Annotated in this window: 45 protein-coding genes, 5 pseudogenes and 1 riboswitch (2 of these 51 only partly in view); of the genes and pseudogenes, 16 read left to right on the top strand and 34 right to left on the bottom strand. The window is 62.3% G+C overall.

From position 1 onward, the window contains the following. From MHI61_RS25350 to hemA, 4 genes and pseudogenes are all read right to left on the bottom strand, one after another. Positions 1–684, bottom strand: the 5' portion of a protein-coding gene (locus MHI61_RS25350) for a sugar ABC transporter permease (RefSeq protein WP_239791032.1). It extends 234 nt beyond the left edge of the window; the window shows 684 of its 918 coding nt (coding positions 1–684); its start codon is at positions 682–684; its stop codon lies off the left edge, out of view. A 75-nt stretch (positions 685–759) separates the two neighbouring features. Then, positions 760–1,998 (bottom strand): sugar ABC transporter substrate-binding protein, encoded by a 1,239-nt coding sequence (locus tag MHI61_RS25345; protein ID WP_239791031.1) that lies wholly within the window; start codon positions 1,996–1,998, stop codon positions 760–762. 54 nt (positions 1,999–2,052) lie between these two features. After that, a pseudogene (locus tag MHI61_RS25340) lies at positions 2,053–3,041 on the bottom strand (LacI family DNA-binding transcriptional regulator). A gap of 348 nt (positions 3,042–3,389) precedes the next feature. Then, on the bottom strand, positions 3,390–4,604 hold the full coding sequence (gene hemA, locus MHI61_RS25335; protein WP_239792905.1) for a 5-aminolevulinate synthase: 1,215 nt from the start codon (positions 4,602–4,604) through the stop codon (positions 3,390–3,392). A gap of 326 nt (positions 4,605–4,930) precedes the next feature. On the opposite strand from hemA, the gene MHI61_RS25330 reads away from it, so the two are divergent. From MHI61_RS25330 to MHI61_RS25320, 3 genes are all read left to right on the top strand, one after another. Next, positions 4,931–5,188, top strand: coding sequence for a YMGG-like glycine zipper-containing protein (locus MHI61_RS25330; protein WP_004679653.1), 258 nt, complete (start codon positions 4,931–4,933; stop codon positions 5,186–5,188). A gap of 169 nt (positions 5,189–5,357) precedes the next feature. Next, positions 5,358–7,286: an autotransporter assembly complex family protein gene (locus MHI61_RS25325; RefSeq protein WP_239791030.1), complete on the top strand. Its 1,929-nt coding sequence runs from the start codon at positions 5,358–5,360 to the stop codon at positions 7,284–7,286. 67 nt (positions 7,287–7,353) lie between these two features. Continuing rightward, a complete protein-coding gene (locus tag MHI61_RS25320) occupies positions 7,354–13,776 on the top strand; it encodes a translocation/assembly module TamB domain-containing protein (protein WP_239792904.1) in 6,423 nt (2,140 codons plus the stop codon). A gap of 66 nt (positions 13,777–13,842) precedes the next feature. Here MHI61_RS25320 and MHI61_RS25315 read toward each other — a convergent pair whose 3' ends face one another. After that, a complete protein-coding gene (locus MHI61_RS25315) occupies positions 13,843–14,280 on the bottom strand; it encodes an Lrp/AsnC family transcriptional regulator (RefSeq protein ID WP_170964963.1) in 438 nt (145 codons plus the stop codon). 122 nt (positions 14,281–14,402) lie between these two features. Here MHI61_RS25315 and rocF point away from each other — a divergent pair, with 122 nt between their 5' ends. The 3 genes from rocF (at position 14,403) to MHI61_RS25300 (ending at position 17,253) form a co-directional block, all read left to right on the top strand. Next, entirely contained in the window at positions 14,403–15,338 is a 936-nt protein-coding gene (rocF, locus tag MHI61_RS25310) for an arginase (protein ID WP_239791029.1), read from the top strand. A gap of 42 nt (positions 15,339–15,380) precedes the next feature. Beyond that, on the top strand, positions 15,381–16,580 hold the full coding sequence (gene rocD, locus MHI61_RS25305; RefSeq protein ID WP_239791028.1) for an ornithine--oxo-acid transaminase: 1,200 nt from the start codon (positions 15,381–15,383) through the stop codon (positions 16,578–16,580). 196 nt (positions 16,581–16,776) lie between these two features. Then, a complete protein-coding gene (locus MHI61_RS25300; protein ID WP_011427049.1) occupies positions 16,777–17,253 on the top strand; it encodes a chemotaxis protein CheW in 477 nt (158 codons plus the stop codon). A gap of 311 nt (positions 17,254–17,564) precedes the next feature. Here MHI61_RS25300 and MHI61_RS25295 read toward each other — a convergent pair. The 10 genes and pseudogenes from MHI61_RS25295 to soxR all read right to left on the bottom strand — a co-directional run bounded on the left by MHI61_RS25295 (position 17,565) and on the right by soxR (position 28,471). Further along, positions 17,565–19,222, bottom strand: a pseudogene (locus MHI61_RS25295) (OFA family MFS transporter). A 183-nt stretch (positions 19,223–19,405) separates the two neighbouring features. Continuing rightward, positions 19,406–19,651 carry a formate dehydrogenase subunit delta gene (locus MHI61_RS25290; protein WP_239791027.1) on the bottom strand — a complete coding sequence of 82 codons (246 nt, stop codon included), beginning with the start codon at positions 19,649–19,651 and terminating at the stop codon, positions 19,406–19,408. Further along, the gene (gene fdhD, locus MHI61_RS25285; RefSeq protein WP_239791026.1) at positions 19,641–20,465 is read right to left on the bottom strand and encodes a formate dehydrogenase accessory sulfurtransferase FdhD; all 825 of its coding nucleotides are present in this window, start codon (positions 20,463–20,465) and stop codon (positions 19,641–19,643) included. Before fdhD ends, MHI61_RS25290 begins: the two co-directional genes overlap by 11 nt. Positions 20,466–20,586: 121 nt before the next feature. Then, the gene (gene fdhF, locus MHI61_RS25280) at positions 20,587–23,466 is read right to left on the bottom strand and encodes a formate dehydrogenase subunit alpha (protein WP_239791025.1); all 2,880 of its coding nucleotides are present in this window, start codon (positions 23,464–23,466) and stop codon (positions 20,587–20,589) included. Positions 23,467–23,529: 63 nt separating this feature from the next. Then, positions 23,530–25,086: an NADH-quinone oxidoreductase subunit NuoF gene (locus MHI61_RS25275; protein WP_239791024.1), complete on the bottom strand. Its 1,557-nt coding sequence runs from the start codon at positions 25,084–25,086 to the stop codon at positions 23,530–23,532. Continuing rightward, a complete protein-coding gene (locus MHI61_RS25270; protein ID WP_239791023.1) occupies positions 25,083–25,562 on the bottom strand; it encodes a formate dehydrogenase subunit gamma in 480 nt (159 codons plus the stop codon). Before MHI61_RS25270 ends, MHI61_RS25275 begins: the two co-directional genes overlap by 4 nt. Before the next feature lie 130 nt (positions 25,563–25,692). Further along, positions 25,693–26,586 carry a LysR family transcriptional regulator gene (locus MHI61_RS25265; protein ID WP_012485454.1) on the bottom strand — a complete coding sequence of 298 codons (894 nt, stop codon included), beginning with the start codon at positions 26,584–26,586 and terminating at the stop codon, positions 25,693–25,695. A 79-nt stretch (positions 26,587–26,665) separates the two neighbouring features. Next, entirely contained in the window at positions 26,666–27,007 is a 342-nt protein-coding gene (locus MHI61_RS25260; RefSeq protein WP_064683763.1) for a metalloregulator ArsR/SmtB family transcription factor, read from the bottom strand. 102 nt (positions 27,008–27,109) lie between these two features. Continuing rightward, a complete protein-coding gene (locus MHI61_RS25255) occupies positions 27,110–27,880 on the bottom strand; it encodes an SDR family oxidoreductase (RefSeq protein WP_239792903.1) in 771 nt (256 codons plus the stop codon). Between the two features lie 120 nt (positions 27,881–28,000). After that, on the bottom strand, positions 28,001–28,471 hold the full coding sequence (soxR, locus tag MHI61_RS25250) for a redox-sensitive transcriptional activator SoxR (RefSeq protein WP_239791022.1): 471 nt from the start codon (positions 28,469–28,471) through the stop codon (positions 28,001–28,003). A 332-nt stretch (positions 28,472–28,803) separates the two neighbouring features. Then, a riboswitch (TPP riboswitch) is annotated at positions 28,804–28,917 on the top strand. 208 nt (positions 28,918–29,125) lie between these two features. On the opposite strand from soxR, the gene MHI61_RS25245 reads away from it, so the two are divergent. The 5 genes and pseudogenes from MHI61_RS25245 to MHI61_RS25225 all read left to right on the top strand — a co-directional run bounded on the left by MHI61_RS25245 (position 29,126) and on the right by MHI61_RS25225 (position 34,033). Further along, positions 29,126–29,932: an ABC transporter permease gene (locus MHI61_RS25245; RefSeq protein WP_097580698.1), complete on the top strand. Its 807-nt coding sequence runs from the start codon at positions 29,126–29,128 to the stop codon at positions 29,930–29,932. Continuing rightward, a pseudogene (locus MHI61_RS25240) lies at positions 29,929–30,740 on the top strand (ABC transporter ATP-binding protein). The gene MHI61_RS25245 and the pseudogene MHI61_RS25240 overlap by 4 nt, the downstream one beginning before the upstream one ends. A 68-nt stretch (positions 30,741–30,808) precedes the next feature. After that, entirely contained in the window at positions 30,809–31,819 is a 1,011-nt protein-coding gene (locus MHI61_RS25235; protein WP_239791021.1) for an ABC transporter substrate-binding protein, read from the top strand. Positions 31,820–31,907: 88 nt separating this feature from the next. After that, positions 31,908–33,128, top strand: a complete 1,221-nt coding sequence (locus MHI61_RS25230) for an acyltransferase (RefSeq protein ID WP_239791020.1) — start codon at positions 31,908–31,910, stop codon at positions 33,126–33,128. Between the two features lie 167 nt (positions 33,129–33,295). After that, positions 33,296–34,033 carry a sugar transferase gene (locus tag MHI61_RS25225; RefSeq protein WP_239791019.1) on the top strand — a complete coding sequence of 246 codons (738 nt, stop codon included), beginning with the start codon at positions 33,296–33,298 and terminating at the stop codon, positions 34,031–34,033. Between the two features lie 237 nt (positions 34,034–34,270). Here the strand turns inward: MHI61_RS25225 and MHI61_RS25220 are convergent, their stop codons facing one another. The 8 genes from MHI61_RS25220 to MHI61_RS25185 all read right to left on the bottom strand — a co-directional run bounded on the left by MHI61_RS25220 (position 34,271) and on the right by MHI61_RS25185 (position 42,315). After that, a complete protein-coding gene (locus tag MHI61_RS25220) occupies positions 34,271–34,678 on the bottom strand; it encodes a F0F1 ATP synthase subunit epsilon (RefSeq protein ID WP_010053653.1) in 408 nt (135 codons plus the stop codon). Beyond that, entirely contained in the window at positions 34,678–34,917 is a 240-nt protein-coding gene (locus MHI61_RS25215) for a hypothetical protein (protein ID WP_239791018.1), read from the bottom strand. The genes MHI61_RS25220 and MHI61_RS25215 overlap by 1 nt, the downstream gene beginning before the upstream one ends. After that, positions 34,917–36,344: a F0F1 ATP synthase subunit beta gene (atpD, locus tag MHI61_RS25210; protein WP_097605967.1), complete on the bottom strand. Its 1,428-nt coding sequence runs from the start codon at positions 36,342–36,344 to the stop codon at positions 34,917–34,919. Before atpD ends, MHI61_RS25215 begins: the two co-directional genes overlap by 1 nt. A 22-nt stretch (positions 36,345–36,366) precedes the next feature. Next, positions 36,367–37,251 carry a F0F1 ATP synthase subunit gamma gene (locus MHI61_RS25205; RefSeq protein ID WP_239791017.1) on the bottom strand — a complete coding sequence of 295 codons (885 nt, stop codon included), beginning with the start codon at positions 37,249–37,251 and terminating at the stop codon, positions 36,367–36,369. Between the two features lie 28 nt (positions 37,252–37,279). Beyond that, the gene (atpA, locus tag MHI61_RS25200; RefSeq protein WP_003589851.1) at positions 37,280–38,809 is read right to left on the bottom strand and encodes a F0F1 ATP synthase subunit alpha; all 1,530 of its coding nucleotides are present in this window, start codon (positions 38,807–38,809) and stop codon (positions 37,280–37,282) included. Next, positions 38,809–39,375 (bottom strand): F0F1 ATP synthase subunit delta, encoded by a 567-nt coding sequence (locus MHI61_RS25195; protein ID WP_222141239.1) that lies wholly within the window; start codon positions 39,373–39,375, stop codon positions 38,809–38,811. Before MHI61_RS25195 ends, atpA begins: the two co-directional genes overlap by 1 nt. Before the next feature lie 254 nt (positions 39,376–39,629). Continuing rightward, complete coding sequence (locus tag MHI61_RS25190; RefSeq protein ID WP_239791016.1) at positions 39,630–40,019, bottom strand: DUF4345 domain-containing protein; 390 nt, start codon at positions 40,017–40,019, stop codon at positions 39,630–39,632. A gap of 79 nt (positions 40,020–40,098) precedes the next feature. Then, complete coding sequence (locus tag MHI61_RS25185) at positions 40,099–42,315, bottom strand: primosomal protein N' (RefSeq protein ID WP_239791015.1); 2,217 nt, start codon at positions 42,313–42,315, stop codon at positions 40,099–40,101. A 187-nt stretch (positions 42,316–42,502) separates the two neighbouring features. On the opposite strand from MHI61_RS25185, the gene MHI61_RS25180 reads away from it, so the two are divergent. Further along, positions 42,503–43,435 (top strand): dihydrodipicolinate synthase family protein, encoded by a 933-nt coding sequence (locus MHI61_RS25180; RefSeq protein ID WP_239791014.1) that lies wholly within the window; start codon positions 42,503–42,505, stop codon positions 43,433–43,435. Beyond that, the gene (locus MHI61_RS25175) at positions 43,432–45,057 is read left to right on the top strand and encodes a GMC family oxidoreductase N-terminal domain-containing protein (RefSeq protein ID WP_239791013.1); all 1,626 of its coding nucleotides are present in this window, start codon (positions 43,432–43,434) and stop codon (positions 45,055–45,057) included. The genes MHI61_RS25180 and MHI61_RS25175 overlap by 4 nt, the downstream gene beginning before the upstream one ends. 21 nt (positions 45,058–45,078) lie before the next feature. Here the strand turns inward: MHI61_RS25175 and MHI61_RS25170 are convergent. Continuing rightward, positions 45,079–45,554 (bottom strand): annotated as a pseudogene (locus MHI61_RS25170) (GNAT family N-acetyltransferase). A gap of 82 nt (positions 45,555–45,636) precedes the next feature. Next, a complete protein-coding gene (locus MHI61_RS25165; RefSeq protein WP_239791012.1) occupies positions 45,637–46,587 on the bottom strand; it encodes a GNAT family N-acetyltransferase in 951 nt (316 codons plus the stop codon). A 139-nt stretch (positions 46,588–46,726) separates the two neighbouring features. On the opposite strand from MHI61_RS25165, the gene MHI61_RS25160 reads away from it, so the two are divergent. The 3 genes and pseudogenes from MHI61_RS25160 (at position 46,727) to MHI61_RS25150 (ending at position 50,050) form a co-directional block, all read left to right on the top strand. Then, positions 46,727–47,662, top strand: a complete 936-nt coding sequence (locus tag MHI61_RS25160; protein ID WP_239791011.1) for a tyrosine recombinase XerC — start codon at positions 46,727–46,729, stop codon at positions 47,660–47,662. Positions 47,663–47,823: 161 nt separating this feature from the next. Beyond that, positions 47,824–48,900: a TraB/GumN family protein gene (locus tag MHI61_RS25155; protein ID WP_239791010.1), complete on the top strand. Its 1,077-nt coding sequence runs from the start codon at positions 47,824–47,826 to the stop codon at positions 48,898–48,900. A 115-nt stretch (positions 48,901–49,015) separates the two neighbouring features. Continuing rightward, a pseudogene (locus MHI61_RS25150) lies at positions 49,016–50,050 on the top strand (TraB/GumN family protein). An 11-nt stretch (positions 50,051–50,061) separates the two neighbouring features. Here the strand turns inward: MHI61_RS25150 and MHI61_RS25145 are convergent. From MHI61_RS25145 to MHI61_RS25105, 9 genes are all read right to left on the bottom strand, one after another. Next, positions 50,062–50,562 carry a cytochrome b/b6 domain-containing protein gene (locus MHI61_RS25145; RefSeq protein WP_239791009.1) on the bottom strand — a complete coding sequence of 167 codons (501 nt, stop codon included), beginning with the start codon at positions 50,560–50,562 and terminating at the stop codon, positions 50,062–50,064. Positions 50,563–50,660: 98 nt separating this feature from the next. After that, positions 50,661–52,067, bottom strand: coding sequence for a dihydrolipoyl dehydrogenase (lpdA, locus tag MHI61_RS25140; protein ID WP_239791008.1), 1,407 nt, complete (start codon positions 52,065–52,067; stop codon positions 50,661–50,663). A 26-nt stretch (positions 52,068–52,093) separates the two neighbouring features. After that, positions 52,094–52,396 carry a hypothetical protein gene (locus MHI61_RS25135; RefSeq protein ID WP_239791007.1) on the bottom strand — a complete coding sequence of 101 codons (303 nt, stop codon included), beginning with the start codon at positions 52,394–52,396 and terminating at the stop codon, positions 52,094–52,096. A gap of 20 nt (positions 52,397–52,416) precedes the next feature. Beyond that, positions 52,417–53,169, bottom strand: a complete 753-nt coding sequence (locus MHI61_RS25130; protein ID WP_097580605.1) for an SDR family oxidoreductase — start codon at positions 53,167–53,169, stop codon at positions 52,417–52,419. Next, positions 53,166–53,696 carry a hypothetical protein gene (locus MHI61_RS25125; RefSeq protein ID WP_239791006.1) on the bottom strand — a complete coding sequence of 177 codons (531 nt, stop codon included), beginning with the start codon at positions 53,694–53,696 and terminating at the stop codon, positions 53,166–53,168. The genes MHI61_RS25130 and MHI61_RS25125 overlap by 4 nt, the downstream gene beginning before the upstream one ends. After that, a complete protein-coding gene (locus MHI61_RS25120; protein WP_239791005.1) occupies positions 53,693–54,442 on the bottom strand; it encodes a DUF4241 domain-containing protein in 750 nt (249 codons plus the stop codon). Before MHI61_RS25120 ends, MHI61_RS25125 begins: the two co-directional genes overlap by 4 nt. Positions 54,443–54,453: 11 nt before the next feature. Beyond that, positions 54,454–55,716, bottom strand: coding sequence for a 2-oxoglutarate dehydrogenase complex dihydrolipoyllysine-residue succinyltransferase (gene odhB / locus MHI61_RS25115; protein WP_239791004.1), 1,263 nt, complete (start codon positions 55,714–55,716; stop codon positions 54,454–54,456). Between the two features lie 40 nt (positions 55,717–55,756). Continuing rightward, a complete protein-coding gene (locus MHI61_RS25110; protein WP_010028355.1) occupies positions 55,757–56,065 on the bottom strand; it encodes a YciI family protein in 309 nt (102 codons plus the stop codon). A 15-nt stretch (positions 56,066–56,080) separates the two neighbouring features. Next, a protein-coding gene (locus MHI61_RS25105) for a 2-oxoglutarate dehydrogenase E1 component (protein WP_239791003.1) crosses the window boundary here: on the bottom strand, positions 56,081–57,671 show its 3' portion. 1,394 nt of this gene lie beyond the right edge of the window; 1,591 of the gene's 2,985 nt are visible here — the last part of the coding sequence; its start codon lies beyond the right edge, outside the window — the gene reads right to left on this strand; it ends in the stop codon at positions 56,081–56,083.

Here is a 57,671-nt window from a genome sequence, read left to right as displayed (position 1 = left end):
CAAGGCGATCGTCTTGCGCATCAGCGGCAGCGTCAGATGCCGGAATCGCTGCCAGCGGCCGGCGCCGTCGATGCGGGCCGCCTCCGTCAGTTCGGACGGAATGGCCTGCAGCCCGGTAAGAAGAATGATCATCGTGAAGCCGGCGATCTTCCAGACGACCATCACCACAACAGTCAGAAACGCGGTATCGAAAGTCGCAAGCAGATTGGGGCTCTTTTCGACGACACCGAGCGCCTTCAAGGCCGGGCCGATGAAGCCGCTATCGACATTGGCGAGCCAGACCCAGAGCAGCGAGGCGGTGGCAAGGCCGACGACGACAGGCAGGAAGATGATGGTGCGATAGGTGCTGACGAACTGCCGCTCCTTTTCGACGAATATGGCGAGCGGAAAGGCGACGGCGAAGATCGCGATGGTGACGATGATCGTGTAATAGGCGGTAAAATTCAGCGCCGTCATAAAGCGGGTGTCGTTGACCATGCGGTAATAGTTGTTGAAGCCGATCCAGCGCGACGCCCCCATCAGCGGCCAGTTGTGCAGGCTCATCCATCCCGTGAACAGAACCGGCATGATGAAGAAGACGATGACCAGCGCCATGGCAGGCGCGATATAGGCAAGGCCGCGCCAGTTCGATCTGCGCCGTCGCCTGCGCCGAGGCAATAGTATCTCTGAGCCGGAACCGGTCATCGAAACGCTCCGCATCTTTGAATTGGAATTGGCCGGGAAGCTGCCACCGCTCCCCGGCCGCGGCCTCGGGAGAGTCTACTGGCCGCTATCGATGATCGATTGCATTTCCGACTGGGCGCTCGAAAACGCACCGTCAACATCATCGCCGAAGATGGCGGCGTTGGTGAAGCTTGCCCATGGGCCGTTGGCGCTGTTGATCAGATCGTTGAACTGCAGCGTATAGGGCGTCTTGGCGACGCTGATCGCCTTGAGGCCGACCTGCATACGCGGATCGAGACCCTCCAGCACCTTGTCGGCGATATCGCCGCGCGTCGGCAGGCTGCCATATTTCGCCATGATCTTCTGGCCGTCCATCGAATAGATATATTCGAGGAACTCCTTCACCGCGTCGATCTTCTTCGTTCCCTTGGTGATGACGAAGTTGTCGCCGCCGGCAAAGGACGAAGGCTTGCCGTCGACGCCGGGAATGAGGGTCACGCCGAAATTGATCTCGGGATGCTGGGTCACCAAGGTTCCGATGGCAAAGGCGCCGAGGCTTTGCTGGCCGATCTTGCCGTTGGTAAAGGTCAGGAAGTTCGTGCCGTTGTCGCTGGCCGCACCCGCCGGCACCAGGTCTTTCTTGACCATGTTGCGGTAGATGTCGACAGCCTTGCGCATCTGGGGCGTGTCGAGCGTCGCCGTCTTGCTGTCGGCCGACAGGATGTCGGCGCCGCCACCCCAGACGAGCGGCGTGAAGGTGAAGATCATGCAACCGCCGCAGCCGCCGCCGGAGAAATAGAAGCCGTAGGTGTCGTCACCCAGCGCCCGGATCTTCTCGGCGTTGGCGGTGATTTCCTCCCAGCTCGCCGGCGCTTTCTCCGGGTCGAGACCGGCCTTCTTGTAGAGATCCTTGTTCCAGGCAAAGACCGAGGTTTCGACCGAAAGCGGCAGGCCGTAGACCTTGTCCTGATAGGTGCCGAGGCGGACATGCGACGGCGACAGCGAATTGAAATAGGGAAGCGATTTTGCCCAGTCCGTCAGGTCTTCCAGCTGGCCGGCCGCGGCAAAGGCGGGGTTGTAGATGAGATCCATCGACAGCGCGTCGGGCGCCTGCCCGCCGGCGATCGCGGTTGCATATTTCTGCACCAGTTCGGAGAACGGCACTTCGGTCATCACGACCTTGTTCTCATGGCTGGAATTATAGGCTTCGACGACCTTCTTGAAAGCGTCGCCGATCCCCGAGCGAACCCACATTTCGACATTTTCGGCAGCCGCGGCAGCCGACACCAGGCATAAGGTAGCGATGCCGGTCGCCGCCAATAGACGCTTGATCATGACATTCCTCCCAATATGGCGCATCTCCTCGCGCCTTCGCTCATTCTCTTGGTCTCATTCCTCGATCTCATTCCCTGGGGCTTTTCCCCCGCATGACTGCCGGACGACGAGCCGGCACGGCAATTTTCTGACACCCGGCTCGACCGGCCGTCCTTCCGCAAGCGCCAGCACCGTCAATCCGGCCTGCCGCCCGAGCTCTTTCAGTTCCATATCCACCGTCGTCAGCGGCGGCCGCGTCTGAGCCGCGACAATCTCCCAATTGTCGAAGCCGATCACCGAAACGTCCTGCGGCACCTTGATGCCGCGCTCGCGCAGCGCATCCACCGCGCCGCGGGCGATCTGGTCGTTGCCGCAGAAGAGCGCGTCCGGTTTTTCGCCCGGCCTCTTCCAAAGCTGCCCGATCGCCTCATGCCCCCAGCTTTCAGACCAGACGCCGTAAAGCACCGGCTCGCGATGGCCCGCCACCTCATGATAGGCGCCGGCACGCTCCCGCACCGAAAAAACTCCTCCGGCCCGGTGATATGTGCGATCCGCCGCCGCCCGACCTTCGCGAGCCATTCGACCGCCAGTCTCGCACCCTGTTCATCGTCCGAACGGAAGGTAACGCTGTTCTGCGTCCCCTCGGTGAAGGCGTAGACGACGGGCACATGCAAATTCGACAGATCGACCGGCAGACGCCGGTCCAGCCGCTTGCCCGTCGCAATGATGCCGTCGACCTGCTTGTCCAGCATCGCATCGACATGGATCTGGGCGAGAGCCGGATCGTCTTCGATGGCGCACAGGAAAACCGAAACCCCATGATCGACGAGAGCATCCGAAATGCCCGCCATCACAGGCAGCGTGAAACGACCATAAGTGTCGTTCGTCAGCAGTCCGATGGTGAAGCTGCGCTTGCTGAGCAGACCTCTCGCCAGGGCATTCGGCCGATAGCCGATTTCGCCGGCGATCCGCTTCACCCGCTCGCGCGTTTCCGCCCCCATCCGGCCGGTATCGTTGAGCGCCTTCGACGCCGTCGAAATACTCACCCCGGCCGCCGACGCCACCTCATGGATGGTGATCCTGCCTCTTTTTCCTCCCGTTAGGTTCAGCGCTTCCTCCTTATGAAGTGGCTTGAGAAAAGCTTTTACCAATTCTTGTGTCAAGTGAGAAAAGGTTTTCTCATTCAATTCGAAAGGCCGGCATCGAAGATGCTGCTGCACGGTGAAAAGCAAGCGCACGGAAGCTTATCGAGCCTCGAGACCGATAGGCACGTCCCACTGCACCAGCGCCGGGTGGCACTGTTCAGGGCAGAAAGAGGTTTAGGGGCGAAGGCTCACGGCCGCAAAACCAATCGCGGCCAGAACCTCTAATCGAGATTCTGGCCGCGATTCGAACATGGCAATATTAGAGAATCAGGCGACGTGCCTTGCCAGCGCGCAGCGCGACCAGAGCGAATGCAGCGCGTCGACGAGATGGGCGATATCGGCGTCGGAATGCAGCGGCGTCGGGGTGATTCGCAGCCGCTCGGTCTTCTTCGGCACGGTCGGATAGTTGATCGGCTGGACGTAGACGCCGCAATTGTCGAGCAGCAGGTCGGAGATCCACTTGCACTTGGCGGCATCGCCGACCATCACCGGCACGATGTGGCTGGGATTGTGCATATGCGGAATGCCGCGCTGGTCGAGCATGGCCCTGAGCTTGCGCACCCGGTCCTGATGGCGGGCGCGCTCGAACTGGCTGACCTTCAGGTGCTGGATCGAGGCGACCGCACCGGCGGCCAATGCCGGCGGCAGCGCCGTGGTGAAGATGAAGCCGGAGGCAAACGAGCGGATGAAATCGCAAAGGGCGGCCGAGGCGGCGATATAGCCGCCCATCACCCCGAAGGCCTTGCCGAGCGTGCCCTCGATGACGGTCAGTCGGTCCATCAGCCCCTCGCGCTCGGCAATGCCTCCGCCGCGCGGGCCATACATGCCGACGCCATGCACTTCGTCGAGATAGGTCATCGCCCCGTATTGGTCGGCGAGGTCGCAGATCTCCTTGATCGGGGCGATATCGCCATCCATCGAATAGACGCTCTCGAAGGCGATCAGCTTCGGCGCCTTCGGATCGGCGGCTTTCAGCTTGGCTTCGAGATCGGCGACGTCATTGTGTTTCCAGATCACCTTGTCGCACTTGGCGTAACGGATGCCCTCGATCATCGAGGCATGGTTCAATGCGTCGGAGAAGATGATCAGGCCGGGGATCTTGGCGCCGAGCGTGCCGAGTGCTGCCCAGTTGGAGACATATCCCGAGGTGAAGATCAGCGCCGATTCCTTGCCGTGCAGGTCGGCAAGCTCACGCTCGAGCAGGACGTGATAGTGGTTGGTGCCAGAAATATTCCGGGTGCCTCCCGCACCCGCGCCACAGTGGTCAATGGCGGCCTTCATCGCCTCGATCACCTTCGGGTTCTGGCCCATGCCGAGATAGTCGTTGGAGCACCACACCGTGACGTCCTTTTCGCCGTCGGCCGTATGGCGTGTGGCGCGCGGGAAATGGCCGCGCTGACGCTCGAGATCGGCAAAAACGCGGTAACGGCCCTCGGCATGAAGCCCGCCCAGCTCGTTTTTGAAAAATGCTTCGAAATCCATCATATGCTCCAGTATCACGCGGCCGTTCTTGCCGACCGGACGTCCGCGCGTCAATGCTTACCTTTTGCTTTACCATCAACTGCGGCAAAAGGCCCAGTTTTTTGAATGATTCCAGATAAAAATTCTGCGAGCCGCGATCAATCAAATTCATGCCGCAACCACCCGTCGAAATTCGCGAACCGCATGAAGGGCGACGACAGTCATTATCGCAAAAAAATCGGCGCACCAGTGGACAACCCATTCTTCCGACATAGTTTTCCGTCTAGCCTGACTAAAAATAAAAGGGACGGCCTTTGCCCTATGGGCAACAACCTCGGAGAGAAAAGATGAAGAAAGCTGTAATACTCGCATTGATCGGCCTGTCGATCGCAAGCTGCACGCCGACCCAGCAGGGTGCCGGTATCGGAGCTGCATCGGGCGCCGTCATTGGTGGTGCGGTCACCGGCAATGTCCGTGGCGCGGCGGTCGGCGCCGCTATCGGCGGTGTCTCCGGCGCCCTGATCGGCAGCGTCGCCGAACAGCCCGGCCAGTGCTACTATCGCGACCGCTACGGCCGCCGCTACATCGACGCCTGCCCGCGCTGAGAGCGCTTATAAGAAGGCAAAAACAGGAAATCCCGGACACACATCCGGGATTTTTTGTGCTAAATTAGCGCGTTGGCAATTTAAAATGGTACACCCCGCGCGTTTTTGCCGCTAAGCTGTTCACGGCTGGGCAACGAAGCTTCATGTAGGCGTAAACCAAAAGCAGCGGATGCGGATCAGAGGGACAGGCCCGAAAACAGGTACTGCGTATCGGCGAACAGGCACCATGATGGTGGTCGCGGCGGCAGCTGCGTTCTCACCGGTCCTGATCGGCGACGCTTATGCCTTCAAGCTTTTCGGCATCACTATCTTCGGCAAGGACGAGGACGAAGCTCAACAGGTGCCCGATCCGGTGCGCTATCAGGTCGACCTCAAGGCCGACACCGCCGATCCCGATCTCAAGGAAGCGCTGGAAAACAGTTCCCGCCTCGTCAGCGACCAGAAACAGCCGGTCTCCGGCGATCTTGGCATCGTCGTCAAGGCGCGCGACGACCGCGAGCGGCTGATTGCCGCCTTGTATGAAAAGGCCCGCTACGGCGGCGTGGTGACGATCACCATCGACGGCCAGAACATCGACGACCTGCCGCCCAATCCGACCTTCGACCGCTCCGGGCCGATCCCCGTCACCGTCGATATAACCCCCGGCCCCGTCTTCAGGGTCAGGGAAGTGCAGTTCGGCGGCGACGCCGCAGACCGGAATCCCGCCGATTACGACCTTGCCCCCGGCGCCGAGGCCGGTTCGCTCGCCATCATCAAGGCCGGCGACAGAATAGTCGAGCAGTTGAAAAGCGAAGGCCGCCCCTTCGCGAAATTGACCGAACGCAAGGTCGTCGCCGATCATAGAAGCGATACGGTCGACATCGTGCTTGCCGCCGAAGGCGGGCCCGTCGCCCCGATTGGTGATGTCGGCGTCACCGGCGAAAAAACCGTCCGGCCCGGTTTCATCCAGCGTTATTCCCGGCTGAACAAAGGCGAAGCCTACTCGCCGGAAGCGCTGAAAAAGGCGGGCGAGCGTCTTCGCGCCCTCGGCGTCTTCTCGAGCGTCACCATCCACGAGGGCGATGCGTTGGCGCCGGACGGCACCTTGCCGATGACGATCGAGGTTTCCGAAGGCAAGCGGCGCTATTTCGGCATCGGCGCGCAATATTCCACCACCGACGGCTTCGGCATTCAGGGCTATTGGGGCCACCGCAACCTGTTCGGCGAAGCCGAGACGCTGAGGATCGAGGGCTCGGTCTCGCGGCTCGGCGAAACCACCGATGTCGGCAGCCTCGACTATTCCGCAGGCATCCTCTTTACCAAGCCCGGCGCCTTCTTTCCGGCCGCCACTCTGAAGGCCGGCATCGTCGCCAAGACGCAGAATCCGGACGCGTATAACGCGACGCTCGTCACCGCCTCGCTCGGCCTTTCCTACGAATTGACCGATAAGGATACGGTTTCGGCGAGCGGCGAGGTCAGCTGGGAGCGCGACGACGACGCCTTCGGCACGAACGACTATCTGACCTTCACCTTGCCGCTGCAATATGACCGCGACGCCCGCGACGACAAGTTCAACCCGACGGAGGGCTATCGTGCGACGGTTTCGGCAAAGCCCGGCTACGAGATCTTCAATGCTACGCCCTATGCGGCGTTCGAAGGCTCTATCTCCGGCTATCTGCCGTTCGGCGCCGAGGATCGCCTGGTGCTGGCCGGCAAGCTTGCCGGCGGCGTGCTGATCGGCGGCGGCGGGATCGAGGACATTCCCGCCACGCAACGCTTCTTTGCCGGCGGCGGTGGTTCGGTGCGCGGATACAGCTATCAGGAAATCTCGCCTTATAACGACAATGGCGACGCCACCGGCGGCCGCTCCTATGTCACAGCTTCGCTGGAGGCCCGCATCAAAATCACCGATACGATCGGCGTCGTTCCCTTCGTCGATTTCGGCACCGTATCGGACAGCACCTTCCCTGGTTTTTCCGATATCCGCGCCGGCGCCGGCGCCGGAATACGATATGCCACACCTTTCGGCCCGCTGCGGCTTGATTTTGCCGTGCCGCTTAACAAGTACGAAGATGGCACAGATTATGGAATTTACGCCGGCATCGGCCAGTCCTTCTAGGATCGCCGGTTCCGCTGTGATGTCCGATCTGTGAGCCGTCATGAAAACGGGGGTAATGTCCGCGCCGATGCAAACGCTGGCAAAAATCGTCAACTGGATCATACGGCTCACCGGCTATGTCGTGGGCGCCAGCTTGATTCTCGCTGTCGCAGCGCTTGCGATCTTCGGCTTCACCTCCTTTGGCGCCCGTATCGTCACCGAAAAAATAGCCTCCACGCTTTCCAATCGCGACATGACGATCGAGGTGCGCGAACCGGAAGGTCTGTTGACCGGCGGGCTTCGCGCCGCCGAGATCTCCCTCTCCGACACGAGGGGCGTTTTTGCTGAGATCCACGGCGTGGCCATTGACTGGAATCCGCTGGCGCTGCTGACCGGAACCTTTCACGCCAAGCGCTTCGAGATCGAAGCGATCGACGTGCTGCGCAAGCCGGTGCGCACCCTGCCCTCCCGGCCCGACGCCGAAAATTCCGGAGGCTTCTCTCTCCCGATCAAGATCGATGTCGACCAGGTTGCGCTGCCCAATATCAAGCTTGCCGAACCTTTTGCCGGGCGCGCCTTTGCGCTCGCCGCCGCAGGCAGCCTCTCGGCAGATGGCGACGGCGGGGAGGCGACCGTCAATGTCAGCCGCCACGCGGTCCCGGATGCGCGACTTACCGCCGATATCGCTTATGCGCCGGCCGAAAACCGGCTGCGCCTGAAGGCACAGCTGGCCGAGCCGAAGGGCGGGCTGCTGGCAGGCTTCCTCGGCCTGCCGGATAGTCCTGCCGTCAACATCGACCTCGACGGCCAGGGACCGATATCCGACTGGAGAGGCAAATTGCAGGCGGCGCTCGACGGACAGCAGCGGGCCGCAATCGAAGGCCGGCATGCGATCGCCGCCGACGGACTGCACCATCTCGACCTCAAGGGCGGCGGTGACCTGAGCTCGCTTCTGCCGGCAGCATTCCGGCCGCTTTTCGCCGGCCAGACCAATATCGATCTTGCCTCAACCTTCGACGACCGGGGCAAGATCGATATTCAGACCGGCAATATCGCCACCGGCAGCGTCGTCATCGCCGCATCGGGCACGCTTGATCCGGCCGGCAACAACAGCCTCAACGCCAACCTGCTCGGCACATCCGGGCCTGTCGATTTCCGCTGGCCGCTCGCCGAAGGCGAAGCGCGCTTCCTGATATCCGGCCTCAACCTGGCGCTGACCGGCGACGCGCAGGCGGCGCGACTGAGCGTCAGCGGCTCGCTCGACAGCGCAACCCTCCCGCAGGCCGATATCGGCAACGTCAAACTGACGGCAAAGAGCGACGCCTTCAATCTTGCCGCCCGGGCCGGCAGCGTCCAGCTGCGCCTCGTCGCCGGCGAGGCGACCTTTGCCGAGCCGAACCTCAACCGTGCGGTCAAAGGCCCGGTCACGCTCGCCGCGCCGCTGCAGATCACGGCCGGCAGCATTGGTTTCAATGGCACCACCGTCGAAAGCGCCAATATCAACGGCAGCCTCAACGGCTCCTATCGGCTGACGGACCGCGCTCTGACCGGCAATATCAAGCTGGTCGTCGAACCGGCGGCTCTGCCGGCCGCGGCGACAAGCAGGTTCGACGGGCCAATCTCGCTCGAAAGCCAGGTGGCGGGCACAATCCCGTCGAAATTCGCGCTGTCCAACCTCGTCGTCAAATCCGGAACGTTCGAGGCCGCCGGCAACGTCGCGCTCGATGGCTCGACCTTGAACGCCGATCTCTCGGGGCGGCTGCCCGATGTCGGCAAGCTGATGGCGGGCGCGAGCGGCGGAGCCGCTTACGCGTTGCGGGTCGGGGGCGAACTGCCGGCCCTCTCCGTGACAGCCAATATCAAGGCTGCCAGCCTGCAGATGGCCGATCGCATGCTCGCCAACCTCAATATCGATCTCACGGGCGTCGCCGATCCGAAGGCGCCGCAGGGTAAGATTGCCGCAACCGGCACGATCGACGGCCAGCCGATCGGCGTCAACGGCGCTATCCGCTCCGAGGACGGCAGGATAAGCATTCCGGCGCTGACCGCCGACATCGGCGGCAACCGGCTGACCGGCAATCTGGAACTTTCACCCTCCCTGACGCCCTCTGGCGCCTTGACCTTCGATTTTCCCAATATCGGCCTGCTCGCCGCCCTCGGTGGACAGAAAGCCGAAGGCGATCTCAAGGGATCGCTCGGTATCGCCGGCGACGGCGGCAGGATTGCGCTGAAACTGCAGGCGACCGGCGATTCGCTCCGCCGCGATACACTCGCCGTCCTCAAACCCGAGATCGACGTCACAGTGAGCGATGTCAGCGCCCTTGCGGCCAACGGCACGATCCGGGCTGAAGAGGTGAATGCCGGCGCAAACAGGCTGGCCGGGCTTTCGCTCGCTTTCACCAAGCAGCAGAATCAGACGGACTTCGATCTCAATGCCGCCTATGATGGCAATCCGGTGCTGGCGGCCGGCAATATCCAGACGGCAGACGGCACGGTCGACGTAAACCTCGATCGTTTCTCGGCAAGCCCGCGCAACATCCCGATCGAGCTTGCCGCAGCGACGCAGGTCAAAATCACCGGCGGCGCCGCCAGTCTGGACGGACTGACGCTGAAAACAGGCGCCGGCTCGGTGAGTGTTACCGGTTCGGCCGGTGAGACGCTGAAGCTCGACGCCGTCATCAAGGAGCTGCCGGCAGCACTCGCCAACGGTTTCGTGCCCAACCTTTCGGCTGGCGGCACGATCTCCGGAACGATCGCCGTGACGGGAATGCCGGCCGCGCCCATCGCCGACTTCAAGCTTGACTGGAAGGATGCGACGACGGGCCAGACCAAGGGGGCCGGGCTGACGCCGCTCGCCATCACCGCCGGCGGCAAATTTGCCGACAAGAAGCTCGATTTCGACACGACGATCGGCAGCGCCGACGGCCTCTCGCTCAGGGCGGCCGGCAATGTCGGCCTCGCCGAACCGACGGCGCCGGTGCTCGATATCGACGCCGAGATCCTCAACCTGCCCGCCCGTGTCGCCAATGGTTTTGTGCCCGATCTCGCCGCCGAAGGCGCGATCACGGGAAAGGTGAGCGCCGCCGGCTCGCTCAAGGCCCCGACCGCCAATTTCGATCTCGCCTGGAAGAGTGCCGCGACGAGCCACACCAGGCGCGCCGGCCTTACGGGGCTTGATGTGACCGCGACCGGCAAATTCGCCGACAACACGCTCGATTTCGATGCCGCAGTCAGCGGCGCCGACAGCCTGTCGCTCAAGGCAAACGGCAATGTCGGCATGACAGGGACGACGATCGGTGGCGTCAAGATCGACGCAACACTGGCCAATATCCCCGCAGCTGCTGCAAACGGTTTCCTCCCCGATCTCGCAGCGGCAGGCCTTGTCTCTGGAACGGTCTCGGCGAGCGGATCCCCTACCGCCCCCACCGCCAATTTCGATCTCCATTGGCAAAATGCCGTCACAAGCCACACGAAACGCGCCGGCCTCGCCGGTCTCGGCGTGACGGCATCCGGAAAATTCGCCGACAATAGGCTCGATTTCGACGCCGCGGTCGATGGCGCCGACGGGCTCTCGCTCAAGGCAAACGGCGATGTCACCATCACCGGCAAGACGGTCGGTGCCGCCAAGGTCGATGCGACGCTGGCAAATATCCCGGCAAGCATTGCAAACAGCTTCGTCGCCGATCTTGCTGCCGAAGGCTCGGTCTCGGGAAAAATCTCGGCGGCAGGCTCACTTTCCGCGCCGACCGCCAATTTTGATCTCAGTTGGAAAGACGCTGCAACGAACCACACCAGGCGTGCCGGGCTTACCGCTCTCGGCTTAACCGCATCGGGAAAATTCGCCGAGAACAAGCTGGATTTCAACGCAGCAGCGCTCGGCGATCAAGGCCTCTCACTGAAGGCCGTTGGCAATGTCGCCCTCGCCGGCACGGCGATCGACAGCGCGAAGCTCGATGCCGAGATCGCCAAGGTCCCCGCCGCTCTCGCCAACGCCTTCGTTCCCGGACTGGCGGCCGGCGGCACGATATCCGGCACCATGTCTGCGGCCGGCACACCCGCCGCACCGAAGGCCGATTTCAAGCTCGACTGGACGGATGCCGCAACCAGCCACACCAGGACCGCCCAACTTTCCGGCCTCGCGCTTGCCGCTTCGGGCCACCTCGCTGACAATAAGCTTGAATTCAACGCCAATCTCGCCGGCAAGGACGGCCTCTCGCTGAAAGCTGCGGGCAATGTCGCGATATCGGGCGCCTCGGTCCGCAACCTTGACGTCAAGGCCGATCTCGCCAATCTGCCCGCGGGCCTTGCCAACAGCTTCGTTCCCGGCCTTGCGGCAGAGGGCACGGTGTCGGGAACGGCATCTGCCTCAGGCGCGCTTCCCAAGCCCGCCGTCGACTTCAAGCTCGACTGGAAAAACGCCGCCACCGCCCAGACCAGGAGCAGTGGCCTTTCTGGTCTCAGCGCCGCGGCATCCGGCAAATTCGCCAATGACAGGGTCGATTTCGATGCCAACCTCGCCGGCAAGGACGGCGTGCTCGCCAAGGCGACCGGCGGCGTCACGATTGCCGGAACGGCCATCCGCGACCTTTCGATCAATGCCGATATTCCCGCCTTGCCGGCAAATATCGCCAATGCCTTTGTTCCCGGTCTCGGGGCCGAAGGCACGCTTTCGGCCAGCGCCGTTACATCGGGAACGCCGGCCAATCCGGTCGTCGATTTCAAGCTTGACTGGAAGGATGCGGCGACCAGCCACTCCAAGGCGGCCGGCCTTTCCCGTCTTGCGCTGGCGGCAACAGGAAAATATGCCGAAGACAGGCTCGATTTTGATGCGGATCTCCGCGGCGGCGGCGGCATTGCGCTGAAAGCCGCCGGTAATCTTTCCATTGCAGGCACCTCGATCCGATCGATCGACGTCACGGCAAATGCCGCCAATGTTCCGGCTGCCCTCGCTAACGGCTTTGTTCCGGGTATCGGCGCCGACGGTACGATCTCGGCGACCGCCAAGGCGGCCGGCACGCTGTCCGCGCCCGCCGTCGATTTCAAGGTCGATTGGAAGAACGCCGCGACGAGCCAGACGAAAGGCGCCGGTCTTTCGCCGCTCAGCATCGGGGCATCGGGCAAGCTGGCCGGCAACAGGCTGACCGTCGACACCAGTCTTGCCGGTGACGCCGGCATGTCGCTGAAGGGCGGCGGCAGTGTCGTGATATCAGGCAATCGGGCTCTCGACCTGCGCTTCAACGGCAACGTTCCGTTCGCGGTGCTCGGCACCCCGCTTGCGCAGCAGGGCCTGGTCGCCGACGGGGTCGCCACCGTCAATCTTACGATCGGCGGAACGGCGGCAGCACCTGTCATCAACGGCACGGTCTCGACCCATGGCGCCAAGCTCGTCGACGTCAGACGCAATCTTGCCGTCAACAATCTCGCAGCCACCGTGACCTTCAATGGCACCCAGGCCGTGATATCGCGTCTCAGCGGCAATCTTGGCGGCGGCGGCACGATTTCGGCGAGCGGCACCATCGGCATCCAGCCGGCCGGCGGCTTTCCCGCCGACATTTCGATCAAGCTCGACAAGGCAGTCTATGTCGACGGAACCCTCGTCGTCTCGACCGTCAACGGGACCGTGGGCCTGCGCGGGCCGATCATGAGCGCGACGCTGAGCGGCAAGCTGCGGCTGGACAAGACCTCGATCACCGTCCCGGAAAAATTGCCGACCTCGCTCAGCGAAATCGACATACGGCACAAGAACGCGCCGCGGGCGGTGCTTGCGCAGCTCAGGGATGAAGGCAAGGGGAAAAGCGGCGAGAAATCCTCCGTCATCACCCTCGATCTCGAAATCGATGCGCCCTCGCAAATCTTCGTGCGTGGCCGCGGCATCGATGCCGAGCTCGGAGGCCGCGTGACGATCCGCGGAACGGCGGCAGTGCCCGTCGTCACCGGCGGGTTCACCATGCGCCGCGGCCGATTGACCATTCTCAACCGCCGTCTGAATTTCTCCGACAAGAGCAGGATCACCTTTGCCGGCGATCTTACGCCAGCGCTCGATATGGAAGCCACCTCTACCTCCGGCACGACGACCCTGACGGTTGATGTGGCCGGCCTCGCCACCGATCCTTCGATCACCTTTTCCTCCTCGCCGCAGCTGCCGCAAGACGAGGTACTGGCGCAGCTGATCTTCGGCCAGTCGATGTCGAAGCTGTCGCCGGTGCAGATCGCCCAGCTCGCCGATGCCGTCAGCCAGCTGGCCGGCAACCGCTCCACCTCGCTTTTTGAAGGCCTGCGCAACCAGCTCGGCGTCGACGATTTCGACATCAGCACCGACGAGAAGGGCCAGACGAGCGTCAGCGTCGGCCGCTACCTCAATGACCGCACCTATTTCGAACTGCAGCAGGGCGGCGCAGCCGGCGCCAAGGCGATCATCAATCTCGATGTCGGCCGCGGCGTCAAACTGCGCGGCGCTGCCGGCGGCAACGGAGCGGGCGAAGCGGGCATCGTTTATGAGCGGGAATATTGAGCCGGCTTACCTTTGTTTTGCGTAATCCCGGACGGAAAACCGCTTCGCACTTTTCCTGGGATTGCTCTAGAAACCCGTCTTGCTCGTCTTCAGCAGGATATTCGTCTCGGTCGAGTTGATACCGTTGATCAGCCGAATGCGGCGTAGCGTCTCGTCGAAGGAGGCAAGGTCGCGATCCTCGAGTTCGGCGACGAAATCCCATTTGCCGTTGGTGCTGTGAAGGGCGCGGACCTGCGGCAGACCCCGCAGCTGATCGGCCACCCTGTCGGCCAGTTTGCCGAGCACCTCGATCATGACGATGGCGCGCACGCCGGCGGATCGCGTCTCGTGACCGGTCCGGATGGTAAAGCCGACAATGGTGCCGCTGGCAACGAGCCGGTCGATGCGGGCGGCGACCGTTGCTCGCGATGCACCCGTCATAGCCGCAAGCGAGGAAACGGAAATCCGGGCATTGTGGCGAAGGGCGCTTAAGAGTTCGGTATCGAGATCGTCCACGCTTATCACTCTGTCAAAATAGCTTTATCAATCTGCGCAATCATAATCCATTTCTGACACTTTTCCATCTTTTTGCCGGCAGCCCATTATCCCACTATCGGCCGAAACAGGCCTCAACACGGAGCCCTCGCATGAATGTCCAATCGCGATCTGTCACCCTCATCGGCGCACCGTTGGAGGAAGGCTCCGGCCGCAAAGGCGCTGCCATGGGCCCCGCGGCGTTGCGCATCGCCGGCGTCGACCAGACGCTGATCGATCTCGGCCACGATGTCGCCGATAATGGCGATCTCAGGATCGTGCCGGCGATGGACCTGCCGAATCATCCCAAGGCCCATAATCTGCGGATCGTCGGCGCCTTCACCCGCGCACTCGAAAGCAGCGTCTATGATGTCGCCGCCTCCGGCCGCTTTCCGCTCATTCTCGGCGGCGACCACAGTCTTTCCATGGGCAGCGTCTCCGGCATGGCCCGCTATGCCGCCGGCAAGAGTCGCCCGCTCTTCGTGCTCTGGCTCGATGCCCATGCCGATTTCAATTCTCCGGCCACCTCCCCCTCCGGCAATATTCACGGCATGCCCGTCGCCTTCTTCTGCGGCGAGGCGGAGTTCGCCGAGATCCTGCCGAAGGGCCGTCCCTTCGTCGATCCGAAGCATGTCTTCCAGGTCGGCATCCGCTCGGTCGATGCGCGTGAGCGCGAGGAGATCCACGAACACGGTGTCAACGTTTTCGATATGCGCGCCATCGACGAACAGGGCATCGGCGCCATCATGCGCCATATCCTCGATGTCGTCGCCAAGGCCGACGGCCTGCTGCATGTCAGTCTCGATCTCGATTTCCTCGATCCCGATATTGCCCCCGGCGTCGGCACGACGGTGCCGGGCGGCGCGACCTTCCGCGAGGCCCATCTTGTCATGGAAATGCTGTCCGACAGCGGCCTCGTCTCGTCGCTCGATCTCGTCGAGCTCAATCCTTTTCTCGACGATCGTGGCAAGAGCGCCCGCATATTGGTGGAACTGACGGCCAGTCTCTTCGGCCGCCGCATCTTCGATCGTCCAACCCGTGCTGCATAGAAGCCACGTGCCGCATAGACCAGGCTTAGAGGGAGAAGCGCCATGACCACTTCGGAAAAATTGATCGCCACGGAACAGCGGCTCGGCGCCAATAATTACAAGCCGCTCGACGTGGTGCTGACGCGCGGCGAAGGCGTTTATGTCTGGGATACCGACGGCAACCGTTATCTTGATTGCCTCTCGGCCTATTCCGCCGTCAACCAGGGCCATTGCCATCCGAAGATCCTCGCCGCCATGGTCGAACAGGCGGGCCGGCTGACCCTCACCTCCCGCGCCTTCCGCAACGACCAGCTCGCCTATCTCTATGAGGAGCTCGCCGCTCTCACCGGCTCGCACAAGATCCTGCCGATGAACTCCGGCGCCGAAGCGGTGGAGACCGCCATCAAGGCGGTGCGCAAATGGGGATACGAGGTCAAGGGCGTGCCGGAAGGCCAGGCGGAGATCATCGTCTGCGCCGACAATTTCCATGGCCGGACGCTGAGCATCATCAGTTTCTCCACAGACCCCGACGCCCGCAACGGCTTCGGCCCCTACACGCCGGGCTTCCGCATCATTCCCTTCGGCGATGCCGAGGCTTTCGCCGCCGCCATCAACGACAATACGGTGGCGGCGCTGATCGAGCCGATCCAGGGGGAAGCCGGCGTCATCATTCCGCCGGCAGGTTATTTCACCCGCATTCGCGAGCTCTGCACGGCAAACAACGTCACCCTCATCCTTGACGAGATCCAGACCGGCCTCGGCCGCACCGGCAAGCTGCTGGCCGAAGAGCACGAGGGCATCGAGGCCGATGTGACGCTGATCGGCAAGGCGCTGTCCGGCGGCTTCTATCCGGTATCCGCGGTACTTTCGAATTCCGAGGTGCTGGGGGTACTGAAGCCCGGCCAGCACGGCTCGACCTTCGGCGGCAACCCGCTCGCCTGCGCGGTGGCGCGCACCGCGCTGAAGGTGTTGACGGAAGAAGGCATGATCGAAAACGCCGCAGCGATGGGCGACTATTTCCTCGAATGCCTGAGGTCGATGCGCTCGAACATCGTCCGCGATGTGCGCGGCCGCGGCCTGATGATGGCCGTCGAGCTGGAACCCGAAGCCGGCGGGGCACGCCAATATTGCCATGCGCTGAAGGAGCGCGGCCTTCTCGCCAAGGACACCCACGACCATACGATCCGCCTCGCCCCGCCGTTGATCATCTCAAGGGAACAGGTCGACTGGGCGGTCTCGCAGATCGAAAAGACGATCGGCTGACGTAAATCGAGACTGAAACCTCGGTGATCCGGTTTCCGATTTAGATTTGCGCAACACTCTTTCGCTAATGTCGTCGTAACCGTAACGATGCTTCGCCGAACGCAAAGCCATCGCGTGGTGTGAAGGCAAAGCTCGTCAGCGCCAATGGGGGCGCACTCGCTTCTGCTTTGGCTTACGACAGTTGGGAAGAATTCTAATGGCCACGATCAATTCCACTAGCTTCAGCGGCGATACGCTCGAGATCATTGCCTTCCGCCTGCATGATCAGGAATTCTGCGTCAAGACCACGACCATCCGCGAAATCCGCGGCTGGGCGCCGTCGACGCCGATCCCGCATGCGCCGGCCGATGTCATCGGCGTCATGAACCTGCGCGGCTCGGTCATTCCGATTATCGATCTCGCCTACAAGCTCGGCATGAAGAGCACCGTCGCCAACGAGCGCAGCGCCATCGTCGTTGCCGAAGTTCACAGCATGGTCATCGGCATGCTGGTCGACCGCGTCTCGGATATCCTCACCATCTCCTCCAGCCAGGTTCAGCCGGTGCCTGAGGTGACCGCCTCCTTCGACCGCGCCTATTGCGAAGGCATCATCGCGTCGGAAAACGGCATGATCTGCTTCCTGAACCTCTCCAAGATGTTCAAGGAAAACGAAACGGACGACCTGGCAGCCTGATCCGTCGTTAGAATTCGCCCATCAAGAACCGCCCGTCCGGGCGGTTTTTTATTTGCGCACGGTAACCAATCTTCGGATGCGGCAATACATTCTTGACGCCACTTCCAACGGGCTCACGGGCGCGGCATCTCGTTTCACGCGCCGTCAGGGCGCACGGCGCTGCCGCGGCAAGCGCCGAGAGCTGGGAAGAGTTCTGATCCCAAGCTGCATCACGTTGAACGACCCGCATCCTATAAATCGATTCCGGGAAATGCGCCGTAGGACCAAGATGAAGCGCGCCGTCGCATGCCGCCGCGGCGCGCTTCGATCGGTTATCCGAACAGCGCGAAGGTCGCCCGCAGCGTCACCCATACACCCCAGAGCAGCGGAATGCCGACGACCGCCCAGGCAAGCGCCGCCTTGGCGTCGAGCCCGCCGGTGCCGATGCCGAAGGAGCCTGTCGGCCCGGCATTGACGGCCGCCGATTTTGCCTGCAGCGCCGCGACCTCGTCATCCCTCATGAACCACTTGTCCGGGAGCGGCCTGACAAACGCATTGGCGATGAGGCCGAGCGCCAACATGCCGGCGAGGATATACATGGTGCCGGTATAGAGGGTCGGACCGGGTGCGACGCCAGCGGCGATCTGCGCTTCGCGGATATAGTTCACGACGACAGGACCGACGACGCCGGCCGTTGCCCAGGCCGTCAGCAGCCGGCGTGGATGGCGCCAACGAACTGCGTGCCGAAGATGTCGGCGAGATAGGCCGGGATGGTCGCAAAGCCGCCGCCATACATCGACAGGATAATGCCGAAGGCGACAACGAACAGCGCCTTGTTGCCCATGCCGGCGAAAGTGGGCGCCAGCGGATAGAGCACGATGCCGATGACGAAGAAGCTATAATAGGTATTCTTGCGGCCGATCTTGTCGGACAATGACGCCCAGAAGAACCGTCCGCCGATATTGAAGAGCGACAGCAGGCCGGCGAAACCGGCGGCGATCGTGGCGATCGATGCCTTCTGCCCGGCATCGAGTTGCGCGAAGGCAACATCCGGCAAGCCGATCAGCGAACCGGCGAAGATTTCCTGCAGCATCGGCGAGGCCACGCCGAGAACGCCGATACCGGCCGAAACGTTGAGGCAGAGCACGGCCCAGATCAGCCAGAACTGCTTGGTCTTGTGGGCGTCGCGCAGGTGCACGTGTTTGGTGGTGATCATCGTGCTCTTGGCCGCCGGCGGCGTCCAGCCTTCCGGGCGCCAGCCGGCCGGCGGGATGCGGTAACCGAAGGCGCCGCCCATCATGAAGACGAAATAGATCGCCGCCATAACGATGAAGGTCTGCCAGATGCCAACCGACGTGTCGGTCTTGAAGGCATTCATCAGCAGATTGGCAAGCGGAGCGCCGATCATCGCGCCGCCGCCGAAGCCCATGATCGCCATGCCGGTCGCCATGCCGCGCCGGTCGGGAAACCATTTGATCAGCGTCGAGACCGGGGAGATGTAACCGAGGCCGAGACCGATGCCGCCGATGACGCCGGCGCCGAGCCACATCAACCACAGCTGATGGGTGATGACGCCGACGGCAGCCAGCACGATGCCGCCGCACCAGCAGCAGGCGGAAACGACACCCGCTTTGCGCGGGCCGGCCCGCTCGAGCCAGCCGCCCCAGATGGCGGCCGACGAGCCGAGCAGGACGAAGAACAGCGTATAGATCCAGCCGAGATCGGCAACCCGCCAGTCGCAGGTCGTGGTAAACAATGCCGAGGCGAGGGTGAGATCGGGGCAGGCGGTCGACGCCGTAATCCCCAGCGACTTCGACAGCGGCAGCCAGAACACGCTGAAACCATAGGCCATGCCGATGCAGAGATGGATGGCCAATGCGGCCGGTGGCACCAGCCACCTGTTGAAACCGGGCCTGGCCACGATCCTTTCGCGATCGAGCAGGCCTGAGCCCGCCACCGCTCCGTCTGTACGTGTTTCCGCTGCAGTCATGAACAACTCCTCCTTGTTTCAGACCTTGCTGTGATTGGAGCGCCGCCTATCTTTCAGGAGCGCAAAGGACGCTATAACACTTTGAATTTCCGCTTAGTTTATACTTAAATCGATTTAAATTTGGAGGGTAGTGAATGCGAAAGGCAGCATGCTGCTGCCTCCGCCGGCATGAGCCAGTTGGATTTACCGGATCTGCTGTGCTTCCGCCTCCGGTTTGCGGATCATGGGAGCGGCCTGCAGCACGAGGGCATCCAGGCCGTTTTCCTCTCTTTCCAGAATTTCGAACAATTGCCGCCGCATGCGCGGCTCCCAGAATTTGTTGATATGATTGGCGACCCCCGCAGCGGCCTCGCCTGCCGGCTGGCTCTTGAAGAAGGTGGCGATCTGGTTTGCCATATAGACGAGTTTGGTCTTGGTATTATGCGACATCGGCGATGCTTCCGGGCGAGATGCGGTGCGGGTGGGTGAAAATCTCGAAGTCCTCGCCGCGCACCAGGGCGACGAGCGTCATGCCGGCTTTTTCGGCCGTGCGAATGGCGAGAGCCGTCGGCGCTGAAATGGCGATAAGCACCGGGCTGCCGAGGATTGCCGCCTTCTGCACCATCTCGACCGAAAGCCGGCTGGTGACGACGACGGCGCCGTCATCGCCGCTTTCGCCGCAGCCGATGATGGCGCCGCAAAGCTTGTCCAGCGCATTGTGCCGGCCGACATCTTCGCGCACGGCAAGCAATCCTTTGCCGGGACGATAGAAGGCAGCGCCATGCACAGCCCGCGTCTCGCGATGCAGCGGCTGCGCCTCGTTCAGAAGCGAAACGGCGCGAACGATATCGGCATGCGAGAGCGACAGCGGTGATGTCGAGACATCCGGCACCGGCCGCACCGCCTGTTCGATCGATTCGATGCCGCAGAGCCCGCAGCCGACCGGCCCCGCCATGCTGCGTCGCCGCGCCCGCAGCCGATCGGCGACGTCGTCGACAAGGCTGACCTGCACGTCGATCCCCTGCTCGCTCGCAACGACCTCGATGCCCGATATCTCCGCCCGCTCAGCGATGATCCCTTCGGTCAGGCTGAAGCCGACGGCAAAGTCTTCGAGATCGGCGGGCGTCGCCATCATCACCGCATGCGAGCTGCCGCCATAGGAAAAGGCGATCGGCACTTCCTCCGGCACGATACGAGAGCCGCTGTGCATGAGGCCGTTGCGGCGGGCGGTTTCGGGGGCGTGGGCGGTGGTGGGGAAAGTCATGGCTTACGCGCCCTCATCCGCCCTTTGGGCACCGCCCGGGGTCGAGCCGCGGGTCTCGCCCCGTCCTTCGGACCCCAACGGGGAGAAGCCTCGCCGACAACGCCGACCCGTCCCTCCATCGTCACTCCGCGGCCTCGAGCTTGCCGGCGATGCGGCGCGATTGCCGTGCCTGCTCGTCATATTCCATCTGCCAGTCGCTCGGCCCGTTGGAAGGCGAGACCTGCACTGCCGTTACCTTATATTCCGGGCAGTTCGTTGCCCAGTCGGAAAAGTCGGTGGTGATGACGTTCGCCTGCGTATTGGGATGATGGAAGGTCGTATAGACGACGCCGGGCGCCATGCGATCGGTGATCAGCGCCCGGAGCGTCGTGTCGCCGGAGCGGCTCATGAGCTTCACCCAGTCGCCGTCGCGAACGCCGCGCTGTTCGGCATCGTGCGGATGGATTTCCAGCCGGTCTTCCGCATGCCACACGACATTCTCGGTCCGCCGCGTCTGCGCCCCGACATTGTACTGGCTGAGGATGCGGCCGGTGGTAAGCAGCAGCGGGAAGCGCGGACCGGTGCGTTCGTCAGTCGCCACATATTCGGTGCGGATGAACTTGCCCTTGCCACGCACGAAGCCGTTGACATGCATGATCGGCGAGCCGAGCGGGTTCTTTTCGTTGCAGGGCCACTGCACCGAACCCAGCTTGTCGAGATAGTCGTAGGAGACCAACGCGAAACTCGGCGTCGTCGCCGCGATCTCGTCCATGATTTCCGACGGATGGCTGTAGTTCCAGTCGAGTCCCATCGTCTGGGCAAGCTTCTGCGTCACCTCCCAGTCGCCATAACCGTTGCGCGGCGACATCACCTTGCGCACGCGATTGATGCGCCGCTCGGCATTGGTGAAGGTTCCGTCCTTCTCAAGGAAGGTCGAGCCTGGCAGAAAGACATGGGCGTAATTGGCGGTCTCGTTCAGGAACAGGTCCTGAACGACGACGCATTCCATCGCCGCCAGCCCGGCCGCGACATGCTTGGTATCGGGATCGGACTGGAGAATATCCTCACCCTGGACATAGAGGCCCTTGAAGGAACCGTCGACCGCCGCATCCAGCATGTTGGGAATGCGCAGGCCCGGCTCGTTGTCGAGCTTCACACCCCAGAGCTTCTCGAAGATGTCGCGCGTCGCATCGTCGGAAATGTGCCGGTAGCCCGGCAGCTCGTGCGGGAAGGAGCCCATGTCGCAGGAGCCTTGCACGTTGTTCTGGCCGCGCAGCGGATTCACGCCGACGCCGGGCCGGCCGATATTGCCGGTCGCCATCGCCAGATTGGCGATCGCGATGACCGTGGTCGAACCCTGGCTGTGTTCGGTGACGCCGAGACCGTAATAGATCGCGCCGTTGCCGCCCTTGGCATAGAGCCTTGCCGCGCCGCGCAGATCCGCCGCCGGAACGCCAGTGAATATCTCGGTCTCTTCGGGGCTGTGCGCCGGTTCGGCGACGAAGGCCGCCCAGTCCTCGAATTCCGACCAGTCGCAACGCTCGCGGATGAAGGTCTCGTCATAGAGGCCTTCGGTGACGATCACATGTGCCAGCGCCGTCATGACGGCCACATTGGTGCCGGGCTTCAGCGGCAGGTGGTAGGAAGCCTCGATATGCGGCGACCGCACGATATCGGTGCGGCGCGGATCGATGACGATGAGCTTGGCCCCCTGGCGCAGCCGCTTCTTCAGCCGCGAAGCGAACACCGGATGGCCGTCGGTCGGGTTGGCGCCGATGATGACGACGACATCGGACTGTTCGACGCTGTCGAAATTCTGCGTGCCGGCCGAGGTGCCGAATGTCTGGCCGAGGCCGTAGCCGGTCGGCGAATGGCAGACGCGGGCGCAGGTATCGACATTGTTGTTGCCGAAACCGGCGCGGACCAGCTTCTGCACAAGATAGGTTTCCTCATTGGTGCAGCGCGACGAGGTGATGCCGCCGATCGCCTCGCGGCCATACTGGTACTGGATGCGGCGGAACTCCGACGCCACATGCGCGAAGGCCTCGTCCCAGCTCACCTCGCGCCAGGGATCGCTGACCTTTTCGCGAATCATCGGGTTGAGGATGCGATCCTTATGGTTGGAATAGCCGTAAGCGAAGCGACCCTTGACACAGGAATGGCCGCGATTGGCCTGGCCGTCCTTCCAGGGAACCATGCGCACCAGCTCCTCGCCGCGCATTTCCGCCTTGAAGGAACAGCCGACGCCACAATAGGCGCAGGTGGTGATGGCCGAATGCTCGGGCTGGCCGATCGCAATAACCGACTTCTCGGTCAGCGTCGCCGTCGGGCAGGCCTGGACGCAGGCGCCGCAGGAGACACATTCGGAATCGATGAAGGCTTCATGCGCACCCGGTGACACCTTGGAGCCGAAACCGCGCCCCTCGATCGTCAGCGCGAAGGTGCCCTGCACCTCCTCGCAGGCGCGCACGCAGCGCGAACAGACGATGCACTTGGAGGGGTCAAAGGTGAAATAGGGATTGGACTCGTCCTTCGGCGTCCATTTCAGATTGATCTCGCCATTGTTGCGCGCCCTGACGTGGTTGTCGCCGTCATAGCCGTAGCGCACGTCACGCAGGCCGACGGCGCCTGCCATGTCCTGCAATTCGCAATCGCCGTTGGCAGCACAGGTCAGACAGTCGAGCGGGTGGTCGGAAATATAGAGTTCCATCACGCCGCGGCGGACATCCTTCAGCCGATCCGTCTGCGTGTGCACCACCATATTGGCCGCCACCGGCGTCGTGCAGGAGGCCGGCAAGCCGGCCCGGCCCTCGATCTCCACAAGACAGAGCCGGCAGGAGCCGAAGGCATCCATCATGTCGCTGGCGCAGAGCTTCGGCACGGTGATGCCGGCCTCCATCGAGGCGCGCATGATCGACGTGCCCTCCGGCACGCTGATCTGCTGTCCGTCGATGGTCAGCGTCACCATGGTTTCCGATTTCGAAGCGGGAGTGCCGTAGTCGATTTCATGGATGAGAGACATGGTCGGCCTCCTGTATGGACGTGGAAATGAGCAATTGGGAGGAAGTTAACGAGTGGAAAGTCATCACTCAGCCGCCTCCGCGATCGGCGCCGGCGAAAAATCCTCCGGGAAATGCGTCATCGCGCTCATGACGGGATAGGGCGTGAAACCGCCGAGCGCGCAGAGCGAGCCGAATTTCATCGTATTGCAGAGATCGGCCAGCAGCGCCCGGTTCTTCTCCGGCTCGATGCCATGGGCGATCTTGTCGGCCGTCTCGACGCCGCGCGTCGAGCCGATGCGGCAGGGCGTGCACTTGCCGCAGCTTTCGATGGCGCAGAATTCCATGGCGAAACGCGCCTGCTTCAGCATATCGGCGGTGTCGTCGAAGACGACGATGCCGGCATGGCCGATCAGCCCGTCCCGCGCGGCGAACGATTCGTAATCGAACGGCGTGTCGAACAAGGCCCGCGGGAAATAGGCCCCGAGCGGCCCGCCGACCTGCACGGCCTTGACCGGCCGTCCCGTCGCCGTACCGCCGCCGATCCTGTCGACGATATCGCCGAGCGAAAGACCGAAGGCTGTTTCGTAAAGACCGCCATATCTGATATTGCCGGCGATCTGCAGCGGGATGGTGCCGCGCGAACGGCCCATGCCGAAATCGCGATAGAAGGCGGCGCCCTTCTCCATGATCACGGGCACGGAGGCGAGCGAGATCACGTTGTTGATGACCGTCGGACAGTCGAATAGTCCCTTATGCGCCGGCAGCGGCGGCTTGGCGCGCACGACGCCGCGCTTGCCTTCGAGGCTGTTCAAAAGGGCCGTCTCCTCGCCGCAGACATAGGCGCCGGCGCCGGTGCGCACCTCGATATCGAAGGCGCGGCCCGAGCCGAGCACCGACGGGCCGAGGATCCCGGCCTGCCGCGCGATGCCGACGGCCTCGCTCATCGCAGCGATCGCATGCGGGTATTCCGACCGCGTGTAGACGAAGCCCTTCGTGGCGCCGGTCGCAAGTCCTGATATCGCCATGCCTTCGATCAGCACGAAGGGATCGCCCTCCATGATCATCCGGTCGGCAAAGGTGCCGCTGTCGCCCTCATCGGCATTGCAGACGATATATTTGCGGTCGCCGGCCGCATCGAGAACGGTCTTCCACTTGATGCCTGTGGGGAAACCCGCGCCGCCGCGTCCACGCAGGCCGGAATCGGTGACCTCCTTGACGATTTCGGCGGGCGCCATCGAAACAGCGCGGCGGAGGCCGGCAAGGCCGCCATGCGCCTCGTAATCCGAAAGCGAGAGCGGATCGATGACGCCGCAGCGGGCGAAGGTCAGGCGGGTCTGTTGCTTCAGGAACGGGAGGTCTTCAACCTCCCCGAGACAGAGTGGGTGATCGCCGCCATTGACGATGCCGGCGTCGAAAAGACCGGACACATCCTTTGCCTTCACCGGTCCGTAGCCGATGCGCTTGCCGGCAAGCTCGACCTCGACCAGCGGCTCCAGCCAGAACATTCCGCGCGAGCCGTTGCGCACAATCTCGGCATCGAGGCCGCGGGCGACGATCTCCTGGGCAATCGCCTTTGCCACCTTTTCGGCCCCGAGCGCCAGCGCAGCGGCATCGCGCGGAACATATATCTTGACTGTCATCGACGCGCCTCCGCTACGAGTTCCGTCGCCATCTGATCGTCGACACGGCCATACACCTCGCCGTCGAGCATCGCCGATGGGCCGCAGGCGCAGAGCCCGAGGCAGTAGACCGCCTCCAGCGTCACGCTGCCGTCGAGCGTCGTCTGGTGAAAATCGATGCCGAGCAGCGCCTTGATGCGCTCAGCCAGCGCGTCGCCGCCCATCGACTGACAGGCCTCGGCGCGACAGAGCTTCAGCACATGCCGCCCGGCAGGGTGGTCGCGATAATCGTGATAAAAGCTCATCACGCCATGCACCTCGGCGCGCGAAAGGTTCAGTTCCTCCGCGATCACGGGCAGGGCCTGCTGCGGCACATAACCGAATTCCTGCTGAACTTGATGCAGAATGGGAAGCAGCGGCCCTTCAAGGAAGCAAAGGTCGGCGACAATGGAACGCGTGCGCGCTGCGATATCGCCTTCGGCGATATGAATGGTCATAAGGCAGCCCTCCCAGCCGCTGGCTCGTTGCGGAATGGCGCCCCCCAGCTGAGGCCATCCCACACACAGCATCTCAAGGAAGCCGGCGACGATCAATAAAGCTATCTTGTGGATTGATAGGTTTTTCCTATCAGAGCTCTTCATCCCGCACGAGCACGCGCGCTTCATGCAGCAAGGCCGACACGAGCGGCGTGAAGGGCTCGCGATAGGGCGCGACGAGGCCGACCAGATGGTGGGCCTCCGGTTCAACGATCGGAATCATGCGGATTTCTATTGGGAATCCAAATGATTTTGCAACGTTGCGCGGCATGATGCTTGCCCAGCGCCCGGTTCGGACATGCGAGAACAGCACGATCATCGAGTTGGATTCGAGGGTTGGATGCACCGTCGCGCCGGCTTCCGTCAGGTGCCGGTTGATGATGCGTCGGTTCTGCATGTCGGCAGTCAATAGACAAAGCCGAAGATCGCCGACCTCCTTCCAGGTCACGCTGTCGCGATCAGACAGTGGGCTGCCCGCAGCCGTGATCAAATGATAGCGCTCGGCATAGAGGGGAACACTGGTGACACGGCCGAGCGGCTCATTTTCAAGATAGGTGATACCGGCGTCGATCTCGAGATTTTCGAGCATGCTCAGCACCTGCAGCGAATTGCGCGAGACGATCGAGAAGGTCACGCCCGGATGTCGTTCCTGAAAGGGCGTGGTGATGCGCGACAGCATGGCGAGCGCCGTCGGAATGGCGGCGAGTCGAATGTGGCCGGAAAGACCGCGCCGCGCCGCGCGCATTTCCTCGCGCATGGTGCGGGCATCGCCGACGATGCGCCGCGCCCATTCGAGCACGCGCTGCCCCTCCGGCGTCAGCCCCTGAAACCGCGACCCGCGCTGCACCAGCATGACGCCGAGCTGATCCTCCAGCTGGCGGATGGCGGCCGAGAGCGTCGGCTGCGAAATCCCGCATTCCTCCGCAGCGCGGCCGAAATGCTTTTCATTGGCAAGGGCGATGAAGAATTCCAGCTTGTCGATCATCCGGTCTCCCGACCCGGCATGCTATCATCCGGATCCAGCCCATCTTTTGCGCGGCAGCCGGCGCGCGACCCGACATGCTTTAACCGCTTTCGGCAGCCGGAAAAAGATCGAACAGCGATTCGAGGAAGGCAAGAACGCTAAGATTGCCGATGCTGTAATAGACCAGCCTGCCCTGACGGCGCGTATTGACCAGCCCTTCGAGCCTCAGACGCGCGAGTTGCTGCGAGACCATTGCCTGTTGTATGCCGAGAATATTCTCGATTTCACCCACTGTCCGCTCCTCATTCGCGAGGATGCAGAGGATTAGAAGTCGGCTCTGATGCGCCAGCGCCTTCAGCAGATCGCTCGCTTCATGGGCTTTTGCAGCGAGTTTGTGCAGTTCCTGGCCGGTCATCCCCGGCTCCGGTTTAGGCAACGGCATTCGGCATCTCGGAAGGGAAGCAAAAGGTAGATCAGCACAATAGCATATTCGCACAAGCGAATTCGTCAAATGTGATGAAATGCCAAAAAAGGTCCAAGTAAATCAGCAGATAAGCTGACCGCCGTTGATCTCGAGGACCTGGCCCGTAATGTATCCGGAGAGCGAAGAAGCCGCCAGGAACAGATAGGCGGGAGCGCAATCCTCGGCCGTGCCGAGCCGCTGCAGGGGAATGGATTTTCTCGTCTGCTCCAGCTTTTCGCGGGAGGAATAGCGCTCATGGAAATCCGTCTCGATCGTTCCCGGCGAGACGCAATTGACCCGGATGCCATCCGGCGCCAGCTCACGGGCAAGCGCCTTGGAATAGGTGGAAACGAAGGCTTTCGAGGCCGAATAGACCGAAGAACCGGGACTGCCGCCGGTCAGCGCTGAAATCGAAACCGTGTTGACGATGGCCGCGCCTTCGGCCGCTTTCAATGCCGGCAATAGCGCCCGGGTCAGCGCCACCACCGACGTCTGGTTTAGCCGCACGATCGCTTCATAATCTGCGTCGGTCAGCGTCGCAGCCGGGAAACGGCCGAGCATGGTGCCGGCATTATTGACGAGCACATGCACCTTGTCGAAGAAAGTGAGAGCGTCCTCTGCAAATTGGGCAGCGCCGCCGACGGCGGTGAAATCGGCGTTCAGCAACAGCGCCCGTCTTTCCGATTCAGCCGTCAGCAGGAAATCCGGCAGATCCCGTCCCGGTTTGCGCCCGGTATGGACGATCACCTTCGCGCCGCAGTCCAGGAACTGCCGGGCCACCTCGAGGCCGATGCCCCGCCCGGCGCCGGTGACGACGACATTGCGATTTTCGAATAGTCTCGGATGGAACACGAAGCCGTCCTCCTCGCGGACGATGCCGCCGGTTGCGTCATTCGCCCTTAACATATGAGCGCGCCGGCCGAAAGAAAGGCACGCATCGATCTTTCCGCCGCAGGAGAGAGCTCCGGCAGCTCAGCTTTCGTTCCCGCTCTCCAGAAGCCGCGCACCGGGCCCTTCCTCGCCGAGCCGATCGAAGGGATTGCGCAATGGACAGCTTTCGATCGACAGACAGCCGCAGCCGATGCAGCCGGTCAGACGGTCTCGCAGCAGGCCGAGCCGTCTGATTCGCTCGTCGAGTTCATTCTTCCAGCGCGCTGACAGCGTCTGCCAGTCGGTAACTGTCGGCGTGCGCCCCTGCGGCAGGGAGGCAAACGCCGTCTGGATTTCCGAGAGCGGAATGCCGACACGTTGCGCCACCTTGATGATACCGAGCCGGCGAAGCACGTCACGTCCGTAGCGCCGCTGATTGCCGCGCGTGCGGATGCTGGAGATCAGCCCCTTGGCCTCATAGAAATGCAACGCCGAGACGGCAAGACCACTGCGTTCCGCCACTTCGCCGACCGTCAAAAGCCTGCCGAGCGGCGTAACGGTGATCGTATCCATCGCCTCTTGACCTCAATATTGGTTGAGGTTTTATAACGCCTGCTCCCCCGGACGTAAAGCCCAGGCGCAGGAAGGAGCGACAGTGAGATCACCCCGGTCGGTAACGGACTCAATCATGGGCCGGCATTTGCCGCCCGCGCCACGACCGCGTCCTGCCAACCTAGCCGCCTGTGAGACGAGCTCGGGTTCCGTTCCCGGCAGGTACGGAACCTCGGAAAACACCCGGGCAGAACTCCGCCCGGGTGTTTTTTGCGTCCGTGGTTCGGTTCCGACCGGACGGACGGATGTGTGATTTTGCGGTTGCGGTAAGAAGACCCCGATGATAGTTTTCGCTGAAATAACAGGGGAGCTCCGTGTCGCCGGGGCTGAGATGAGAAGCGCAAGCCTCCGGACCCTTCAAAGCTGATCTGGGTAATGCCAGCGGAGCGAGGTTCAGATGTTTTCCGGCGCACAAGTGTCACCCTTTCCGATATCCGGCAGTCTCGCCGGCACCATTCCCGATGTCTTCGACAGGTTTGCGCATCTGCGGCGCCGCGCGGCTTTTCAAGCGCGCAAACGGGGCCGCGGCACTTTGAATCGCTGCGTGATTTTATCCTTGGATCGATTCCGACCTGAAGAAGCATGCAGCCGGACGAAAGCCTGAAATCGACGCTGATGACATCGCCACCACCATCGGATTCGCGTCTTGCCGCGCTCGGTGCCGCCCTCTACCGGGCGATCCCCGCCCTGCTCGCCGGTTTTGCCTTTCTGGCCGCATGGGAACTTTATGTCGATCTCTCCGGCATCAAACCGTCCATCCTGCCGGCGCCTTCGCGCATCCTGACCCAGGGCTGGCTGAACCGCGAAGCGTTGATATCAAACACTTGGCCGACGCTCGGCGCCACACTCGGCGGCTTCGCCCTGTCGCTCGCCTTCGCTTTCGTCTCGTCGATCCTGATGGATTTCATGCCCTTCATGCGCCGGGCATTGCTGCCGATCTTCATTGCCAGCCAGACCCTGCCGCTGGTGGCGATCGCGCCCCTCGTCGTCCTCTGGTTCGGTTTCGGCCTGTTGCCGAAGATATTGCTGGTAGCGCTCGTCACCTTCTTCCCGCTGCTCGTCGCTTTGCTGCAGGGTTATGAGGCAACCGACCGCGACATCGCTGAACTCTTGAACTCGATGAAGGCAAGCCGCTGGCGCATTTTCCGCCTGGCACGGCTTCCCTCCTCGCTGCCCTATTTCTTCGCCGGCCTCAGGATCTCGATCACCTATGCCGTCGTCGGCGCGATCTTTGCCGAATATGCGGGAGCCGCGCGCGGCCTCGGCATCTATATCCTCAACGCCAAGAACAATTTTCGGCCGGATCTCGTCCTCGCCGCCGTCGTCGTCAGCGCCGTGCTGACACTCTGCCTCTTCGGAGTGACGCTGATGATCGAGCGCCTCGTCATGCCCTGGCAACCGTCCGGGGAGCGCCGCCGATGACCGATGAACTGGTCGAACTGCGCAAGATTTCGAAATCCTTCGACGGCATGCAGGTGCTCGGCGATATTTCGCTCGCCGTCGCAAGCGGCGAGTTCGTTTCAATCGTCGGCCCCTCCGGCTCCGGAAAATCGACGGTGCTCCGATTGCTGACTCAGGCGCTTCGACCCGACTCAGGCGCCTTGCTCTTCAAGGGCGCCCCGCTGGAACAGGCGCCGCATTCCTTTGCCTTCATGCCGCAACGCGATGCGCTGATGCCCTGGCGCCGGATCATCGACAATGCCGCCCTCGGCCTGGAGGTGGGCGGCATGAGCCGCCGCGCCGCCCGCGCCACTGTGGCGCCGCTGTTCGAGCATTTCGGCCTTGCCGGCTTCGAACACCATTTTCCCGCCGAACTCTCCGGCGGCATGCGCCAGCGCGCCGCGCTGTTGCGCACCGTTGTCCAGAGCCAGGACATGCTGCTGCTCGACGAGCCTTTCGGCGCGCTGGACGCGCTGACACGCACGCAGATCCAGGAATGGCTGCAGGGCATGTGGACGCAACATCGCTGGACGGCCTTGTTGATCACCCACGATGTTCGCGAGGCGGTGTTCCTCTCCGATCGGATCTACGTGCTATCGGCCCGCCCGGCGCGTATCATCCGACAATTCCGCGTTCCCCTGCCCCGCCCCAGAAGCATCGCCGATCTCGGCTCGCCGGCGGCCCAGGCGATCGAGACCGAAATCCTGCAAACCCTGCTTCATCCGCTAGAACAGGATGATTTTAGGCCGGTCGGCCTAAATCCGAATCCTGTTCCAATTTAAAGAGTTAGAGCATGATGTCGTCCGAAGACCGGTCACGCTTTTCGGCATCATGCTCTAGAGACCTGAGGAGGTCCCCATGCTACTTCTCACCCGTCGACAGACGATCCTCGCCGCCCTCGCGACAAGCCTCGCCGGCCGCACCGCCCTCGCCCAGTCTGCGCCGGCAAAGGTTCGCATTGCGCTCGACTGGACGCCCAACACCAACCATATCGGCATCTACGTCGCCAAGGCGAAGGGCTTCTATGCCGCCGCCGGCCTCGACGTCGAAATTCTACCCTTTACCGACACCAGCGCCGGCACGCTGGTGTCGAACGGGGTCGCCGATTTTGGCATCAGCAGCGAGATCGAGGCCATGACGCAGCGCGCCGGCGGCGGTGACGTGAAGATGGTCTACGGCGTCGTCCAGACCGAAACCGCGCGCCTGATCTACAAGGGCGGACGCGACGACATCAAGAGCCCTAAAGATCTCGACGGCAAGACCTATGGCGGCTTTGGCGGCACCTGGGAGAGCGCGCTGATCTCCGCGATGATCCGCAATGATGGCGGCACGGGCGACGTCAAGACCGTCACCCTCGGCACCTCCGCCTACGAGGCGCTGGACAATGGTTCGATCGATTTCACGCTGGAGATCTACACCTGGGAAGGCATCGCCGCCGAGCTGGAAAACCGCAAGCTCGGCCGCTTCCACTATTCCGATTATGGCGTCCCCGACGAGCAGACGACCGTCATCGTTTCCAGCGACGCCTATCTCGCGGTGAGCCGGGAACACGCCCGCGCCTTCATCCAGGCCACGCGCCAGGGTTATGCCTATTCCGTCGACCATCCTGACGAAGCCTGCGACCTGCTGATTTCCAACAGCAATGGCGCACTGATGAACACGGAACTGGTAAAAGCGTCCCAGAAGGCATTGATCGACGGGCATTTCCTCAAATCCGAGGCCGGCGTGATCGGCACAATCGACCCGGCCAAGGCCGATGCCATCGGCGCCTTCCTGCTCGAGAACGGCATCCTGGTCGATGCGAATGGCGCAGCACTCAAGGAGAAGCCGGACTTTTCCACCTATTATACCAACGAACTCCTCGGCTGAACCCGCCCCGGCCTTGCCCGCGGCGGCGTTCCGCGGCAAGTTTTGGGTCGGGACGGCTTGAGCCGGATCGGGCAGGGTGGGGAATGACATGCGACCACAGGAGAGACTGGCCGGAGCGGACTTTCTGCGCGCGACGGCCTGCCTGCTGGTGCTTGCTCATCATCTCGCGCTCCGGCTGGATATGCGCCGAATTCCCGATGAATTGGCGTCGACGGCGCACATCCTCCGCTTCGGCAATTTCGGCGTCGCCATTTTCTTCGTGCTCAGCGGCTTTCTTCTGGCCCGTCCCTTCTGGCGCGCGCTCGATGCCGGCAGCGACATGCCGAGCCTTGGGACCTACGCCATCCGCAGGGCGGCGCGCATTGCCCCTGGCTTCTGGGTCGCCGCCACTGTCAGCTTCGTCGTCAGCCTGACGCTGCTTGCCGTGCCGCTGACACCGGAGCTTGCGCTTCGCTACATCTCCGGACTGCTGTTCATGAGCCAATGGCATTGGCGCACGTTTTTCCCTGTCGAAGCCGACGGACCGCTCTGGTCCATCCCCTTCGAGGTCACCAGCTATGTGCTCCTGCCGGCCTGTTTTCTCCTGCTGTTTCGCCTGCCGCGGCTGCGGCAGCGCCGGTTGCTGGCCCGTTGCGCTTGGCTCTGCGTCATTGCCGTCGTCCTCATTGCCCATCTGGCAATCCTGAGGCTCTTTGCGCTCGACGACATCGGGCGCGGCTGGGCCTATGGCCTGCAGGGCGGGGCGAAGGAATGGATGCCCAACTACAATCCGATCGGCTTCTTTGCGGTCTTCGCGCTCGGCGCGCTTGCCGCCGGCATCGACGTCATGCTGCCTGCAAGGCGTTCCTTCTGGTTCGATGCCGCAGCGCTTCTCGCTTTTGGCATTGCCGGCTACCGCCTCGCCATATCGCCCGGCGGTTCGGCCGAGGCCTACGGCTGGCTCGACATACCCTACGGATTTCCGGTCTTTCCGCTGGCGATTGCAACCGCACTCGTATCGCTCTGCCATTCGCATCGCCTGGGCAGGCTGCTCGACAACGCTCCCGTCCGCTACGTCGCCAAGATCTCGTTCGGCATTTATATCTGGCAGGAGATCATCCTGACATTGATCCAGAGACTCGACCCCGGTTCGTTCGGCGCCTCCTCGGACAATGTCGTCACCGGCTGGCTGCAATCCTGCGGGCTGACGGTGGCGCTCATCCTTCTGGTGGCAACTCTCAGCTATCACCTGCTGGAACGACCGGCGATCGACTTGGGAAACCGTATGACATCGCGCCCACCCAATCGGGCTACTCCTTTTAAAGTATAATTTCGTTTCCACTTCAACTACAGGCATTAAGGTTAACAGGGAATACTCCCATTTTTGGTGTCTTTAGGGTTAGCAATTTCCTATTTATCCCGATGACAAACCTTACGTGAGCATGTATTTGTCTCCCTTCAGTTCAGTATTGCATCTAAACTTACGGGCCTTGCATAATGAATGCTTTTACTTCGAAGACGAATTCACGCTTCGATCCGTCTCAGCGTCAGATCAAAATCAGGACCCTGGTCATAGCGAACTCGAACATTCGCCAGCCGGAGAGCTTTTCCAATGGCGAAGGAAAGGCGGCGCTGCGACTGGTCGTGAAACGGCTGATCGACATCGTTATCTCGGCCAACGCCCTCCTCGTGCTGGCGCCGCTTTTTCTGGCGATCGCTCTTTTCATCAAGCTCGACGATGGCGGTCCGGTGTTCTTCCGCCAGATCCGCTGGGGGCTGAACGGCCGGAAGATCAACGTCTTCAAATTCCGCTCGATGCGGACGGAAGTTTGCGATCCCAGCGGCGTCCAGCAGACCGTTAAGGGCGACGCCAGGATGACCGGCATCGGCGCAATGCTCCGCAGGACCAATATCGACGAACTGCCGCAGCTCCTGAACGTCCTCAAGGGTGAGATGTCGCTGGTCGGCCCACGCTGCCATGCCATCAACATGCGCGCAGCCGGCAGGCTCTACGAGGAAGTGGTGCCGAACTACCACCATCGACACATCATGCGCCCCGGCATTACCGGCCTCGCGCAAACACGCGGCTGGCGCGGCCCGACGACAAGGCCGCTGGAAGCCCGGGCCCGCATCGCCTGTGATATCTATTATGTCAGGAATTTCAGCCTGCTGCTCGACCTGAAGATCCTGTTCAAGACACTGATCATCGAGCTGCGCGGCGGCACCGGCTTCTGAGACGCTGCGGCAAAGCTGCGCTGCATAATCCGTCAGCAGCACATGCCGCTTCGAAAGATTGTGGCGCGCTTTTGGAGTTTTCCCTGAGCTGATTGAAGCCGTCTGTTTTCTCAACCGAAACAGCGGCCGCGTTCGTTTGAAGCCTCACGACAACACTGTTGTCCCTATCCAAGGAGAAGATAGACACAAAAAAAGCGGCCTTTGAGGCCGCCTTTCAATGAAGCTGTCGGTACCCGGTCAGTCCTGCTGGACGATGCCGCGCAGATGCGTCAGTTCCATGATGAAATGCTCGAGCTTCGACTTGTGCTCGTGCAACTCGGCATGTTCGAGCTCCTTGCGGGCAGCCTCGATACGACGGGTCAGCTCGTCCTTATGGAGTTCCTCGACCGGAACGGCGGATTCGGCAAGCAAAGTGCAGCCTGTCGGCAGGATATCGGCAAAACCGCCGAACACCACGTAGTCCTGCTTCTTGCCGGACGCCGAACGCACGCTCACCACACCCGGCTTGATGGTCGTCATCGTCGGCGCGTGGTGCGCCATGACGGTCATCTCGCCCTCGGTCGCGGGAATGACGACCTCGGTCACCATCTCCGACAAGAGCAGACGCTCCGGCGAAACGAGCTCAAAGTTGAAATTGTCAGCCATCAGTGACTTACCTTCTCGGCTATGGCTTTTGCATCTTGCAATTTGGTCCCGCAGAACGGGCAGTGCATTATCGCCTGGTCGAGATATCCGAGGCCTTCCTCGGTCTGAACCAACCCCACGACCATCATGATCACGCCGTTATCGGCACGGTAGACGGTCGGTGCTGCCGGTTCCGAAAGTTCCGCCACGACCCCTTTCAGGGAGTCGCAGCAGAATATCTCGTCCTGAGCATCGCTCATCAGGCAGCAGCGAGCTTCTTGGCCTTCTCGACAGCTTCGTCCATCGATCCGACCATGTAGAAGGCAGCTTCCGGCAGGTGGTCGTATTCGCCGTTGACGAGACCCTTGAAGCCCTTGATCGTGTCTTCGAGGGCAACGAGCTTGCCCGGCGAACCGGTGAAGACTTCGGCGACGAAGAACGGCTGCGAAAGGAAGCGCTCGATCTTGCGGGCGCGGGCAACGGCGATCTTGTCCTCTTCGGACAGTTCGTCCATGCCAAGGATGGCGATGATGTCCTGCAGGGCCTTGTAGCGCTGCAGCGTCGACTGAACCTTACGGGCCACTTCGTAATGCTCTTCGCCGACAACCATCGGGTCGAGCATGCGCGAGGTGGAGTCGAGCGGATCGACGGCCGGGTAGATGCCCTTTTCAGCGATCGAACGCGACAGAACCGTCGTTGCGTCAAGGTGGGCGAACGAGGTTGCCGGCGCCGGGTCGGTCAAGTCGTCGGCCGGAACGTAAATGGCCTGGACCGAGGTGATCGAGCCGGTTGTCGTCGTGGTGATGCGCTCCTGCATCTGGCCCATGTCGGTTGCGAGCGTCGGCTGATAGCCGACCGCCGACGGGATACGGCCGAGCAGAGCCGACACTTCGGAACCGGCCTGCGTGAAGCGGAAGATGTTGTCGACGAAGAACAGAACGTCCTGGCCCTGGTCGCGGAAGTGTTCGGCGACCGTCAGGCCGGTCAGGGCGACGCGGGCGCGCGCACCCGGCGGCTCGTTCATCTGACCGTAAACGAGCGCAGCCTTCGAGCCTTCGCCACCGCCATGCTTGTTGACGTTCGATTCGATCATTTCATGGTAAAGGTCGTTGCCTTCGCGGGTGCGTTCACCGACGCCTGCGAAAACCGAGTAACCACCATGCGCCTTGGCGACGTTGTTGATCAGTTCCATGATAAGAACGGTCTTGCCGACGCCGGCACCGCCGAAGAGGCCGATCTTGCCACCGCGTGCATACGGGGCGAGAAGGTCGACGACCTTGATGCCGGTAACGAGGATCTGCGCTTCCGTCGACTGGTCGACATAGGCAGGCGCATCCTGGTGGATGGCGCGCTTGTGAGCGGTGACCAGCGGACCTGCTTCGTCGACCGGCTCGCCGATGACGTTCATGATACGGCCGAGCGTCTCGTTGCCGACGGGAACCATGATCGGAGCGCCGGTATCGGTAACCAGCTGGCCGCGAACGAGACCTTCACTCGAGTCCATGGCGATCGTGCGAACTTCGTTTTCACCCAGATGCTGGGCGACTTCGAGAACCAGACGGTTGCCGTTGTTGTCGGTTTCGAGCGCGTTCAAAATCGCCGGCAGTTCGCCTTCGAAAGCAACGTCGACGACGGCGCCGATAACCTGGGTGACTTTGCCGACAGAGCGGGTAGCTGCCTCAGCCATATTCTTACCCTCTTTCCCTAACTCAGAGCGCTTCCGCGCCCGAAATGATTTCAATCAGTTCCTTGGTGATCTGAGCCTGACGCTGACGGTTGTAGCTAAGCGTCAGCTTGTTGATCATCTCACCGGCATTGCGCGTCGCATTGTCCATGGCGCTCATCTTGGCGCCCATCTCGCCCGCGACGTTCTCAAGGAGAGCACGGAAGATCTGGACGGAGATGTTGCGCGGGATCAGATCGTCGAGGATCGACGCCGGATCCGGCTCGTATTCGTAGACGGCGCCGGCATGGGCGGCATCTTCGGCAGCGGCTTCCGGAGCCTTGGCCGGGATGAGCTGCTGCGCGGTCGGAACCTGGCTGATCACCGACTTGAACTCGGAGTAGAACAGCGTGCAGACGTCGAACTCGCCGGCCGAAAACATCTCGATGACGCGCTTGCCGATCTGGTCGGCATTTTCGAAACCGATCTTCTTGACGTCGCGCAGCTCCTTGCGCTCGATGATCAGCGGCGCAAATTCGCGGCGAAGGATGTCGTAACCCTTCTTGCCGACGGTGAAGATCTTCACCGTCTTGCCCTCGGCAAGCAGCTTGCGGACATGATCGCGCGCAAAGCGGGCGATCTGCGAGTTGAAGCCGCCGCAAAGGCCGCGCTCGGCCGTGCAGACCACCAGCAGATGGACCTTGTCCTGGCCGGTGCCGGTCATCAGCGCCGGTGCGCCATCCGCATCGGTGACGGCCTTGGCGATGTTCGCCAGAACCGCACCCATGCGCTGCGAATAGGGCCGGGCGGCCTCGGCCGCCTCCTGCGCACGCCGAAGCTTCGCCGCGGCGACCATTTTCATCGCCTTGGTGATCTTCTGCGTCGCCTTGACGGAGGCGATCCGGTTTTTCAGATCCTTAAGTGAAGGCATCCGTGATCCGTCCTAACTTAGGGCCTGATTACGAGAAAGACTTTGCGAAGCTATCGAGAGCAGCCGTGAGCTTGCCCTTGGTATCGTCGCTGATTGCCTTTTCCGTGCGGATCGCGTCGAGGATGGCGGAGCCTTCCGAACGCAGATAGGAGAGGAAGCCCTGCTCGAACTTGCCGACCGAAGCGACCGGCAGCTTGTCGAGATAGCCGTTGACGCCGGCGAAAATCACGGCGACCTGCTCTTCCGTCTTCAGCGGCGAGAACTGCGGCTGCTTCAGGAGTTCGGTCAGACGTGCGCCGCGGTTCAAGAGGCGCTGCGTCGCAGCATCAAGGTCCGAACCGAACTGGGCGAAGGCGGCCATTTCGCGATACTGGGCGAGTTCGCCCTTGATCGAGCCGGCAACCTGCTTCATCGCCTTGATCTGCGCCGACGAACCGACGCGGGAAACCGAGAGACCAACGTTCACGGCCGGGCGGATACCCTGATAGAACAGGTCGGTTTCAAGGAAGATCTGACCGTCGGTGATCGAGATCACGTTGGTCGGAATGAAGGCCGACACGTCGTTGCCCTGCGTTTCGATGACCGGCAGAGCCGTCAGCGAGCCGGCGCCCTTGTCGTCGTTCATCTTCGCAGCACGCTCGAGCAGGCGCGAATGCAGGTAGAAAACGTCACCCGGATAAGCTTCGCGGCCCGGCGGGCGGCGCAGCAGCAGCGACATCTGGCGGTAGGACACGGCCTGCTTGGACAGGTCGTCATAGCCGATCAGCGCATGCATGCCGTTGTCGCGGAAATATTCGCCCATGGCGCAGCCGGCAAACGGAGCCAGGAACTGCATCGGTGCCGGGTCGGAAGCCGTGGCGGCAACGATGATCGAGTACTTCAGTGCGCCGCGCTCTTCGAGAACCTTGACGAACTGGGCAACGGTCGAGCGCTTCTGGCCGACGGCGACGTAGACGCAGTAAAGCTTCTCGCCTTCCGGACCATTGTCGTGAATGGCCTTCTGGTTGAGGAAGGCGTCGAGCAGGATGGCGGTCTTGCCGGTCTGGCGGTCGCCGATGACGAGCTCGCGCTGGCCGCGGCCGACCGGGATCAGCGCATCGATGGCCTTGAGGCCGGTCGACATCGGCTCATGAACCGACTTGCGCGGAATGATGCCGGGCGCCTTGACGTCGACGCGCGAACGGCGGGTCGCATTGATCGGGCCCTTGCCGTCGATCGGATTGCCGAGCGCGTCGACGACGCGGCCGAGCAGTTCCGGACCGACCGGAACGTCGACGATGGCGCCGGTCCGCTTGACGGTGTCGCCTTCCTTGATGTCGCGGTCGGAGCCGAAAATAACGACACCGACATTGTCGGATTCAAGGTTCAGGGCCATGCCGCGGATGCCGCCGGGGAACTCGACCATTTCACCAGCCTGGACATTGTCCAGACCGTAAACGCGAGCGATACCGTCACCGACGGAGAGAACCTGGCCGACTTCCGAGACTTCTGCCTCTTTGCCGAAATTTTTGATCTGGTCTTTGAGAATTGCGGAAATTTCCGCGGCGCGGATATCCATCAGCCAACCTCTTTCAATGCGAGCTTAAGGGTAGAGAGTTTGGTACGAAGAGACGTATCAATCTGACGGGACCCGACCTTCACGATCAGACCACCAAGAATTGACGGATCAACCGTGACTGATATCGTCACGTCTTTGCCGGTGACGCTCTTGAGTGCCGCCTTCAATTCGGTTTCCTGCGCCTGGGAGAGCGCATGCGCCGAGGTGACCTCGGCGGAGATTTCACCGCGATGATTCGCGGCGATGAGGCGGAAGGCCCTGATCATGCCCGGCAGGGCAAACAGGCGGCGGTTGCGCGCCACGACCTTCAGAAAATTGGCGAAGAAGCCGCTGATGCCGGCTCTCTCGCTGATGGCGGCAATCGCCTTCAGCTGGTCCTCAGCGGAAAAAACCGGGCTTGCGACGAAGCGCTTCAGTTCGGCGCTCTCATCCAGCATCGCCTGGAAACGGTCGAGATCGGCGGTGACGCTATCGACGGCGCCCTGTTCGAGCGCCAGCTCGAAAAGCGACGAGGCATAGCGCTCGGCAACACCAGAAGTAAGCTGGGACGTGTCTGCCACTGGCACAAATTTCCCTGATTTCAATCCAAAATCCGGCTCTCGGCGGGCGCCGAACCTATGATCTTGAATTCGTTTTGATTTCCCCCAGAAATCACAAGAGAAGCCTCTTGCTTCTTCCGAAATTCGGGGTCCGTCTAACATAGGATGTTCGGACTCGCAACACGCGTAATGCCCGAATACGCCTTTCGCATGAATTTCTGTTCGCAAAATTGCGCAATGGCCTGAAAGCGGGCCGCGCAAGCCGCCGCCGGCGGCGAAAATTATGTCTGGAAGAAGCCGAAAACATACAGCAGCGGCAATGCTGCGATAATCGCCTGCACAACCAGAAGTAAATAGTTGAGGTAAGCACTCCCCTTATCTGACAGGATGGAGACGATGCGGGCAAACGCGGCCATGGCGAATGCCGCTCCGAAGGCGGTATAAATCAGCGGCTGAGCCAGCACGATAGCACCTAGGCCAAGACCGAGATAGAAGCCCCCCATCGATCGGATCTCGCTGAAACCTTCGCGCCGCTCGCCGCGCGGCGCCAGGCCAAAGACCCTCATCGCAAGACCCGGCGCAAACATGATGACGAAGCCGGCAAAGGCCGTGAAGGCGGCTGCGCCGAAGGCAAGCTGCTCACCAAATTCCATCGGAAACTCAAATTCCATACCTCGACCCCAAATCATCAGCTAATTCTGCGTTTATGTCATGATCGGTCGGATCCGGAAACGCGGCGCGCGGAACGATCTACAGAAAGCTCTGCGGATCGATATCGAGCTGCACTTGCACCGATCCGCGCTCCTTCGGCGATTGCGACAGCATCGCCCTCAGGAAGCCCTGCATGTCGGAGTTGCGCCGCCCGTGCACCAGAAGCCGGAAGCGATGGCGTCCGCGCACCAGTGCAAGCGGCGCCTCCGCCGGGCCGAGCACCGAGATTCCGGACACCTGGGGCGCTGCGTTGCGCATGCCGCGCGCATGGTTTTCGGCGTCGTGGCGGGTTTCGGCCGAGACGATGATCGAGGCTAGTCGCCCGAAGGGCGGCAGTGCGGCGCGTTCGCGCTCGGTGATCTCGCGCTCGTAAAAGGCATCGGAATCACCTGATACAATCGCCTGCATCACGGGATGCTGCGGCTGGTAGGTCTGCAGCAGCCCATGGCTCTTGAGCCCGGTGCGCCCGGCCCGGCCGGTCACCTGCGACAGAAGCTGGAAGGTGCGCTCGGCCGCACGCGGATCGCCATTGGCGAGGCCGAGATCTGCGTCGATGATGCCGACCAGCGTCATCAGCGGAAAATTGTGGCCCTTGGCGACGAGCTGGGTGCCGATGACGATATCGGCCTCGCCCTTGGCGATGGCATCGAGCTCCAACCGCAGCCGCTTCACCCCGCCCATGATATCGGAGGAAAGAACGATCGTCCGCGCATCGGGGAAATGCCGCTCCACCTCTTCGGCGATGCGCTCGACGCCAGGTCCGCAGGCAACCAGATGGTCGAGCGTGCCGCATTCCGGGCATGCTTCCGGGGTGCGCTCGGCATGACCGCATTGATGGCACTGCAACTGCTTGCGGAAACGATGCTCGACCAGCCAGCTCGAACATTGCGGGCATTGGAAGCGGTGACCGCAGACCCGGCAGAGGGTCAGCGGCGCATAACCGCGCCGGTTGAGAAAGAGCAGAGCCTGTTCGCGCCGCTCCATCGTCTTGCCGATCGCCTGAATCAGCACCGGCGACAGGAAGCCGCCCCGCTCCGGTGCGTGCCTGCGCATATCGATGAGATGCAGGTCGGGCAGCGCCGCATCGCCGAAGCGCGTCGGCAGATGCACGGTGGTGTAGCGCCCGTTTTGGCCGTTGACCTGGCTTTCGACCGATGGCGTCGCCGATACCAGGACAACGGGGAAATCGCCGATACGGCCGCGCACCACGGCCATGTCGCGGGCATTGTAGAAGACGCGGTCCTCCTGTTTGTAGGCGGGATCGTGCTCCTCGTCGACGATGATGAGGCCGAGATCCTCGAAAGGTAGGAAGAGCGCCGAGCGGGCGCCGGCCACGACGCGCACTTCGCCGGTCACTGCCTGGCGCCAGACTTTTTCGCGCATGCGCGGGGCGAGGTCGGAATGCCATTCGGCGGGCTTTGCCCCGAAGCGATCCTGAAAACGCTCCATGAAACTGGCCGTCAGCGCGATCTCCGGCAGCAGGATCAGCACCTGCCTGCCACGTTTCAGCGTCTCGGCGATCGCCTCGAAATAGACCTCGGTCTTGCCGGAACCGGTCACGCCGTCGATCAGCGATACGGAAAATTCGCCCTTGCGAACGTCGCAGACGATCTCCGCGGCCGCGTCTTTCTGCGGCCCTTCGAGGCGCGCGGCGGCAAAATCGGGATCCGGCATCGCCACCACCGGGGGCGGCGGCAGGAATATCGTCTCGAAGATGCCGAGCGTGATCAGCCCATCGACGACGCTGGTCGAAACACCCGCCGCATGCGCCAAGCCGCTGCGCGTCCATGACAAGCCGTCGGAAGCGGTCTCGAGCACCCGGGCGCGCGCCGGCGTCAGCCGCTCCGGCTCGCCGCCGACGAACTTCAGCCCCTCGACCATCGGCTCCGGCTCGAAGGCGTTCGGCGCCCTCAGCGCCATGCGCGCGACGAGGCCGGGCGGCGAGAGTGTATAGGCCGCCACCCAGTCGATGAAATCCCGCATCTCCTTTGACAGCGGCGGGCAGTCGAAGACATGGCTGATCGGACGGAGCTTCTTCGCATCGACGCCATCCTCACCGCCGTCCCAGACGACGCCGATCACCTGTCGCGGCCCAAGCGGCACCTGCACGACCGAGCCGGGCTCGACCGCCATGCCCTCCGGCACCGAGTAGGAATAGGGTTTCGGCGCCGGCATCGGCACCAGCACCGGAACCGTTCGGTTCAGGGGCGGTGCTTCGAACAGCGCGCCAAAGAGATCGGACGAATCTGTGCTCATCGGGCGAGACCATGCCCGCAAATCAACGGAATTGGAACCGCAAAGACGAGGGCGCTGCATCGGGCGGGAATGCGGATGACGACGCCTTGCCGAGAGTGGCAGCGCCCTCACGAAATGGTTGCCCGGCAAGCGATTGGCTGCATACATTGCCTGACGATGTGTTCGACCGCTGAATCGGAGAGTATGAATGGCCAGACTGACCGCAGATGCCAGGGGCGTCTATGTGATCGCCGTAACTCCCTTTGCCGATGACGGCGCCCTCGATTTCGAAAGCGTCGACAGCATGGTCGATTTCTATGAAGACGCCGGCGTCACCGGCCTGACAGTGCTTGGCCAGCTCGGCGAGGCGCCGAAGCTGACCGCCGCGGAATCGCGCGCCGTGGTCGAGCGCGTGTTGAAGCGTCTTGACGGGCGCCTGCCGGTGGTCGTTGGCGTGTCGGCGCCCGGACTTGCTCCGATGCGCGAGCTTGCCAAGACCGTCATGGGCGAAGGTGCAGCCGGCGTCATGGTCGCGCCGCCCTGGACCGTCAAGACCGACGACCAGGTTTTCGCCTTCTACCAGTCGGTTGGGGAGACCTTGGAAGACACGCCCTTCGTGCTGCAGGACTATCCCCTTACCACAAATGTGACGATCGCGCCCGCCGTCATCGAGCGCATCGTCTGGGAGGTGCCCAATTGCGTCATGCTCAAGCATGAGGACTGGCCGGGCCTGTCGAAAATCACCGCGCTTCGCGCCGCCAGCGACAAGGGCGGAATGCGGCGCATCTCCATCCTCTGCGGCAATGGTGGGCTTTTCCTGCCTGAGGAAATGGGCCGCGGCGCCGATGGCGCCATGACCGGCTTTTGTTATCCGGAAATGATGGTCGGCGTCGTCGAAGCCTATGCCGCCGGAAATCCCGATCGCGCCCACGAGATCTTCGACGCCTATCTGCCGCTCGCCCGCTATGAACAGCAGCTAGGCATTGGTCTCGCCTGCCGCAAATACGTCCTTGCCAAGCGCGGTGTTATCGGATCCGCCACCCTGCGCAAACCAGGCGCTAGGCTGTCGGCGCTCGACATTGCCGATGTCGAGCGGCTTTTGGCGCGCCAAGCCATCCGCCTTGAGGAGATCGGTGCATGACGCCGAACAGGAATTTCGACTTCATCATCGCAGGCGGCGGATCGGCGGCCTGCGTTGCCGCCATGCGGCTGGTGCGCGACTTCGGCTTTTCGGTGCTCGTCATCGAGCGCGGACCGCGTGATACGGCAAGGCTGATGTCCTTTCCCGCCGGCTATATGAAATATCTCGCCCGCGACGATTTTCTCGAGATGCACCATACGGTGCCGCAACCCCAACTCGGCGGACGCGGACCGATCGTGCCCGTGGCAAAGGCTCTCGGCGGCGGCAGCGCCGTCAACGCCATGGTCTATATGCGCGGCCAGAAGGAGGATTATGACGGCTGGGCCGCCCATCTCGGCAATGGAGCCGAATGGTCTTATGAAGACATGCTGCCGCATTTCAAAGGCATCGAGGCCAATAGCCGTTTCAACAACGTTTATCACGGCATTTCCGGCAATCTGCGTGTTTCGGAGCCGCGCCATATCTCCGATACGACGGAGGATTTCATCCTGGCGGCGCAGGGGCTTGGCCACCCCTATAATCCCGACTTCAACGGCGCGCGGCAGAACGGCGTCGGCATCATGCAGCATACTTTCGCGTCATGGGGCCGGCGCATCGAGCGATCGGATGCCAAAAAGGCGTTTCTCGATCCTCTTGCCGGCGACACCAGGCTGGAGATCGTCACGCAGGCCCGGGTCGATCGCATTCTGATCGAAAACGGGCGGGCCGTCGGCATCGTTTATACCAGCAACGGCGAAAGCCGCAGGGTGCTCGCCGGACGCGAGGTGCTCGTCGCCGCCGGCACCTACAACAGCGCCAAGCTGATGATGCTTTCCGGCATCGGTCCGGCCAACCACCTTCGCGAACATGGCATCGCCGTTGCCGCCGACCTTCCCGGTGTCGGCGCCAATCTCCAGGACCACCACGAAGTTCCGGTCATCGCCTCGACGAAATCGAAATCCGGCTATTTCGGCCAGGATCGCGGCTGGCCGATGATCCGCAACGGCCTGCAATATCTGCTGTTCAATTCCGGCCCCGTCACCACGACGGGCATCGAATCCTGCCTCTTCTACGATCCCGATGGCGGCGACCGTCCGACGATCCAGCTTTATTGCGCGCCGATCGTCTATCTCGACCGCGACGTCTCGTCGGCAAAGCCGACCTATGGGATGACCTTCACCTCCTGCCTGCTGCGGCCGAAGGCGCGCGGCAGCGTGAAGCTGCGCTCTGCGAACCCTGCCGACCAGCCGCTGGTCGACTGCAATTTCTTCGGCGATCCCGACGACCTCCGCTTGACGCTCGCCTCGCTGAAGACGGCGCGCCGGCTCCTTGAGACAGAACCTTTCAAGAGCAAGATCGCCGAGGAGATCCTGCCGGGACGATCGCTTCGGGACGAGGCGTCGCTGGTAAAATTCGCCGGCCAGACGGTCAAGACGAACTACCATCCTTCCGGCAGCCTCAGGATGGGGCCGGAGACCGATCCCATGTCGGTGGTCGACGGCGGGCTGCGGGTGCGCGGCGTCGACGGTCTGAGGGTGATCGACTGCTCCATCATTCCCTTTATCCCGTCCGGCAACACCAACGCACCGGCGATGGCGATCGGATCGAAGGCGGCGAGCATGATTGCCGCGGACTATCAATAATGCGGCAGCGACTTCGCCTTGCTATCTGAACTTGTTATCTGACCCCAGGCCATTTCGACCGGGTCCATGCAGCTCGAGAATGTGGCTATAGCCATCCTGCCGGGCGGGCTGAAATCCGAGCGACTCCCAGAATTTCGCCGCGCCGTCGTTTCCGGCATGGACGGTCACGAAACTGCAGAAGCGCCTTGCGTGCTCCAGCAAAGTCAGCGCCAGCGCACGGCCGATACCGCGTCCGCGCATTGCCGGATGAACATAGAAGCGCCGCATCCGCAACGCTCCGAGCAAGGCGGCTTCTGCGCTCACACCGCCAACGCCGACGAGCGCCTCGCCGATATAGGGCCCAGCAGCCTTTCGCCATCGCCCTCGAAGCGGAGCGTGCCGACCGACCATTCGTCGACAAGGCGAGCGATATGCAGATAGCCTTCCCGTCCAGCCTCGGGCTCGAGATTGGCGAGTTCTTGCGGCAATCGATCGTGCAGCACGCGGATATCAATCATAAAGTGTCAGCGGTTTTAGGGGAGCGACATGCGCAACAAAGACCTGAAGCCCAGGAGCGAATCGGAAAGATCGCGACGCGCTTTAGGCTGCCGGAACCGGAATCTCGCGCTGCACCGGCGCTTCCGGCTGCCCAACCGGAATAAACGTCGCGTCGCCGTCGCTGGCCATATCGTGCACGGTGTGTTTCTCCAGCGCCTTCGTCACCTCGTTGAGATCGCCGTCGAGATGTTCGGCGGGGATGAGATTGCCGATCACAAAATCGAAACGGTCGCCGCGCTTGTTCAACAGTTCATGAAAGACCGTCATGTCGCGCAGTTCCGTCGACCATTTCGCCAGCCAATAGAACAGGCCGGAATTGCGCGCCGTCATGTGGACCGGAAGGATCGGCAGATTGTATTTGCGCGCCAACCCGACCGCCGACGTCTTCCATGGGCGTTCGTTCAGCCGGCCGTTCGCCCAATAGGCGATACGGCCTGATGGAAAGAGCACCGTCGCCTTGCCTTCCCTCACCGCGTGGTTCGTCAATTGCAGCGTCTCACGCGCCTTGAGCTTGCTCTTGTGCTCCTCCCGCCACTCGACCGGGATGACCATCTCTGCGAAACGCGGATTGACGCGGATCGCATCGCGATTGGCAAAGAACATCATGTCGGGCCGGCGCGTTTTCAGGAGGTCGAATACGGCGACACCGTCGGCGATGCCGGTCGGATGGTTGCTGACGAGGATGAAGCCGCCTGTATCCGGAATGCGCTCGCCATTGGCGATGCCGATGTCGAGCTTCAGTACGCCGCTCAGATATTCGAACGACTGGAAGCCCGTCATCTTGGCAACCGCGTTGGCGAATTCGATGGCCTTGTTGTAGCGCAGAAGCGTGTAGAGGAACGGCCGCATGACCGGCCAGAGCGGGTTTTTGACGATCCTCTGGCCGCGTTCGGCAATCAGCGTGTCGACGATATGACCGGGCTTTCCCTGTGAAACAAGAGCGATCGCTTCCGCGAGTTGTCCGAAAGCCGTCATGGAATCGCGCCGTGCCATGAAAGATCCTGTCTATGGGGTATAAAGCTATCGCAGTAGAATATGATCTAGGGATGACAAGGTTTGGCCGGCATTAGCAATTCCATAACCGTTCCTGCTTCAAATTGGCGGACTTGAAGGCAAATTCAAGGCCAGCGACGTGAATGAACTGCTTGTTATCGCCGACCCGCGCCTGATGGCGGAACGCGCCGCGTGGCTCGAAAACCTCGCTCGTGAACGCCGTCTTTCCGAGCATACGCTCGATGCTTATGAGCGCGACACCCGCCAGTTTCTGACCTTCCTGACCGGCCATCTCGCCGGCCCGGTGACGCTGAGCGACATCAGGGAATTGCGCCCCGCCGACTTCCGCGCCTTCCTTGCCGCGCGGCGCAAGCAGGGCTCCGGCGCCCGTTCGCTCGGGCGCAACCTGGCCGGCCTGCGTTCACTGTTGCGCCATCTCGAAAAGAAGGGCCTGGTCAATGCCGCCGGTGCTGCCGCGATCCGCTCGCCGAAACAGCCGAAGTCGCTTCCCAAGCCGCTATCGGACACGCAGGCGATCACCCTCGTCAGTAACGAAGCCCAGCTCCATGACGAGCCCTGGATCGCCGCGCGCGATGCGGCTGTCATGACGCTGCTCTACGGCTGCGGCCTGCGCATCTCCGAGGCGCTGGATCTCGTTCCTGCCGACCTGCCGAACGGGGCGGCGACGCTGCGCATCACCGGCAAGGGCAACAAGACGCGGCTGGTTCCGCTGCTGCCCGTGGTGTTCGACGCGGTCGAGAGATATCGCGCACTCTGCCCCTATCATCTCGAAAGCGGCGCTCCGCTGTTTCGCGGCGCCCGCGGCGGCAAGCTGCAGGCGGCGATCATCCAGCGCGCCATGCAAAAGCTGCGCAGCGCCTTCGGCCTGCCGGAGACCGCAACACCGCATGCGCTTCGCCACTCCTTCGCCACCCACCTGCTTGCCGGCGGCGGCGATCTGCGCACCATCCAAGAACTGCTCGGCCATGCCAGCCTTTCGACCACGCAGGTCTATACAGGCGTCGATGCATCGCGGCTGCTGGAGGTGTATGATCGGGCCCATCCGCGCGCTTGATGCATGGTTGTGACAGCGGCACGCGGCCTATCGGCAAGCTCAGCGCCCATGAATCCGACGTAATACGATGCGCTAAGTTTTCGTTAACGCATTCTCTTAAAGGATTATGCGCAAGCCGAGCGTAGAGCATGAAGCATAGGGCATGTGACCGGAACATCATCATGACGACATCAATCGGCCGCCGGACCTCTTTCCTCGCAGCATCCGGCAACCTGCTGCTCTGGTTGATTGCAGCCTTCCACATGCTGCTTCTTGCGGCGCTGTTTGTCGCCTTCCTGGCGGCACGGCCGGCGTCGGCCGAAGACGGTGCCTGCACCGGCCGCAATCTGATGATCGATCTGCAGCAGAGCGACCCCACCCGTTACGCCGAGGCGGTCAAGGAAGCCGCGGCCGTGCCGAACGGCAAGGGCATATTCTGGAAGATCGAAAAAGCAGGGCTTGCGCCGTCATGGCTGCTCGGCAGCATGCATGTCACCGATCCGCGCGTGCTGGCCCTGCCGCCGCGCGCCAAGGCAGCCCACGACGCCGCCGATACGATCATCATCGAATCCGACGAGATCCTCGATCAACGCAAGGCGACCGCCGCCCTGCTTGCGCGGCCGGAGCTGACGATGTTCACCGACGGCACGACGATCGACAAGCTGCTGTCTGCCGAGGATTACAAGCGGCTGGAAGCCGGCCTCAAGAAGCGCGGCATCCCGCTCAGCGCCGTCTCCCGCATGCGGCCATGGATGATCTCGAGCGCCGTCGCGCTTCCGGCCTGCGAACTCGCCCGCAAGGCCAAGGGCGTGCAGTTCCTCGACCAAAAGATCGCCACCGACGCCGTTGCTCAGGGCAAGCAGGTCAAGGGGCTGGAGACGCTTGCGGACCAGATCCAGGCCATGGCCGACCTGCCGGTCGAATTCCATATGAAGTCGCTGATCGAGACGCTGGAACTCGGCGACAAGATGAGCGACGTCGTCGAAACAATGACCGATCTCTACCTCTCCGGCGATATCGGCCTGACGATGCCGATGCTGAAGACCGTGACGCAGGCGAATGCAGACGAGGCCGGCGATTACGCCGCCTTCGAACAGCGCGTCATCCTCGATCGCAACAAGGTGATGGCCGAGCGCGCCGCTCCCATTCTCGACGGCGGCAACGTCTTCATGGCCGTCGGCGCCCTGCACCTGCCCGGCCAGGGCGGCATCATCGAACTGCTGCGCAAGCAGGGTTTTACGGTGACTGCCGTAAACTGAAGCATGTCGCCCGAATAGTCAGCCGCAATGGCAGCTCGTCGAGATTGACAACCTCAGTTTGCATACGTCACATGGCGGCATTTGCAGCCTTTTCTCCCAAGAGGAAAAGTTTTCAATGCCCAGGCACAATATGCTTTTCACCTCGAGAGCGTTCGCGAACGGCCCGCTGCTCATCATGGCGGCGGTGCTGACGATATTTTCCTTTTCGCATGCCCTGGCGGATGACGAGCTCACCTGCTCGGGCAAGAACCTTTTCACCCAGTTGGAGACAGAAGATCCCGTTCGTTTCAGAAAAGCCATTGAGAGAGCCGAGACGATACCGAACGGCAAAGCGATTTTCTGGAAAATCGAAAAATCAGGCGTCGAGCCTTCCTGGCTGCTCGGTACGATGCATGTGAGCGATCCCCGTGTGCTGGATATGCCGGCAGGATTTTACTAGGCCTATGATGCTATCGACACTCTGACCGTCGAGCTGGCGGAAGTCGCGCAGCCAGAAAAGCTTGCGATCGAAATCTTGAAGCATCCCGAACTGACGACGCTTCAGGGCGACCAAACGCTTGACCATATCCTTCCCCCTGACGCAACCAGCGACGTCGCCGCCGGCTTGAAGAAAAGGGGAATCAATATGAACCTGATGGCGAAGATGCGGCCATGGTTCCTCTATGTGGGTCTCCAGACACGAGGTTGCGATATCAGGCGCAGCGCAAAGGGCTTTAAGGTCCTGGACCAGGCTCTTGCCCTCGACGCGCTCGAAGACGGGATCCACCTGGTCGGCCTGGAAACGCCGGCCGAGCAATTTGAAGCCATGTCGGATGTCCCGGACAATTTCATGCTTCAAAATCTGCGGGAGTTGCTGGCACTTCCCAATGGCATGGACGACATATCCGAGACGATGATCGATTTATATGATCAAGGCAAAGTCGGAATGATCTTCTCGCTGATGGAGTTCGTTTCGACAGATCAGGCTGCTGCAAAAGCAGTCGAGAACCGGTTGATAACCGATCGAAACAAGGTCATGGCGGAACGGGCAAAGCCTTATCTCGACAACGGGCGCACCATGATCGCGGTGGGCGCGGCGCATTTGCCAGTCGACGGGGGTTTGGTCGAATTGTTGCGCCAGCAGGGCTTCACCGTCACCGCCGTGAACTGAGGGGCAGGCGCTCAGCCGAGCGTCATCCGACGCAGCACATTGGTTTTCCAATAGAACTGATGGGCAAGCGCGCCCGCGAAATGCGCCGCAAGCAGCGCCCAGAGAATGATCTTCAGGATATCGGCGTGCAACGAACCCGCGGGATTGACGCCAAAATAATAGGCGGCGATGCCCGTAAGCGGCATGACGAAGATCAGGATGTAGAGACCGGCATGCGCGAGCTTTGCCGTCAGACGGAAGATCGCTGGCTCTTCCGCCGCCTCGGCCGGCACGCCGTTGATGAAACGCAGGCCCAGCCTGACGACGGCGAGCAGCAGAATAGCGATGCCGACATAGGCATGGATGTTCGCCGACGCAACCTGCTCCGGCGTCGGCACCTGACCTCTGCGCATGAGCCGATGCCAGATGTTCATGCCGTCAGGAAACAGCAGATTGAAGAAGATCAAAAGCGCCACCGTCCAATGAAGCAAGCGCTGGCTGAGGCTGTAACCCTTGGCGGACGGCTTTTGCATTTTCTAACCTTCGTCACATGCCGAACTTTGCGAGCCGCCACAATTAAATCAGCCGCCTGCCTCGCGGCAAGCGGCTGTTTGCTTTGTGACCATCGAGATTACATATGGATCGGCTTGAAGAAGGTCGCGAGCGCAGCTTCCTTGACCGCCTCCGACATCGTCGGATGCGCGTGGCAGCTGCGGCCGAGATCTTCCGACGAACCGCCGAACTCCATCAGCACGGCAATCTCGTGGATCATCTCGCCGGCGCCGAAGCCGACGATGTGGCCGCCGAGCACGCGGTCGGTGTCCTTGTCGGCGAGGATCTTGACGAAGCCGTCGGTCGCCAGCATCGCGCGGGCGCGGCCGTTCGCCGTGAACGGGAACTTGCCGACCTTGTAGGCGATACCCGCCGCCTTCAGCTCTTCCTCGGTCTTGCCGACCGAGGCGATCTCGGGCTGCGTGTAGACGACGCTCGGAATGACATCATAGTTCACATGGCCATGCTGCCCGGCGAGGATTTCGGCAAGCGCCACACCCTCGTCTTCCGCCTTGTGCGCCAGCATCGGGCCCTTGACCACATCGCCGATCGCATAGATGCCGGCGACATTGGTCTTGAAGTGACCATCGATCTCGACACGGCCGCGATTGTCGAGCGCAACGCCGGCCTCTTCGAGGCCGAGACCTGCCGTATAAGGCTTGCGGCCGGTCGCGATCAGCACGACCTCGGCGTCGAGCGTCACCTTATCGCCGCCCTTGACCGGCTCGAAGGTGACCTTGGCGCCCGAATCGCCCTTTTCGACGCCGGTGACCTTGGCGCCGAGATGGAAATCGATACCCTGCTTGGCAAGCATGCGCTGGAACTGTTTGGAGACCTCGCCGTCCATGCCGCCGAGGATGGTGTCGAGATATTCGACGACCGTGACCTTGGCGCCCAGGCGCGACCAGACCGAGCCCAACTCGAGGCCGATGACGCCGCCGCCGACGACGATCAGCGTTTCCGGCACCTTCTCCAGCGCGATGCCGCCGGTGGAGGAAATGATGGTCTTCTCGTCGATCTCGACCTGCACGCCGGGAATGCCGGCGACATCCGAGCCAGTGGCGATGACGATGTTCTTGCCTTCGATCTCCTGCACCTGGCCGTCGTCGGCGGTGACGGCAACCTTGCCGGCCGAGATGATCTTGCCGGTGCCCTGGAAGGCATCGATCTTGTTCTTCTTGAAGAGGAAGGCGACGCCGTCGACATTCGACTTCACCGTCGCATCCTTGTGCGCCATCATATTGGCGAGGTTCAGCGTCGGCGCCGAAATGTCGATGCCGAGCGCGCTCATGCCGTGGCCGGCCTGATGGAACATTTCGGAGGCATGCAGCAGCGCCTTCGACGGGATGCAGCCGACGTTCAGGCAGGTGCCGCCATAGGTGGCGCGCCTCTCGACGACGGCGACCTTCAGGCCGAGTTGGGCTGCCTTGACGGCGCAGACATAGCCGCCCGGGCCGGTTCCGATAACGATCACATCGTAAGACATTGCTTCTTTCCCTTTGGATTTTTCAATTAGTCGGCTGCGCGCGACAGCGCGAGGCGGAAGCCGAAGCCGACGAGTGCCGCTCCGGTGATGCGGTTGAACCATTTGCCGCTGGCGATGAAGCGGTCACGGATCGTCTTGACCGTGAAGAAATAGGAAACGCCGGCAAACCAGGCGCCCAGCGCCGTCGCGATGCCGAGCCCAGTCATGCTGGCGGCGCGGCGCCCATGCACGATGCCCTGGCGCAGGATGACAGCGAAATCGGCGCCCGGCACGACGATGAAGATCGAGAAGACGGCCATCAGGCCGAGGAATTCGACGATGTAGCTCATGGTGATTTCGCTCTGTCCTTCTAACGGCCGCCGCTCACATTGAGGATCGATCCGGTGACATAGGACGCCGACGGTGAAAGGAGATAGAGGATTGCATCCGCCACCTCCTCCGGCATGCCGGCCCGTTGCATCGGGACCGATGGCGCCATTTCGCGCGCCCGGTCCGGCAACCCACCGGATGCATGGAGATCGGTTTCGATGATGCCGGGCCTGACGGCATTGACTCGAATTCCTTCCGCGGCGACCTCGCGCGCAAGTCCGATGGTGAAGGTGTCGATCGCCGCTTTCGATGCCGCATAATCGACATACTGCGTCGCCGAACCGAGGACTGCCGCCATCGAGGAGACGTTGACGATGGCCCCGCCCTGCCCACTATATCGGCGCGACATGCGGCGCACGGCCTCGGCGGCGCAGAGTATCGAGCCCGTCACATTGACGCGCAGCATGCGCTCGATCCGCTCGACCGACATCTCGTCGACCCGCTGCGGATAGTCGACGATGCCGGCATTGTTGACCAGTCCGTCGAGCCGTCCGAACTGACGATCAACCGCCGAAAACATCGCGGCGATATCGGCAGCATTGCCGACATCACCCGGGATCGCGACGGCTTCGCCACCGCTTTCGGTGATCGCCGCAACGACGGCATCCGCCGCTTGGCGGTTGGCGGCGTAATTCACCCCGACACGCCAGCCCTGGCGCGCGGCAAGGCGGCAGACGGCGGCGCCGATGCCCCGGCTTCCGCCGGTCACGAGAACAACAGGTGTATCGCTCATGTCGCACACTCCTTGAATGTCAGCACGTCCCAAGGCGCCACGGAAGCCTTGCCCTCGCCCCAGGCACTGGATTCGCGAATGGCGGGACCAAGCCCGGGGAGCACCAGCTTTTCGGCGGCCGCGGCGCCCTCCGGCTGCAGATTGTTCATCTCGCCCTCGGCATCCATGCCGTAGACGGCGCCCTGCCAGACCGTGCAGGCGTCGAGATCGGCGCCGGTCACATCTCCCTCCGGACAGTTGAACATCAGGATGCCGATGGCGCGCACCGGATCCTCCGACGGCATGACATAGCCTTCCATGACGACGGATGTCTTTAGCGCGCTCACCTTGAACTGGTTGCTGGCGGCAGCCGAGGGAGAATTCAGCGGCGCGAAGCGCAGTTCATAGGCGCCGTCACGGTCGGTGTAGACGGCCTGCTCCTGTTTGCAATCGATAGCGAACGCGGCAACCGGAATGGCGAAAAATGCGGCGGCTGCAATCGCAGCTACGCGCTTCCGTCCTGCCATGATCCCGATCGTCCCGCTCATTGCACCTTCGGCTCTCGCCGTCCGTCAGCATTCTCGATCACACCAAAATCCGTCAACAGCGCCAGCGGGCGGCCATCCTTGTCGAGGCCCCAGAAGACCGGATAGAAACCATCGCCCCAGCCGCTCCAGAACACCGCGACATTGCCCTTCTTGCCGGCAATCGGCCGGTGCAGTGCATAATGCCCCTTGTTGGCATCGAGGTCCGAAGCCAGCACGTCGTCGTAATAATTGATGTCGGCGTCCGGCTTTTGCGCCTGCACCTGCGCTTGACGCTCGTCGATCCGATCAAGCGTTTGCGCATCCATGTAGCAGCCGACGCCGGCGTCGACGAGGTAGCCGAAGAACTCGTCGTCCTTCAGCGTCGCCGGATCTTGTCCGGGCAGGACAGCAAGCTCCCAATGATCCGGCTTACCCTCGGCAAACCGCATGCTGGCAGCGGCGATCCGCCCGAAAGCCTGGTAGAGCGTCACCGGATAGTCGCCCGGTGCAACCGTTCTTGCGAGTGCCGGCCGATCGGGTTGGGCGAGCGGATCGGCGGCGACGATGCGCCCCGAGGTCAGTTCGACATTGCCCATATGGATCACGCCGATCGACCGTCCGGAAAGCTCGGCGTCGCTGAGCGCCACCAACTCGAAATTGATGCTTGCCTTGTTGACGTCCCAACCGGCCGCCGATGCGGAAACCGGGACATGCGCGGCAGCAGCGCAAAGAACAAGGCGCGCCGCTCGCGTGATCCGGTTCCGCATGGAAGAGCTCCTTAGAGATCGAGAACCAGCCGTTCCGGATCTTCCAGGCTTTCTTTGACGCGCACGAGGAAGGTGACCGCTTCCTTGCCGTCGACGATGCGGTGATCGTAGGAAAGCGCCAGATACATCATCGGACGGATGACCACCTGGCCGCCGATTGCAACCGGCCGTTCCTGGATCTTGTGCATGCCGAGAATGCCGGACTGCGGTGCGTTGAGGATCGGCGAGGACATCAGCGAGCCGTAAACCCCACCATTGGTAATGGTGAAGGTGCCGCCCTGCATGTCGGCCATGGAGAGCGAGCCGTCACGGGCTGCCTTGGCAAGACGCCCGAGGTCCTTCTCGATTTCGGCGATCGACATCTGGTCGGCATCGCGGATGACAGGAACGACCAGGCCCTTATCGGTACCGACGGCCATGCCGACATGGCAGTAGTTCTTGTAGATGACGTCGGTGCCGTCGATCTCGGCATTGACCGCCGGCAGTTCCTTCAGCGCATGCGTTACCGCCTTGGTGAAGAAGCCCATGAAGCCGAGCTTGACGCCATGTTTCTTCTCGAAAATGTCCTTGTACTTGTTGCGCAGGTCCATGACCGCCTTCATGTCCACCTCGTTATAGGTGGTGAGCATGGCGGCGGTGTTCTGCGCGTCCTTGAGGCGCTTGGCGATCGTCTGGCGCAGGCGCGTCATCTTCACGCGCTCTTCGCGCGAAGCGTCCTCGACCGTCGACGGGCCGCGCGCTGCGGCGGGCGCTGCCGCCGGGGCTGCCGGAGCGGAAATGCCCTTGGCGACGGCGGCAATGACATCACCCTTCAGCACCTGGCCGCGCTTGCCGCTGCCGTCGATCTGGTCGGCGGAGAGATTGCTTTCGGCCAGCATCTTCGCCGCCGCCGGGGCCGGCGGCATGGTGGAGACGGAAGCGCTCGACGACGCTGCAGCGGCAGCGGCGACCGGTGCCGGCTGAGCAGGAGCGGCCGGAGCTGGCTGGGCAGGAGCGGCAGCCGGTGTAGCAGCGGCCGGCGCGGCGGCAGCGACGGCACCTTCGGCAATCTGGCCGAGCAGCGCGCCGAGGCCGACGGTCTCGCCGGCGGCGACGACGATTTCCGAAAGCGTGCCGGAGGTCGGTGCCGGAACTTCGATGGTCACCTTGTCGGTTTCAAGCTCGAGAATCGGCTCGTCGGCCTTGATGGCGTCGCCGACCTTCTTGAACCAGGTGCCGACGGTTGCCTCGCTGACGGATTCACCGAGAGTTGGAACGCGGATTTCTGTGGCCATTGTTCAGATCCTGATTTCGTGTGTGTTCGTTTTAAGCGTTTCAGACGGCGGGCGGCCGCAAGATGATCGAGGGCATCGGCAGGATATCGAAACGGAAACCGAAACCGGAAGCGATGATCGGATCGCCGTCGGCAAGAGCCTGGGCCGCCGCCTGATCCTCGACTTCGACGACCGCCATGCCGAAGGCGCCTTCGCCCTCGAACACGGGACCGACGACGATTGCCGATCCCGCAAAGGCCTGACGATGCCAATATTCGACATGACGCTTCATCGCCGCCATTTCCTCCGCCGTCCCGTCATGCGGGAAAGTGGGGCGCGGCGGTAGCAGTCTCAGAAAGAAGTAAGCCATCGCGCCCCCCTTGATTTAACCGCCCAAGGCATCCTCGAGGAATGCGGCGAGCTGTGACAGATGCTTCGACATCAGGCCGGTCGCCGGCGAAGCGGCGGCCGGACGGCCGGTATAGCGGACGCGCTGGTACTTCGCATCGATATGGGCAAGCACCCATTCGAGGAAGGGGTCGATGAACGACCATGCGCCCATGTTTTTCGGTTCTTCCTGGCACCACACCATTTCGGCGTTGCGGAAGCGCGACAGCTCGTTGATGAGCGCCTTTGCCGGGAACGGGTAAAGCTGTTCGACGCGCAGCAGGTAGATGTCGTCGATACCGCGCTTTTCACGCTCCTCGAGAAGATCGTAATAGACCTTGCCGGAGCACATGACGACGCGGCGGATCTTGTTGTCCTTCTGCAGCTTGATCGGGCCGTCCTTGATCACCTCGGCATCGTCCCAGAGCAGGCGATGGAAGGCGGATTCACCGGCCATTTCGGCCAGCGTCGAGACCGCGCGCTTGTGGCGCAGCAGCGATTTCGGCGTCATCAGGATCAGCGGCTTGCGGAAGTCGCGCTTCAGCTGCCGGCGCAGGATGTGGAAGTAGTTCGCCGGCGTCGTGACATTGGCGACCTGCATATTGTCTTCCGCGCAGAGCTGCAGGAAGCGCTCCAGGCGAGCCGAGGAGTGCTCTGGACCCTGTCCCTCATAACCGTGCGGCAACAGGCAGACGAGGCCCGACATGCGCAGCCACTTGCGTTCGCCCGACGAGATGAACTGGTCGAAGACCACCTGCGCGCCGTTGGCGAAATCGCCGAACTGCGCTTCCCAGAGCGTCAACGCATTCGGGCGGGCAAGCGAGTAGCCATATTCGAAGCCGAGCACGGCTTCTTCCGAAAGCATCGAGTTGATGACTTCGTAGCGCGCCTGCGTCGGCGAAAGATTAGCGAGCGGAATGTAACGCTCCTCGGTCTCCTGATCGTAGAGAACCGAGTGGCGCTGCGAGAAGGTGCCGCGCTCGCAATCCTGGCCGGACAGGCGGATCTTGTGGCCTTCGAGGCAGAGCGCCCCGAAGGAGAGCGCTTCTGCCATCGCCCAGTCGATGCCCTCGCCGGTGGCGATCATGTTGGCCCGGTTTTCCATGAAGCGCTGGATCGTGCGGTGGGCATTGAAGCCTGCCGGGATCTCCGAGAGCTTGCGGCCGATCTCCTTCAGCGTCTTCATCGGCACGGCGGTCTTGCCGCGCCGCTGCTCGTCGGCATTGTCGGCGGTGCGCAGGCCCGACCACTCGCCGTCCAGCCAGTCGGCCTTGTTCGGCTTGTAGTGCTGGCCAGCCTCGAACTCCTGCTCAAGATGCGCACGCCAATCGGCCTTCATCTTTTCGACTTCGCCATCCGTGAGCAGGCCTTCGCGAACGAGACGATCTGCGTAAAGCTGCAGCACCGTCTTGTGTGCGCGGATGACCTTGTACATCTTCGGCTGGGTGAAGGACGGCTCATCGCCTTCGTTATGGCCGTAGCGGCGATAGCAGAACATGTCGAGCACGACAGGCTTGTGGAACTTCATGCGGAATTCGGTCGCGATCTTGGCCGCATAGACCACGGCTTCCGGGTCGTCGCCGTTGACG

The sequence above is a fragment of the Rhizobium sp. K102 genome, assembly GCF_022385315.1.
Classification (GTDB): domain Bacteria; phylum Pseudomonadota; class Alphaproteobacteria; order Rhizobiales; family Rhizobiaceae; genus Rhizobium; species Rhizobium croatiense.
The sequence above is the reverse complement of the archived record's forward strand: the minus strand, read 5'-3'. Positions and strand labels throughout refer to the sequence as shown.

Bases quoted from the DNA above. Each gene is read 5' to 3' on its own strand.
- fdhF (WP_239791025.1), bottom strand. From the start codon at position 23,466: ATGTCTCTCATCCATGAAATCGACTACGGCACTCCCGCTTCGAAATCG.
- MHI61_RS25155 (WP_239791010.1), top strand. From the start codon at position 47,824: ATGACGACATCAATCGGCCGCCGGACCTCTTTCCTCGCAGCATCCGGC.
- MHI61_RS25180 (WP_239791014.1), top strand. From the start codon at position 42,503: ATGGCCAGACTGACCGCAGATGCCAGGGGCGTCTATGTGATCGCCGTA.
- MHI61_RS25185 (WP_239791015.1), bottom strand. From the start codon at position 42,315: ATGAGCACAGATTCGTCCGATCTCTTTGGCGCGCTGTTCGAAGCACCG.
- MHI61_RS25275 (WP_239791024.1), bottom strand. From the start codon at position 25,086: ATGACAGTCAAGATATATGTTCCGCGCGATGCCGCTGCGCTGGCGCTC.
- MHI61_RS25110 (WP_010028355.1), bottom strand. From the start codon at position 56,065: ATGGCTTACTTCTTTCTGAGACTGCTACCGCCGCGCCCCACTTTCCCG.
- MHI61_RS25145 (WP_239791009.1), bottom strand. From the start codon at position 50,562: ATGCAAAAGCCGTCCGCCAAGGGTTACAGCCTCAGCCAGCGCTTGCTT.
- MHI61_RS25165 (WP_239791012.1), bottom strand. From the start codon at position 46,587: ATGGCACGGCGCGATTCCATGACGGCTTTCGGACAACTCGCGGAAGCG.
- MHI61_RS25125 (WP_239791006.1), bottom strand. From the start codon at position 53,696: ATGAGCGGGACGATCGGGATCATGGCAGGACGGAAGCGCGTAGCTGCG.
- MHI61_RS25290 (WP_239791027.1), bottom strand. From the start codon at position 19,651: ATGTCGCATAATACCAAGACCAAACTCGTCTATATGGCAAACCAGATC.
- MHI61_RS25235 (WP_239791021.1), top strand. From the start codon at position 30,809: ATGCTACTTCTCACCCGTCGACAGACGATCCTCGCCGCCCTCGCGACA.
- MHI61_RS25120 (WP_239791005.1), bottom strand. From the start codon at position 54,442: ATGCGGAACCGGATCACGCGAGCGGCGCGCCTTGTTCTTTGCGCTGCT.
- atpA (WP_003589851.1), bottom strand. From the start codon at position 38,809: ATGGATATCCGCGCCGCGGAAATTTCCGCAATTCTCAAAGACCAGATC.
- MHI61_RS25130 (WP_097580605.1), bottom strand. From the start codon at position 53,169: ATGAGCGATACACCTGTTGTTCTCGTGACCGGCGGAAGCCGGGGCATC.
- MHI61_RS25300 (WP_011427049.1), top strand. From the start codon at position 16,777: ATGGCCACGATCAATTCCACTAGCTTCAGCGGCGATACGCTCGAGATC.
- MHI61_RS25220 (WP_010053653.1), bottom strand. From the start codon at position 34,678: ATGGCTGACAATTTCAACTTTGAGCTCGTTTCGCCGGAGCGTCTGCTC.
- fdhD (WP_239791026.1), bottom strand. From the start codon at position 20,465: ATGACTTTCCCCACCACCGCCCACGCCCCCGAAACCGCCCGCCGCAAC.
- MHI61_RS25245 (WP_097580698.1), top strand. From the start codon at position 29,126: ATGACATCGCCACCACCATCGGATTCGCGTCTTGCCGCGCTCGGTGCC.
- MHI61_RS25135 (WP_239791007.1), bottom strand. From the start codon at position 52,396: ATGAGCTACATCGTCGAATTCCTCGGCCTGATGGCCGTCTTCTCGATC.
- hemA (WP_239792905.1), bottom strand. From the start codon at position 4,604: ATGGATTTCGAAGCATTTTTCAAAAACGAGCTGGGCGGGCTTCATGCC.
- rocF (WP_239791029.1), top strand. From the start codon at position 14,403: ATGAATGTCCAATCGCGATCTGTCACCCTCATCGGCGCACCGTTGGAG.
- odhB (WP_239791004.1), bottom strand. From the start codon at position 55,716: ATGGCCACAGAAATCCGCGTTCCAACTCTCGGTGAATCCGTCAGCGAG.
- atpD (WP_097605967.1), bottom strand. From the start codon at position 36,344: ATGGCTGAGGCAGCTACCCGCTCTGTCGGCAAAGTCACCCAGGTTATC.
- MHI61_RS25330 (WP_004679653.1), top strand. From the start codon at position 4,931: ATGAAGAAAGCTGTAATACTCGCATTGATCGGCCTGTCGATCGCAAGC.
- MHI61_RS25265 (WP_012485454.1), bottom strand. From the start codon at position 26,586: ATGATCGACAAGCTGGAATTCTTCATCGCCCTTGCCAATGAAAAGCAT.
- MHI61_RS25215 (WP_239791018.1), bottom strand. From the start codon at position 34,917: ATGAGCGATGCTCAGGACGAGATATTCTGCTGCGACTCCCTGAAAGGG.
- MHI61_RS25320 (WP_239792904.1), top strand. From the start codon at position 7,354: ATGCAAACGCTGGCAAAAATCGTCAACTGGATCATACGGCTCACCGGC.
- rocD (WP_239791028.1), top strand. From the start codon at position 15,381: ATGACCACTTCGGAAAAATTGATCGCCACGGAACAGCGGCTCGGCGCC.
- MHI61_RS25230 (WP_239791020.1), top strand. From the start codon at position 31,908: ATGCGACCACAGGAGAGACTGGCCGGAGCGGACTTTCTGCGCGCGACG.
- MHI61_RS25175 (WP_239791013.1), top strand. From the start codon at position 43,432: ATGACGCCGAACAGGAATTTCGACTTCATCATCGCAGGCGGCGGATCG.
- MHI61_RS25270 (WP_239791023.1), bottom strand. From the start codon at position 25,562: ATGACCATTCATATCGCCGAAGGCGATATCGCAGCGCGCACGCGTTCC.
- MHI61_RS25260 (WP_064683763.1), bottom strand. From the start codon at position 27,007: ATGCCGTTGCCTAAACCGGAGCCGGGGATGACCGGCCAGGAACTGCAC.
- MHI61_RS25225 (WP_239791019.1), top strand. From the start codon at position 33,296: ATGAATGCTTTTACTTCGAAGACGAATTCACGCTTCGATCCGTCTCAG.
- MHI61_RS25325 (WP_239791030.1), top strand. From the start codon at position 5,358: ATGCGGATCAGAGGGACAGGCCCGAAAACAGGTACTGCGTATCGGCGA.
- lpdA (WP_239791008.1), bottom strand. From the start codon at position 52,067: ATGTCTTACGATGTGATCGTTATCGGAACCGGCCCGGGCGGCTATGTC.
- MHI61_RS25190 (WP_239791016.1), bottom strand. From the start codon at position 40,019: ATGGAATTTGAGTTTCCGATGGAATTTGGTGAGCAGCTTGCCTTCGGC.
- MHI61_RS25205 (WP_239791017.1), bottom strand. From the start codon at position 37,251: ATGCCTTCACTTAAGGATCTGAAAAACCGGATCGCCTCCGTCAAGGCG.
- MHI61_RS25345 (WP_239791031.1), bottom strand. From the start codon at position 1,998: ATGATCAAGCGTCTATTGGCGGCGACCGGCATCGCTACCTTATGCCTG.
- soxR (WP_239791022.1), bottom strand. From the start codon at position 28,471: ATGGATACGATCACCGTTACGCCGCTCGGCAGGCTTTTGACGGTCGGC.